The 57,671-nt window shown below is 42.1% G+C and carries 53 protein-coding genes, 2 tRNA genes and 1 pseudogene (1 of these 56 running past the window's edge); 31 read left to right on the top strand and 25 right to left on the bottom strand.

All coding sequences use genetic code 11. The features are described 5' to 3' along the window. The 7 genes from AAEY72_RS07185 to AAEY72_RS07155 form a co-directional block, all read left to right on the top strand. Positions 1-654: the 3' portion of a contractile injection system protein, VgrG/Pvc8 family gene (locus AAEY72_RS07185; protein WP_352310036.1), read on the top strand. It extends 2,217 nt beyond the left edge of the window; 654 of the gene's 2,871 nt are visible here — the last part of the coding sequence; the start codon falls outside the window, past its left edge; its stop codon occupies positions 652-654. Further along, entirely contained in the window at positions 647-1,663 is a 1,017-nt protein-coding gene (locus AAEY72_RS07180) for a polymorphic toxin type 44 domain-containing protein (protein ID WP_352310035.1), read from the top strand. Before AAEY72_RS07185 ends, AAEY72_RS07180 begins: the two co-directional genes overlap by 8 nt. 17 nt (positions 1,664-1,680) lie before the next feature. Continuing rightward, positions 1,681-2,163: a hypothetical protein gene (locus AAEY72_RS07175; protein WP_352310034.1), complete on the top strand. Its 483-nt coding sequence runs from the start codon at positions 1,681-1,683 to the stop codon at positions 2,161-2,163. Between the two features lie 167 nt (positions 2,164-2,330). Then, entirely contained in the window at positions 2,331-2,579 is a 249-nt protein-coding gene (locus AAEY72_RS07170; RefSeq protein WP_352310033.1) for a hypothetical protein, read from the top strand. Positions 2,580-2,693: 114 nt separating this feature from the next. Beyond that, the gene (locus tag AAEY72_RS07165; RefSeq protein WP_352310032.1) at positions 2,694-4,004 is read left to right on the top strand and encodes a DUF2345 domain-containing protein; all 1,311 of its coding nucleotides are present in this window, start codon (positions 2,694-2,696) and stop codon (positions 4,002-4,004) included. 2 nt (positions 4,005-4,006) lie between these two features. Next, positions 4,007-5,803, top strand: a complete 1,797-nt coding sequence (locus tag AAEY72_RS07160; RefSeq protein ID WP_352310031.1) for a hypothetical protein — start codon at positions 4,007-4,009, stop codon at positions 5,801-5,803. Between the two features lie 15 nt (positions 5,804-5,818). Beyond that, complete coding sequence (locus tag AAEY72_RS07155) at positions 5,819-6,565, top strand: hypothetical protein (RefSeq protein WP_352310030.1); 747 nt, start codon at positions 5,819-5,821, stop codon at positions 6,563-6,565. A gap of 138 nt (positions 6,566-6,703) precedes the next feature. Here AAEY72_RS07155 and AAEY72_RS07150 read toward each other — a convergent pair. Continuing rightward, positions 6,704-7,022: pseudogene (locus AAEY72_RS07150) on the bottom strand (DDE-type integrase/transposase/recombinase); the annotation flags it as partial. An 8-nt stretch (positions 7,023-7,030) separates the two neighbouring features. Between AAEY72_RS07150 and AAEY72_RS07145 the strand changes: the two are divergent. The 4 genes from AAEY72_RS07145 (at position 7,031) to AAEY72_RS07130 (ending at position 9,352) form a co-directional block, all read left to right on the top strand. Beyond that, complete coding sequence (locus AAEY72_RS07145; protein WP_352310029.1) at positions 7,031-7,324, top strand: hypothetical protein; 294 nt, start codon at positions 7,031-7,033, stop codon at positions 7,322-7,324. Then, a complete protein-coding gene (locus AAEY72_RS07140; protein WP_352310028.1) occupies positions 7,324-7,761 on the top strand; it encodes a hypothetical protein in 438 nt (145 codons plus the stop codon). The genes AAEY72_RS07145 and AAEY72_RS07140 overlap by 1 nt, the downstream gene beginning before the upstream one ends. An 86-nt stretch (positions 7,762-7,847) precedes the next feature. Then, on the top strand, positions 7,848-8,219 hold the full coding sequence (locus AAEY72_RS07135) for a hypothetical protein (RefSeq protein ID WP_352310027.1): 372 nt from the start codon (positions 7,848-7,850) through the stop codon (positions 8,217-8,219). Between the two features lie 71 nt (positions 8,220-8,290). Then, positions 8,291-9,352 (top strand): hypothetical protein, encoded by a 1,062-nt coding sequence (locus AAEY72_RS07130; protein WP_352310026.1) that lies wholly within the window; start codon positions 8,291-8,293, stop codon positions 9,350-9,352. 261 nt (positions 9,353-9,613) lie between these two features. Here AAEY72_RS07130 and AAEY72_RS07125 read toward each other — a convergent pair whose 3' ends face one another. The 5 genes from AAEY72_RS07125 to AAEY72_RS07105 all read right to left on the bottom strand — a co-directional run bounded on the left by AAEY72_RS07125 (position 9,614) and on the right by AAEY72_RS07105 (position 14,284). Further along, the gene (locus tag AAEY72_RS07125) at positions 9,614-9,964 is read right to left on the bottom strand and encodes an MliC family protein (RefSeq protein WP_352310025.1); all 351 of its coding nucleotides are present in this window, start codon (positions 9,962-9,964) and stop codon (positions 9,614-9,616) included. 113 nt (positions 9,965-10,077) lie between these two features. Further along, positions 10,078-11,292 (bottom strand): low temperature requirement protein A, encoded by a 1,215-nt coding sequence (locus tag AAEY72_RS07120; RefSeq protein WP_352310024.1) that lies wholly within the window; start codon positions 11,290-11,292, stop codon positions 10,078-10,080. Between the two features lie 36 nt (positions 11,293-11,328). Continuing rightward, positions 11,329-12,132, bottom strand: coding sequence for an SDR family NAD(P)-dependent oxidoreductase (locus tag AAEY72_RS07115; RefSeq protein ID WP_352310023.1), 804 nt, complete (start codon positions 12,130-12,132; stop codon positions 11,329-11,331). Next, a complete protein-coding gene (locus AAEY72_RS07110; RefSeq protein ID WP_352310022.1) occupies positions 12,132-13,271 on the bottom strand; it encodes an MBL fold metallo-hydrolase in 1,140 nt (379 codons plus the stop codon). The genes AAEY72_RS07115 and AAEY72_RS07110 overlap by 1 nt, the downstream gene beginning before the upstream one ends. Positions 13,272-13,378: 107 nt before the next feature. Beyond that, positions 13,379-14,284 carry a LysR family transcriptional regulator gene (locus AAEY72_RS07105; protein WP_352310021.1) on the bottom strand — a complete coding sequence of 302 codons (906 nt, stop codon included), beginning with the start codon at positions 14,282-14,284 and terminating at the stop codon, positions 13,379-13,381. A gap of 148 nt (positions 14,285-14,432) precedes the next feature. Between AAEY72_RS07105 and AAEY72_RS07100 the strand changes: the two genes are divergently transcribed. From AAEY72_RS07100 to AAEY72_RS07090, 3 genes are read left to right on the top strand one after another with little or no spacing between them, the layout of a single operon-like run. Beyond that, positions 14,433-14,825, top strand: coding sequence for a DoxX family protein (locus AAEY72_RS07100; protein WP_352310020.1), 393 nt, complete (start codon positions 14,433-14,435; stop codon positions 14,823-14,825). 49 nt (positions 14,826-14,874) lie between these two features. Then, positions 14,875-15,429: an NADPH-dependent FMN reductase gene (locus AAEY72_RS07095; protein ID WP_352310019.1), complete on the top strand. Its 555-nt coding sequence runs from the start codon at positions 14,875-14,877 to the stop codon at positions 15,427-15,429. Positions 15,430-15,487: 58 nt separating this feature from the next. After that, positions 15,488-16,192 carry a YoaK family protein gene (locus AAEY72_RS07090; RefSeq protein ID WP_352310098.1) on the top strand — a complete coding sequence of 235 codons (705 nt, stop codon included), beginning with the start codon at positions 15,488-15,490 and terminating at the stop codon, positions 16,190-16,192. Between the two features lie 317 nt (positions 16,193-16,509). Here the strand turns inward: AAEY72_RS07090 and AAEY72_RS07085 are convergent, their stop codons facing one another. After that, positions 16,510-16,836: a GNAT family N-acetyltransferase gene (locus AAEY72_RS07085; protein ID WP_352310018.1), complete on the bottom strand. Its 327-nt coding sequence runs from the start codon at positions 16,834-16,836 to the stop codon at positions 16,510-16,512. 293 nt (positions 16,837-17,129) lie between these two features. On the opposite strand from AAEY72_RS07085, the gene AAEY72_RS07080 reads away from it, so the two are divergent. The 4 genes from AAEY72_RS07080 (at position 17,130) to AAEY72_RS07065 (ending at position 19,903) form a co-directional block, all read left to right on the top strand. Then, a complete protein-coding gene (locus tag AAEY72_RS07080; RefSeq protein WP_352310017.1) occupies positions 17,130-17,843 on the top strand; it encodes a pirin family protein in 714 nt (237 codons plus the stop codon). 55 nt (positions 17,844-17,898) lie between these two features. Continuing rightward, positions 17,899-18,837 (top strand): pirin family protein, encoded by a 939-nt coding sequence (locus AAEY72_RS07075; RefSeq protein WP_352310016.1) that lies wholly within the window; start codon positions 17,899-17,901, stop codon positions 18,835-18,837. 62 nt (positions 18,838-18,899) lie between these two features. Continuing rightward, a complete protein-coding gene (locus AAEY72_RS07070) occupies positions 18,900-19,508 on the top strand; it encodes a nitroreductase family protein (protein ID WP_352310015.1) in 609 nt (202 codons plus the stop codon). Positions 19,509-19,549: 41 nt separating this feature from the next. Then, entirely contained in the window at positions 19,550-19,903 is a 354-nt protein-coding gene (locus AAEY72_RS07065; RefSeq protein WP_352310014.1) for a DUF4298 domain-containing protein, read from the top strand. A 612-nt stretch (positions 19,904-20,515) separates the two neighbouring features. Here the strand turns inward: AAEY72_RS07065 and AAEY72_RS07060 are convergent. The 10 genes from AAEY72_RS07060 to AAEY72_RS07015 all read right to left on the bottom strand — a co-directional run bounded on the left by AAEY72_RS07060 (position 20,516) and on the right by AAEY72_RS07015 (position 31,280). Next, a tRNA-Leu gene (locus tag AAEY72_RS07060) sits at positions 20,516-20,602 on the bottom strand. Between the two features lie 124 nt (positions 20,603-20,726). After that, positions 20,727-20,800, bottom strand: a tRNA-Cys gene (locus AAEY72_RS07055). Between the two features lie 190 nt (positions 20,801-20,990). Continuing rightward, positions 20,991-21,125, bottom strand: coding sequence for a putative transporter small subunit (locus tag AAEY72_RS07050; RefSeq protein ID WP_210539970.1), 135 nt, complete (start codon positions 21,123-21,125; stop codon positions 20,991-20,993). Positions 21,126-21,209: 84 nt separating this feature from the next. Then, positions 21,210-22,859 (bottom strand): sodium:solute symporter family protein, encoded by a 1,650-nt coding sequence (locus AAEY72_RS07045; protein ID WP_352310097.1) that lies wholly within the window; start codon positions 22,857-22,859, stop codon positions 21,210-21,212. A gap of 594 nt (positions 22,860-23,453) precedes the next feature. Next, complete coding sequence (locus tag AAEY72_RS07040; RefSeq protein WP_352310013.1) at positions 23,454-24,437, bottom strand: formate dehydrogenase accessory sulfurtransferase FdhD; 984 nt, start codon at positions 24,435-24,437, stop codon at positions 23,454-23,456. Between the two features lie 63 nt (positions 24,438-24,500). Then, positions 24,501-26,843, bottom strand: coding sequence for an FdhF/YdeP family oxidoreductase (locus AAEY72_RS07035; RefSeq protein ID WP_352310012.1), 2,343 nt, complete (start codon positions 26,841-26,843; stop codon positions 24,501-24,503). Between the two features lie 163 nt (positions 26,844-27,006). Further along, positions 27,007-27,801 carry an ABC transporter ATP-binding protein gene (locus tag AAEY72_RS07030; RefSeq protein WP_189580970.1) on the bottom strand — a complete coding sequence of 265 codons (795 nt, stop codon included), beginning with the start codon at positions 27,799-27,801 and terminating at the stop codon, positions 27,007-27,009. Positions 27,802-27,873: 72 nt separating this feature from the next. Next, on the bottom strand, positions 27,874-28,773 hold the full coding sequence (locus AAEY72_RS07025) for an ABC transporter permease (protein WP_194618938.1): 900 nt from the start codon (positions 28,771-28,773) through the stop codon (positions 27,874-27,876). 348 nt (positions 28,774-29,121) lie between these two features. After that, positions 29,122-30,147, bottom strand: coding sequence for an ABC transporter substrate-binding protein (locus tag AAEY72_RS07020; RefSeq protein ID WP_194618937.1), 1,026 nt, complete (start codon positions 30,145-30,147; stop codon positions 29,122-29,124). Between the two features lie 92 nt (positions 30,148-30,239). Beyond that, positions 30,240-31,280 (bottom strand): ABC transporter substrate-binding protein, encoded by a 1,041-nt coding sequence (locus AAEY72_RS07015; protein WP_352310011.1) that lies wholly within the window; start codon positions 31,278-31,280, stop codon positions 30,240-30,242. 635 nt (positions 31,281-31,915) lie between these two features. On the opposite strand from AAEY72_RS07015, the gene AAEY72_RS07010 reads away from it, so the two are divergent. Further along, on the top strand, positions 31,916-32,317 hold the full coding sequence (locus tag AAEY72_RS07010) for a hypothetical protein (RefSeq protein ID WP_352310010.1): 402 nt from the start codon (positions 31,916-31,918) through the stop codon (positions 32,315-32,317). Between the two features lie 93 nt (positions 32,318-32,410). Here AAEY72_RS07010 and metG read toward each other — a convergent pair whose 3' ends face one another. Both metG and AAEY72_RS07000 read right to left on the bottom strand, forming a co-directional pair. Continuing rightward, entirely contained in the window at positions 32,411-34,504 is a 2,094-nt protein-coding gene (gene metG, locus AAEY72_RS07005) for a methionine--tRNA ligase (RefSeq protein ID WP_352310009.1), read from the bottom strand. Positions 34,505-34,853: 349 nt separating this feature from the next. Next, complete coding sequence (locus AAEY72_RS07000) at positions 34,854-36,269, bottom strand: GntP family permease (RefSeq protein WP_352310008.1); 1,416 nt, start codon at positions 36,267-36,269, stop codon at positions 34,854-34,856. A 402-nt stretch (positions 36,270-36,671) separates the two neighbouring features. Here AAEY72_RS07000 and AAEY72_RS06995 point away from each other — a divergent pair, with 402 nt between their 5' ends. The 7 genes from AAEY72_RS06995 to dcd all read left to right on the top strand — a co-directional run bounded on the left by AAEY72_RS06995 (position 36,672) and on the right by dcd (position 42,813). Then, entirely contained in the window at positions 36,672-37,385 is a 714-nt protein-coding gene (locus AAEY72_RS06995; protein ID WP_352310007.1) for a CoA transferase subunit A, read from the top strand. Between the two features lie 178 nt (positions 37,386-37,563). Continuing rightward, entirely contained in the window at positions 37,564-38,193 is a 630-nt protein-coding gene (locus tag AAEY72_RS06990; RefSeq protein ID WP_189581011.1) for a CoA transferase subunit B, read from the top strand. 57 nt (positions 38,194-38,250) lie between these two features. Beyond that, a complete protein-coding gene (locus AAEY72_RS06985) occupies positions 38,251-39,051 on the top strand; it encodes a 3-hydroxybutyrate dehydrogenase (protein ID WP_352310006.1) in 801 nt (266 codons plus the stop codon). A gap of 196 nt (positions 39,052-39,247) precedes the next feature. After that, the gene (gene apbC / locus AAEY72_RS06980; RefSeq protein ID WP_352310005.1) at positions 39,248-40,474 is read left to right on the top strand and encodes an iron-sulfur cluster carrier protein ApbC; all 1,227 of its coding nucleotides are present in this window, start codon (positions 39,248-39,250) and stop codon (positions 40,472-40,474) included. 83 nt (positions 40,475-40,557) lie between these two features. After that, the gene (locus AAEY72_RS06975) at positions 40,558-40,983 is read left to right on the top strand and encodes a hypothetical protein (protein ID WP_352310004.1); all 426 of its coding nucleotides are present in this window, start codon (positions 40,558-40,560) and stop codon (positions 40,981-40,983) included. Positions 40,984-41,006: 23 nt separating this feature from the next. Further along, positions 41,007-42,110: a DUF2804 domain-containing protein gene (locus AAEY72_RS06970; RefSeq protein ID WP_352310003.1), complete on the top strand. Its 1,104-nt coding sequence runs from the start codon at positions 41,007-41,009 to the stop codon at positions 42,108-42,110. 127 nt (positions 42,111-42,237) lie between these two features. Next, positions 42,238-42,813 (top strand): dCTP deaminase, encoded by a 576-nt coding sequence (dcd, locus tag AAEY72_RS06965; RefSeq protein ID WP_010199897.1) that lies wholly within the window; start codon positions 42,238-42,240, stop codon positions 42,811-42,813. Between the two features lie 118 nt (positions 42,814-42,931). Here the strand turns inward: dcd and AAEY72_RS06960 are convergent, their stop codons facing one another. From AAEY72_RS06960 to AAEY72_RS06935, 6 genes are all read right to left on the bottom strand, one after another. After that, on the bottom strand, positions 42,932-43,369 hold the full coding sequence (locus AAEY72_RS06960; RefSeq protein ID WP_010199894.1) for a ClpXP protease specificity-enhancing factor: 438 nt from the start codon (positions 43,367-43,369) through the stop codon (positions 42,932-42,934). A gap of 303 nt (positions 43,370-43,672) precedes the next feature. Beyond that, the gene (locus AAEY72_RS06955) at positions 43,673-44,287 is read right to left on the bottom strand and encodes a glutathione S-transferase N-terminal domain-containing protein (protein WP_010199892.1); all 615 of its coding nucleotides are present in this window, start codon (positions 44,285-44,287) and stop codon (positions 43,673-43,675) included. 205 nt (positions 44,288-44,492) lie between these two features. Then, positions 44,493-45,206, bottom strand: a complete 714-nt coding sequence (locus tag AAEY72_RS06950; RefSeq protein WP_352310002.1) for a cytochrome c1 — start codon at positions 45,204-45,206, stop codon at positions 44,493-44,495. Next, positions 45,206-46,411 (bottom strand): cytochrome b, encoded by a 1,206-nt coding sequence (locus AAEY72_RS06945; RefSeq protein WP_026037242.1) that lies wholly within the window; start codon positions 46,409-46,411, stop codon positions 45,206-45,208. The genes AAEY72_RS06950 and AAEY72_RS06945 overlap by 1 nt, the downstream gene beginning before the upstream one ends. 22 nt (positions 46,412-46,433) lie before the next feature. Continuing rightward, positions 46,434-47,018, bottom strand: a complete 585-nt coding sequence (gene petA / locus AAEY72_RS06940; protein WP_352310001.1) for a ubiquinol-cytochrome c reductase iron-sulfur subunit — start codon at positions 47,016-47,018, stop codon at positions 46,434-46,436. Positions 47,019-47,545: 527 nt separating this feature from the next. Beyond that, the gene (locus AAEY72_RS06935; RefSeq protein ID WP_352310000.1) at positions 47,546-49,489 is read right to left on the bottom strand and encodes an ATP-binding cassette domain-containing protein; all 1,944 of its coding nucleotides are present in this window, start codon (positions 49,487-49,489) and stop codon (positions 47,546-47,548) included. Between the two features lie 63 nt (positions 49,490-49,552). Here AAEY72_RS06935 and AAEY72_RS06930 point away from each other — a divergent pair, with 63 nt between their 5' ends. The 5 genes from AAEY72_RS06930 to AAEY72_RS06910 form a co-directional block, all read left to right on the top strand. After that, a complete protein-coding gene (locus tag AAEY72_RS06930) occupies positions 49,553-50,014 on the top strand; it encodes a SlyX family protein (protein WP_352309999.1) in 462 nt (153 codons plus the stop codon). Positions 50,015-50,230: 216 nt separating this feature from the next. Further along, positions 50,231-51,721, top strand: a complete 1,491-nt coding sequence (locus tag AAEY72_RS06925) for a hypothetical protein (RefSeq protein ID WP_352309998.1) — start codon at positions 50,231-50,233, stop codon at positions 51,719-51,721. Between the two features lie 418 nt (positions 51,722-52,139). Continuing rightward, positions 52,140-53,579, top strand: a complete 1,440-nt coding sequence (locus AAEY72_RS06920) for an outer membrane protein transport protein (RefSeq protein ID WP_194618919.1) — start codon at positions 52,140-52,142, stop codon at positions 53,577-53,579. 487 nt (positions 53,580-54,066) lie between these two features. Next, positions 54,067-55,461 carry an outer membrane protein transport protein gene (locus AAEY72_RS06915; RefSeq protein WP_189581037.1) on the top strand — a complete coding sequence of 465 codons (1,395 nt, stop codon included), beginning with the start codon at positions 54,067-54,069 and terminating at the stop codon, positions 55,459-55,461. A 309-nt stretch (positions 55,462-55,770) separates the two neighbouring features. After that, on the top strand, positions 55,771-57,671 hold a 1,901-nt coding region (locus tag AAEY72_RS06910), incomplete at its 3' end, for a transferrin-binding protein-like solute binding protein (protein WP_352309997.1).

The following is a 57,671-nucleotide window of genomic DNA, read 5'->3' as shown; positions in this document are numbered from 1 at the left end:
CTGATCGACTCCCAGCGTCATCTAGCGATGCTCAGCGGACAACATAGCCAGCACACCAGTACCCAAAGCACGCATAGTCATGCCACCGATAGCACCCATCATCACAGTCAAACCCAAATGAATCAGTTGGTAGCAGGCGATATACATTACTACAGCAATAAAGCGCAAACCCATACCGCCGCTCATGGCGATGTGATCATACAAGCGCATCAAGAGCAAATGCGACTCGATAGTGAACAAGTACTACGCCTGCACAGTCGCGATAGTATTGAGATTATCGCGCCTGATACGCTGACGCTAAAAGCGGCAGGCAGTGGCATTGAAATATCGGGTGGCAATGTGACGTTTATCACGCCTGCTCAAGTGGGCTACAAGGCGAGTAAGGTGGATTGGGGCAGTGGGGGTGGAGGGCTTGCTAGATCTATATCCTTAAGACAAGCAAAGATTATAGAAGGTAAAAAGTATTACCTGAAATATAAAGCTGAAGATGAAGAAGGCAACATACTTAGGAATCGCGATTATATCGCCTATAATCATGCGACTGAAGAGACGATCATAGGTAAGACAGATAACTTAGGATACACCGAGCAGTTTATTACTGAAGAACCAGAAAATATTGAAATACATGTTGTAGAGGGACAAGATAATGGCTAAGAAAACAGGGTATATTCATTTATCTATTTCAGGTAGTGTTTTCGTAACAAGCTGTAGGTATGAAATAAAAATCAATAGTAGCGCTATACTTTCTAAAACCCCAATTATTGGACTAATAGGTGCCAAAGATATAGTGGGCAATAAAGGAATCAAAAGAATAGATTTTAGCTACGATAGCGGTAAGGTAGATGTCAATAAAATAATTATAGGTTATAAACTATTTATTGGAGAGTTAAAAGTAGATGAGGGTACTCTAAATGCTTCAAGTAGCAGTAAAGCTCAGATAATAAATAATAATGTCAATCAGCTTCATATTAGGTCGACAGTTGAAGTAACTATAGATAATCGAGAAGCCCAAAGAAAAGTGAATGCGCAGACCTGCAAATATCCTGATGGTGCGATTCAAGTAGCGGAATATATTGTTAAGGAAATACAGAAAAACGTTAGATCTAGTGAGGCTGCAAAAATAAAGTCTCAGTTATCATCTATAATAGCACCGAGAAAAGCTTTAGGGTTTTATAATTGGTATATGCAAGTTGCCCCCGGCAAATCATGGGATCATAAGCCTAAAATTAAAGATCATCCGAGTCTTAAATATCTAGCTGTTCAGAGAAAACTTGAATCGGGTAGAATGTCCAATTCATTTTTTCATAAATATAAAAATTACGATTATTTTTATGATGTTTGGTCAAACATTCATTATGGCTATGTAGGCAGGTATGTAGGGTTTGACGCAAATACTTTGCTAACGGGTTCTTATCTACAACAATTTGGCAAGGAAGCAATTGATGAGGTGATGAAGGTTAAAAATAGTGAAAAAGTTTTCAAAGATATGGAGCTTAAAGCAGATACCAAAGACGATATTACAGCCATGCAAATAGGTATAGATTTGTTTGAAAATTTTTATCCTGCAACATATGTCACTGAATATTTGATATTGAAAATATTAGATTCTACAGCTGATTCAAACTTGCCATATTCTAAACAGGCCCATGTATGTTATTTATAGAATAAACAGGAATCATAATGCATTTAAAGAAAAATTTAATAAAATACATAGTAATTCTAAATATGCTATTTGCTATAAATAGCCTATTAGGATGTATGCATGCAAATTCTTCAAACAAGATTTTTTTGAATAATAAAACAAGCTTTACGCTTTATACTTCGAAGTTTGAGACCGAAGATAGTGATACTGAGATTACCTTAGAAGAGATGGAGTCGGAAAAACGTATAGTTTTAGATGTCAATGAAAAAAATCTTTATTATGTTAGTGATTATGCTCTATTAGCGGATTCTCTAGTTAATATTGATATTATGTGGCATGTTACCGATAAGAACAGTGAGGGAAAGCCTTCGTACAAAAATCAGGGAGAGGTCTTTAATGTATCAGATACAGAAAAAGGTTTTTGTAGCTACGAAATCGATATTTATGATACTCATACTGAGGTTAGAGGGCTAGGTGAAGGGTTGTGTGATAAAAAGATAATACTCAATGAAGATTTCTGACAGATTATAGGAGCTATCAAACTTAGTATCTATACGATGATAAGCAGCGTACAGAACAGATCATTGATGCTGAAGGTAATGCTGTTCACTATCATTATGACGATAGTAAATCTTGGCTAAGTACCCTCGTTAAACGAGTCGATTATCCAGATGGCAATAGCATCGAGATGCGCTACGATGATATCGGTCAGCTGACTGATAAATATGATGATACGTTAGGCATTACTACTTCAACTCACTATGATGTTGATGGTCTAGTCATCAAACAAGTAGACGCATCAGGCAATAGTACTGCTTATGCTTATGATGACTATCGTTGTCTAAGCCAGCTCACCAATGAGAATGGTGAGACATGGATATTTGAGTATGATAAAGGTGATAATCTTGTTGGTGAAACCCGTTTTGATGGTCATTAAAGTCGATATCGCTTTGACGCGCTTGGCAACTTAATAAGCCAAACTGATAATCCGCATCTGCCCTCAAACCAACAGCGCCGTATCAGTTATGAGCGAGACTTGATAGGACAGATAGTGACTCAAATCAGTACAAGCGCAGAGCAGTCTGCACAAGTACAATATCAATATGATAAAGCAGGCAAACTGCTGAGCGCAACCAACCCGCACAGTCGAATCGATTTCGCTTACGATGCCAATGGACAACTCATCAAAGAGCGTCAAACCAGCACCCTTAACATCGCAGGCTTACAACATGAGTATAGCTTAGCGCTACAGTATCAATACGATGAGCTAGGCAATCGTACAGCCACCACCTTACCTGACGGCAAAGTCATCAATCAGTTGTATTACGGCTCAGGGCACACTCGTGGGCAAGCACGTGGAAAAGGCATCAGTATCGAGACCCAAGCCGCCGCTAATGTGCAAGGTAGTACGGGTATTCATATCAGTAGCCAAGCATCAGACCCCTTATCAAAATCTCATATGAGTCATGACAGCCACAGCAAACTACAAACTGCTGACCAACACCAGCAAGCTCACGCGCAGCTAGCTGACACACATCAGCCAGTGGGACTAGAGGGTAGTACTAATAATAAGCAAAACAAAGATAAGAGTAACAAGGAAGAATCCCAAACGCCATTTGCCCAATTTAGCAAAGACACCAATGACGCAACCTTAAGCGAGTCCGGACAATGGCAACAAGCGCATCTGCTGATCGACTCTCAGCGTCACCTAGCTATTATGACCGGACAACATAGCCAGCATACCAGTACCCAAAACACGCACAGCCATGCTACAGATAGCACCCATCATCATAGCCAAACACAGATGAATCAGTTGGTGTCAGGTGATATTCATTATTACAGTAATAAAGCCCAAACCCATACCGCCGCGCATGGTGATGTGACCATACAAGCCCATCAGAATGAGATGCGCCTCGATAGTGAGCAAGTCCTGCGACTCTATAGTCGAGATAGTATTGATATCATCGCGCCTGATACGCTAACGCTGAAAGCCGCAGGCAGCGGTATTGAGATATCAGGTGGCAATGTGACGTTTATCACGCCTGCTCAAGTTGGCTATAAAGCGAGTAAAGTGGATTGGGAGAGTGGGGGTGGGCTTTCGTTAAGTAAGGTTAATCTAATGCAGGCAAAAATATCCCATAGTCTTTTATATACTACACAGTTCAAATTATTAGACTCAGATAAAAAGCCTCAACCAAACATAAAGTATGTAGCATTCTTAGAAGACGGAGAAGTTGTATCAGGTATTACTAATGCTAGTGGAGAAACTCAGCAATTCCAAACCGAAAATCCAGAAGAAATAGCAGTACATTTTTCTACTGAATTATTGAGTGGTGTTGAAGTTACAAGGTCGGGAGATTAAATGTGAGTGAACAAACTGTAAGCAGCACTTTTAAGCTTGAATATAAGAACTCAAATGGTAGACATGATTTTGTCGACGCTCATTATAGAATAGTAGATAAAAGAGGAAGAGTATTAAGAACCGGTAAAACTAATGAAGATGGAAAGACTGAACCAGCCACTATAAAGAAAGGCGAACCAATCTATATAGAATTAAGAGATTTATCTACAAACACATGGGAGTCTGCAAGTCCTCGAAAAAAAATGGGTTACACACCAACTAAATCAGGACAAAGCGCTACTGTTTTGGTTTCCAACTGCTATTTTCAAGCTAAGCTAATGGCTAACAAATGGGTCAATTTTAAAAAACCTTGGCGTTATGAAGTGGTATTTCAAGGAGACAATAACAAAAAAATCACATTGAAAGGTACATTAGATAAAGAAGGTAAGACTAAGGTTTATGATTCACAAAAGATGCCAATGGCTAAGAACCACGAGTATACAGCAATAGCAAGATTTGAAGAACTGGCTATAAGCAGTCAACCCAATGTTGAAATAGTATTTATTGAACCTATTACAGGCGAAAGGTTTACTGACTCTAAACGCGTTATTCCTATAGGGTCTGATAAAAAATATCGTGAGTTTCAGATTCAACTAACTCCAAGCACTACAAAGGTTTATAGCGAAAAAAGTACAGTTCAACTGCAAGAACAAAAGCAGCGAAGAACAATAATACTTGATGTAGATATAACAGCGGGAGCAACGTATACGGTAACTCGAGAAGATGAAAAAAAATTCTTCGACAATAAGTTAGCGGAAACGAAAAAATCTGTCTTTAAAGATGGTACACCGCATATTGTCTATATTCCTAATAAGTACAATGGAAAAGTACTACTTAAAAGAGGCAGTAAGACTATTGCGACTTTTCCATTAGAAGCCTTAGACCCGAATGATACAAACGCACCTGTTGTGTTCTGTTTAAGCAATAAGTCGACTAGTATACCAAAACGGAAAGTATCGACAAATGGTATCGATGAAACAGAGCCTATGATGTGGCATTTTCAGACAAAAGAATCACTAGCAGAAGGGCTCTATGAATTTGATGAAAAAAGTAAAGGCTCAACCAATGATCTAAAAAAAATTGCTAATACTGTCTTTGGTTCAATAGCTTTTGATGGCGTTTTACTACCTACAGTCGGGGAAGCGCAAAATGCACTAAAAGCTAACAACAGAAGTTTTATCTATGACGCATTTAGAAAACTCAAAGTCGGTAAAGATAAGCAAGATAGATTAAGATTTTATATTAAAAAGTCTAAAACTGGAGCCAATATGATTGTGTTTAAAGGCTACTCTGGGCTTAGAGGTTTTTTAACAGGTACAAGATACGGTATTGATAATATGAAAGTCGGTATGACTGCTTCTGCATCTAGCGTTTATGCAGCGGCAACATCAGTAGGTTTAGGAGCAGCAGCTAAGACGACAGCATCTACAGCAGGCAAAAGTTTAGGCGGTATAGGGTTTGGTATAGTTGCCGTTTTCGAAATAGCAGAATGGCTCACTTCAGATGATCCATTTAACAACTGGTCAGATTTGTGGATGGGACTTGGTAGTAGTGCCATTAAAGCGGTTGTCGCTACAGCAGCAGGATTGGCTGTTGGAGCTTTTGCAATTGCTTTAACGGCAGCGGCTGCTCCAGCTATTGCTGTTATCGCTGTAGGTGTTGGAGTGACAATACTTGTATCATTTGGTCTCGAAGCACTAGATTCAAGGTTTCAAATAACTAACAGAGTCAAAGGTTATATGAATGAGCTTGGCTACTAAACTAGGAGTATTATCTTGAAAAACATACCTTGTCAACTACCTGATCCAGTAGCGTTTCCAGAAAAGCTGTATATGCATTTTAAAGGAAAAATAGCCGTTTTTTTTATAATTTTATTGTCAGGGTTTTTAGCATTCGCTCATTATTTAGTTGGTAGTAGTCAATTGTGGACACTTACTGTATTAGGTTTTTTCTTTACATATACAATGATTCCTACTAAATGGTATATGCAGAATGTCTATCGGTTTTTTATTGGCTCTTTTATTGGTGTTTTATCTACTTCATTAGTATTTTATTATATTGGCTGGCTTTTTTTTATTAGTATAGGTATTGATATAGCAATGCCCATGTTAGTGCTGAGTACAATAATTATATATATTTCTATATTCAGTATAGAGTTGTATCAGTTCAGAAATAAAATTAAGGTGTACCGACAACTAATAGAAAAATCAGTTACAGGTGTTGATAAAAAAACCTCTGTTTTCTCATTTGATATTTGGATTACAGCTTTAAAGAGCTCATCTGTGAACTTGGGCAGTGGCATATCTATGTATATACTTCTTATTTTGACAGTTCCTGTACTTATAATAGGTTTCTTCGGTGGCAACCCTTTAATATCTGCTAGAATTATTTTGGACAGTAATCAAGATTTTTTGGCTTACATTGTCATGTGCCTAGTTTGTATCGCTTTGAGTGTTTTTTTAATCGCAGTAGTAGTAGAAGAGTTGCTCAAAGTAGTTGCGCTAATACAGTTAGATGATTGAACCTTGCCGTCAAATCCATGGACATTACCTTGGGAAGCTTTAGTCACGCATTCTGACAATAAAAGTTAAACCACACCTATCTTGGCGGTTTATGGCCCAAACCCTTTTGAATTCTCGTTTGGCTGTAGTACTGATTTCCCTATCAGAGTGAACGATTAGCCCTTTGCTTGGCCGCTTGTTCTTGATAGCCATATTGAGTGCACAGCATACCAAATCTGCGGTCATGTGTTTATTAATGGCGTAGCCGACTAGCTCCTTGGTATATAAGTCTTCAACACCAGCCAAGTATAGCCAACCCTCGCTTGTCTAGACATAGGTGATATCACTGACCCAAGACTCATGATAACGCTTAGCAATCGAACTACTGATCAAGTATGTTTGGATAAACTAGCTTATTGTGATTAGAGTCAGTGGTGACTTTAAAGTGTTTGTGGCGACGGCATTTAATGCCATGTTCTTATTGGAATGAGTTTTGCTGGAGCTGTCATAAACATAAAGGAAGCTTCTGATACAGGAGATCTAAATCATATGACAAAAATAACTGTAACAGAAACTCTTAAACTTGGTGGTACTGTCTACGGAGGATATTATGGTGCTATGGCGGGAACAGCCATTTTAGCAGTAGCGTTTGGAGTAACTACTGGTGGATTAGGGTTTGTTGTATTGGGTGCTGGAGCAGTCATAGGTGGTGCAGTTGGAAGTTTCGCGGGTGCTGAATCTGGAAACTTACTAGCAGATGAAATTAATGAGAGAATATAATGAACTGGGAGAATACTTTAGGTTGGCTTGTTATCATTTCAGGGTTAGGCGGAATAGTTGTTTCAATGATATTACGTCAAATGGTTATTCATTATACACAAAAAAACCTAAAGTCATTATGTTATTACCTCTATGGGGATGAGCACTATTACAAAGGTAAGCTAAACATGTATGACATGTTTTTTATGACTTTTATAGCTACACCTATTTTTATTCAATATCATTTTGTATACAAAAGGAAAGGGTGTCTACCAATGTTTAGAGGCGGTAGAGGCACTAGTATCATGCATACTAACTTAGATGAAAAAAACGCTCTATTATTAGTTAAGAAACATTATAAATGGCTAGTTTTAAATATTTTATCTTTATTTTTTGGTTTGTTTTGGATGTTTGGAGTTTTCTTTTTTACATGGTTGAAGAGAGAGGTAAGTAGTTAGACATATTGGAAACAAGGTGAATGATATATTATGACTTATTAGTAGATATTGGCACTCTTATTTTTGTATTAGGTATGATTCTATGGATGATTTCACAGCAACTAGTTATTCGTTACACCCAGAATAATTTAAGATCTTTATGCAAGTATCTTTACGGTAATGAAAGTTATTACAAAGGAAAGTTGAATATGTATGAAATGTTATTTATGACTTTCATCGCAACTCCTATATTTATTCAATATTACTTCATATATAAAAGAAAAGGATACTTTCCCATTTTCAAAAATGGTAATAGTACCATGCACAATAGCTTAGATGAAAAAAATACACTTTTATTGATTAAGGATCATCATCAATGGTTAGTGCTAAATGTTATATCTTTAGGGCTGGCCTTATTCTGGTTCTTTGGTAGTATGCTTTTTATGTTTTTAGCAAAAAGAGCAGGTACAGGTAGTTAATATAGAGCTATCATTAATGCACAGATTTATTGATATGTGAGATAGCTTAAATAAAAACAAGAAGGCTGTGAATGCAACTACGCGACGACTTTGCCAAACATATCAGTGAACTTCATAATCCTATAGAGCGTCCTTATACCGCTAGCATAGGCAAAAACTTATTAGAGAACTCTGAAGATATTGAACATCTCAACAAAGAAATTCATGATGTTAATCCTGATTATCTGACCTTCTTGCCAGCATATTTTTGGATGTTTTATTTTGCTATTGGGTGGGTTTATTTTTCTTCATTCTGGTTAGGTAATTATTTTCTTCAAGATATTGGAGAGGTTGTCTTTATAGATGGTGAATTTAGTATTTTTGATATAGTATTCAGCTTCTTATGGATTGTTGTATTTGGTACGCCACTAATTTTATTTCTCTATCAACTTATTAGAAAACACTTCATTCGCACCCAGTATTATTTTTTAAAAAAAGAACAGAAAATAGCTTATTATTACCGCCCACTGATGAAGTTTAGACAGCCTTATGAGCTTAAAGTAGTCGACTATAAAAACGTACATCCAGACTTGCATCTGGACAAATATAATCAAGCTTACACACCACTCAATCTCTACGTCGCTGATCCTGAGACAGGAGACATTACCCATCATTTAAAGCTTGAGGATTATAGAGTCAACCCACGAGTGCAATGGGCATTTATTCGCACCTATATGGAAAGCCCTGCTGATGAGCTGCCAATAGACAACGAACTCTGCCAAGCATACCCTGCGGATACCAGTCAATCACTTTTTGCTTGCGCTGATATTATTTATCGCAAAAACGGTATACTGCCGAGTGATCATTCTGGCGGTGGTCAGATCATGGTCTTTATAATAGGCTCAATAATAGCTTTAGGTAATCTATTTCAGGCTAATCATTACCAATGTACTAAGCGAGCCATCTTACATCCTGACGTTCAAAAGCTACTTACATGGGACGGTCAAGACAACCCTTATCCTATTCAGCCCATAAATGATGAAGCCAAATTAGCCTTTGACGGTAGAAATTGGGAAGTTAATGTCAGATGGGTATGTATCATACTTATTAACATGGGTTTATTTGTATGGGCGGTGGTGGCTTATAATAGTTGAGGAAAATTTTGGTATCAATATGCAAGCTTCTTTGGCGATAAAGACACGATCGATGTCAACAATTACCCTAACAACCTTTTTAATAGTTCTACAAAAAACATAAGACCTATGGCGAGTCTTGAGTAGGATATGCAAGCCTATACGGCAGTACTGACTAAGAAATATCTTGAACCGACATTTAAAATTAAAATTGCATAACAAAAAAGACCTCGCTACTGTGTTTGTCAGTAGCGAGGTCTTTTACGTAAATAGCGTCAATACCTATAGCTTACAGTTCACACTATATTCTTGACCATTATGCATACTTACTTTCATGATTCCATAATCAGCCTTAGTGTGCCAGTCATAACTCATTTTTGGATCAGAGTTATTAGTATAACGAGCCCCTGAGCCTGAGACCGCTTGATTGAGCGTAACACTCTTATTATTCAAGCCAATCTTTGGTAAATTAACGTTCAAGTTGGCAACTTGCCCATTGTCTGAATATGTTGCCATTACTTGTCCATTATCTTTACAAGTAAAGGCACTTTCTGGATTGCTATCCACAGTAGGATTAGAGGCACAAGCTGCTAATAACAAAATGACTGGTGTCACTACTAGAATTTTTTTCATATTTCTTCTCTATAAATTATAGTTTTATTTGCATAGCTACAATGGTGGTAGCTATTAAGCGCCATATATTAACGCAAAACATTACTCGTATTGTTGTTTTTAATTAACATCAACTAAGATGCCGTTTTATTTTGCCACTTTTTGTTGTCTTGATTGAAATACCACGTCATTGCTATAGGGGCAAGAACGCTCAACCAGATGCCATAAGTAATGGGCAAACCCTGATGCACTGCAAGACAACTTAGCCCGATAATGATTGCTGCAATGATTATCGCTAAAATATTGTGCTTCGATTTTCGGCACATGAGTGTGCGTAACAAGGTTAATGTCGTTAAAAATATGATTAACATTATCATTAATATGTTCATAGCATAAATTTCTGAAATGCTATGCTCAATAGTATTCGCACTAGCATCAGTAACCAAATTAAGCGCACTGCCTAAGGCAGCTAATGAAGCAAATACGAAAAAATGACCGTAACCAAATAAAAATAAATCATAGCGCCGACGCTCTTTATCTAAAATAGTATCGAAAGGGATAGTGAAATAGAGCCACCATAAAGAAAAAACCAATGCGACTAAGCTAGAGCCTAGCATTATCATAGTGCTGGTAGCAGAGTCAGAGTTGACTAAAAAGTATTGTATGCTGTTGCTGACCCCTAATACACCTTCGCCTAAAACGATAATGGTCAAAAGACCATAACGCTCGGCGATATGCTTAGGATGCCAGTTATTGCTCTGCGCCACGCGCGCCCACATTGGCATCAGTAATTCAGCGGAAATAAATAAGAGCAAGGCAGGCATTTGTATTGAAGTCGGTAGAAACAGCCAAATAATCCAAACGCTTTGTAACGTTAATAGTCCAATAATACTGCGCCCAGCCACTTGTTTGTGGCCTTCTACTTGTTGATAAACGCGCCACCACTGACTACAGCTGGCCAATCGCATGATCGCGTAACCAGTGACGCCTATCCATGTGAGTCCTTGCTCAAAAAACTGATTGATGTTGGCGGCAATCATTAAGGAGCCAAACATTTGCAGCATTACTGAGAGACGGTAATACCAATCATCAGGGTCATACTCTGAGGCAAACCAAGTAAAGCTTGTCCAAGCATTCCACAATATAAAAAAAGCCACGATAAAAGTTAAAAATCCAGAAAAATTATGCTCAAGTAAGCGGTGATGAAGCCCGCTTGCTGCTGCAGCAACAGCAATGACATAGACAAGATCAAATAATAACTCAAGCGTACTAGATGCTCGATGTTGCTCATTAGGATTGCGGGCATGAATTTTATTAATGGCAGGTACGGTGACAGGCATAGGGATCATGATTTATATTTTGCTTACCTAAATTTTTTGAGGATGTTATTTTTTTAGTGAAAAAGCCACGGTTTTGTGACCTATCCAATTGACCCAGCTGACTGGAAAGAACCGCAGTTGCAGTCGGATTATATTCGCCATAACGCCAGGCACGACAAGGAACTCTCTGTTTTCTACGCCTTTGAGCATAGATTCGACGGCATCCTCAATTTTTAGCTCGCCTGCCAGCTTTTTCATTCCGACACCTGCTTTTGCCATTATACCTACCTCAGCCTGAGTAAGAGGCGTGTCGATTGGAGGTGGTGCAAACACAGTAATGTCTATACCTGCGAGTTTCCACTCGTAACTGATGGATTGCATCATACCCCAGACAGCAAATTTTGACGCGCTGTAAGAGCTATAGCCATAGCTGCCTATAAGCGATGCCATCGAAGCTGTGACCATCACTTGTTTGCCACGCGATAAGAAGGGTCGGACAGCCGCTAATACATTGCGCGTACCAAATAGGTTGATACTAATGACGCGTTCAAATTGCTCTTGACTCATATCATCAAAAGTCCAAGGACCCGTTATACCTGCGAAATGCATCAGAATATCAGGAGGAGCAGCACTTGATGCTATGGCAACCTGCTGAATGGTCATGGCCGCATCGGTAACGTCTAGCTTGTAGATGCTAATTGACGCGTTATTGGTATTCAGGCGTTGCAAAGCAGTTAAGGTGTCATTGAGAGGTTGCAAGTCAAATAGCACTAAATTTGAGCCCAATTTAATCAGCTGTTTTGCAGTTTCAAAACCAATACCGGAGGCAGCACCCGTAATATAAATTGTTTTGTTGGTAAAGTAACTCATCAAGCTGACCTCATCTGTTTGGCTTTCTTTTGTCCATTGTGGTTTGCTAAAGAAGTCGTTGTTGATGTGCTTTTTTGCAGAGAACCAAATTTGGCTTCACCAATCAAGTGGCTGACTTTATGGCTAGGAATTAACCAAAATGGGGTAGCCTCGCTACTCGAAGCACAGTTAGGAAAATCAGGGTTGATCGATGGGCCAGCAATGGTTTTCTCAATTACCATAGAAATATACTGATCGGTGCTATCCTCCAACGTATTACCGTTTAGGATCACTTCCATATTAGTGCTTTTGGCATAACGACGAATCGCATTAACTTTGGAGTTCATAGGCGCATAAGCATCAGCACCGACACCATTTTCTGAAGTTACACGGATACCATCGGGCACTCTAGCCACCAACGAATGGTTGCCTTCAGTATGACCTGGCGTATGAATCAAGGCTAAGCCTCTACCCAAATGTAGGCTGCTAGTAAAGGTAATGACCTTATTTGGATCGACTCCCTCAATTCCATTAGGACAATACCATTCAGCTTGCACTGGCAATAATCCTTGTACGCTTTGCCACTCTTTTTCGTGTACCAAAATTTTGGCATTAGGAAAGTAAGCTGCTCTATCCGTACTTCCAAGCCATTGACGCACGTCTTGAGTATGTAGGTGGTCATAACTGATATAGTCAATATCAGCTGGCTTCAACCCAATATCTGCCAATGCCTGAGTGACATCACGTGTAATTGGGGCGACTAGATTTTCAAGCGGTGACCAATTAGGCCTTTTATTCGTTAAACGTTTAAAAAAAGGCGTTTCACGATCGGCATCGATATCCGATGGTGAAAATAATAAGGTTTTTAATTCACCTAAAAAATCATGATACTGAATGATAAAAATTCGGTTTAATATATGTAGATAGGGGAATTTATAAGTGCTTTGAGTGTAGACGCCACTATAAGCGTACCAAGTCGGATAAGGGACTCTAACCATATCAGCGCTTTGATAAAATTGTACCTGCGGTTCATCCATAAAGCGCTCTCTAAATGCACTGGCTTTTTTCCGTGCTGCGCTTAAGCGTTCCTGAGGTAAAGGGCTTTGGCGAACGTCATCAAAGTCGTGAATAGCTTTCATGCCGAGCGATATTAGATCCATAATGCATCTCCTTATGACTGATGGATATCTTAAAATAATACTAACAGTATTATTTTTAAGTTTATAGCGATTTTAAAATACTGCCGAGTTTGTTGAATCAGTGCTTACTAAACCTTGTCCCAATAAGGATCATCACCGAAACGCTCAGCGATCAAATCAATTAAGTAGCGGCAACGCTGAGACAAAAACCGATTTTTTGGATAGACCGCATAGGCATTTAGTGTGGGCAGTTGGTACTGCTGCATGATAGGGACTAGCTCGCCACTGGCTAAGGTTTGATAAGTAATAAAGGTTGGCAAAAAGGCAATGCCTTGGCCTTTCACTGCCATCTCACGCAAAAAATCACCGTTGTTGACTTTTATTTTTGAGTTAACCTCTATCTCATGTTTTTTGCCTTCCTTATCTATCAGTTCTATCGTGCTAGATTTGCTCAGACCATATTGCAAAATTTTATGCGTTGCTAACTCTTCTACCGTTTTTGGTGTGCCCATTTTATCCAGATATTCAGGACTGGCACACAATGCATAACGAATGAGTGCGAGGCGTTTGGCTTGATAGCTAGAATCTTGCATCTCTCTGACACGAATGGCCAGCTCAAATCCTTCTTCGACCAAATCCACATGTCGATCAGAAAAATCTAACTCAAAATTTAGATTAGGGTGTTGATTGGCATATTCATCAATAACGTCATTCAGATGCATCAAGCCAAACGATAATGGCGCGGTCATTTTTAGCGTGCCCTCGATACGAGTCGGAGCGCCACTCGTTTCTTCGTTGAGCGCGTCTACTTCACTCAGTATGTTGCCGACCTTTTGGTAATACTGCTCACCTGCTTGTGTTAAGTTCGATTGGCGCGTGGTGCGGCTAATGAGCTGACTGCCCAATCGTGTTTCTAATTCCTTTAGTCGACGGCTTACAGCTGATTTAGCGATGTTCAGTTGCTCTGCGGCTTTGGTAATGCTCCCTGCTTCGACAATGCGGACAAACATTGCCATATCTTCTAGTTGTCCCATTTGAGCTACTCCTTGACTGTTCTTAAAAAAAGAACTTACATTTATAATTATCACGGTTTATCTATCTATAAGCAACGACTACAATTACTGTGTTTCCTAATCAAATAAAAGCTATTTAAACAAACGTACTCATTACTGGAGCATCACTATGGACAAATTACAACAGCTAAGCACGCCAATTGGCCGTCTATTTTTATCCATGATCTTTATTTTTTCAGGCTTTACCAAAATAACAGGTTACGCTGCTACCCAAGGTTATATGGAATCTATGGGCGTACCTGGAATGCTCTTACCTTTCGTTATTGCGCTTGAGCTATTTGGCGGTATCGCCATTTTGATTGGTTTTAAAGCGCGCCTGATAGCTTTGTTGTTTGTTGGTTTTAACATCGTATCGGCGCTTCTTTTTCATCAATTCTGGATCGATGAATCACAAATGAATCCATTTATGAAAAACATTGCTATCGCTGGCGGCTTCTTAATGATTTTTGCCCATGGCGCAGGTGCGTATTCAATTGATAATAGTAAGACGCATAAAATTTAGTATAGTAAATACTTCACTCATCAGGTTTTATCATCATTAAGGAGTTGCTATGAGCGCATCCATCAATATTGCATTGATTATTGGGAGTTTACGAAAAGAGTCCATCAATCGTAAATTTGCAGAATACCTTGTGTCGCAGATGCCTGACCGTGTGAATATCAAAGAAGTGGATATCGCAGATTTGCCGCTTTATAACCAAGATTATGATGATACAACGATTGATAGCTACGAGCGTGTACGTCAGCAATTAAAAGACGCTGATGCAGTGTTAATCGTCACACCAGAGCACAATCGTACAATGCCTGCGGCTTTAAAAAACGTCATAGATATTGCCTCGCGTCCTTATAAAGAAAGTGTTTGGACACACAAGAAAGTTGCGGTAGTGACGGCCTCACCAGGTAGCTTTGGCGGTATCAATAGTGGACTTGATGTCAGAAAAAGTATGCAAATGCTTTCGGCACAAATGATGATTGATCCCGAAATTTATTTAAGTCGGGCAACTGACAGTTTAAGTGAAGATGGCAGTGTCACTGAACGTACACAAAAATTCTTACAACGCTTCGTTGCTGATTTTGTAGACTTTGCAGGGAAATTGGGTGACTAAATTAATCTCTAACGATCCTGACAACACCGCTATTTATATCACTAAAGAGGATAAAACAGTGTCACCACATTCAAAACCGCCGAGTTTTTGGCAGCGTTATCAAACGCCTGTACTGTTAACCGTGGTGGGTGGGGCTATCGATACTATTGGTTTTATCACCTTGTTTGGTTTTTTTACCGCGCATGTCACTGGTAACTTAGTGATGGCGGGTAGTGGATTGGTCAAAGGTGAGCAAGGTCTGTGGATTAAGCTTGCCGCTTTACCATTGTTTATTATCACGGTGATGGTGACCAAGATATTTATTGATCATAGTAAAAACAAGCAGCTAACGCTGAGCCATTTATTTTTAGCAGAAGCTGTTTTTCTGATAGCCTTTATGATTGCCGGCCTTTACTACCAGCCTTTTGTGGATGCAGGGGACATCACTGTGGCAATAGCAGGGGGCTTAGGTCTGATTGCGTTGGCCATTCGTAATACAGCCAGCAAAACGGTGATTAAGCATATGAGTCCGACTGTATTGATGACGGGTAATACCACGCAACTGGGTATTAATCTGACCGATTATTTAATCAATCGCACCGCAGATAACGGTAAAAATTTGACGCACAGCTCAGCATTGGTTTTTAGCTTTCTAGTTGGGGCGTTACTGGGTGCACTTTTATATATTCAGCTAAATTTTTGGGCAGTCGGATTGTTCGTATTACCCGTATTGTATTTGTCAGTAATGGCACGTGATAAAGCGTTCTTGCAAAGTATTGCCTAGTATTTTCTAACGTAATGGAGCCTTGCATTGCTATACAGTAGTGTGGATTTTCAAAACTGATGTCTTGTGTCTTGCTATCTCAACCTTTGCCTTTTGACAATAAAAAAGCCCTATCTTGACGGATAGGGCATTTTTTTTATGTCATCTATAGTCAGGTCAATATAAAAAAGAGTCAGCGTGACGGATATAGTTTTTTTGTCGCCTCTGTCTGCGTAGGCACAGCAAGCAAGAAAAATTTGTACCAGTCACGGATCATAATGTCGTGTATCCATTTTATTTAGTAGCGACTAGGCATGGTTGTCACTGATAAACATTGTCTAAGGCGTTGCTTTGTGAAATACCGAGTTGTCTTGATATTCTGGATGCTTGTCTATGTAGGCTTTGATATAGAGGCAGATAGGTTTCACTCTCAGGTTTTTAGCTGCTGCATCGTCTAGTATTGATTTAGCAAGATAACCTGCAATACCTTGCCCGCCAAGCTCTTCGGGCACCTCAGTATGGGTATAAGCAATGCCATCTTCACCTTGACTGGTGGTAAAAAATTCATAATCTTCAAAGGCGATATGCCCATCAACGTGAATTTCAAAACGTTTCTGATCTGTATTATCTATTACATCATAATTCAATAATGGTTTATCTGACATGATTAAGCTTCCTTATATCGTAAGTGTGATTAGACTTATTCTATATGTACTTTCATTATATGAAGCGTAGCAGCCATTTATGCTACTGGCTCTGTTTAGAATATATAGTGTTCTACCACAAATATATTACGCTATATTGATGGTTTTATTGTTCTAATAATAAGAATAGTTATTTATATTTATCTATGTTTATCTCTTCTTAAACAACAATTATAATTGTTCCATTGTTTAGACAAGTTCGTTAATAGTAAATTTTCAGACATGTTTAACTCCCCAATAACTAAGGATAAATTATGAAAACTATCTACCATGCAGCAAACTCTCGTGGCGATGCAAACCATGGCTGGCTGAAAAGTAAACATACCTTTAGCTTTGCTAACTATCACAATCCAGAACGTATGGGATTTGGTGCGCTACGTGTCATTAACGATGATTTTGTTATTGGTGGTCAAGGTTTTGGTAAGCACTCACATCGCGATATGGAAATTATCAGTATTCCACTAGCGGGTAAGCTCGGTCATGGCGATAACATTGGTAACAATGGCATTATCGAAACGGGTGAAATCCAAGTTATGTCAGCTGGTACAGGCATCACTCATAGTGAGATGAATGGCGATGACAAAGAGGATGTAAAGTTCTTACAGATTTGGGTCATTCCAAACAAAATGAACGTAGCGCCTCGTTATCAGCAAGTACGCATGGGTGACATCATGCAACCGAACACGTTCAACCAAGTGCTATCGCCAAACGCTGACGATGCAGGTGTCTGGATTCATCAAAATGCATGGTTCAGTATGGGTGACTTTGAGCAAGGAGTCACTCAAAACTATACGCTAAATGATGCGAATAATGGCGTGTACGTTTTCGTGATTGAAGGTAGTGTGACCATTAACAATAACACGTTAAATACACGTGACGGTCTAGGCGTCTGGGATACTAAAAGCATGACTATGGACGTTCTAAATAACTCAAAAGTATTAATCATGGAAGTACCGATGACTTTTTAATACTTTTCTACGCTCATTATTTGTGAAAATAAAATATCAAAAAAGGAGTTAGTTCATGAGTATTCAAACGTTAGAGCCAAGATTGGCTGATGTCGGCGGTATTCCAATTGCGCGTTTATTACCTAACAAAGGTAAAAAGCCTATTGGCGCGTGGTGCTTTTTAGATCATGCAGGTCCTGCTGATTTTGACCAAGATGATGCAGGTATGCAGGTTGGTCGCCATCCGCATACCAATTTGCAAACTTTTAGCTGGATGTTAAATGGCGAAGTGCTACACAAAGACAGTTTAGGTAACGCGCAAGTCATTACTAAAAACCAAGTCAATGTCATGACCGCAGGTACGGGTTTGAACCAAGGTATCAGTCATACTGAACAAAGTGTTTTTCCAGATACGGGTGGTTCAAAAGATGCAGCACGTGGTATCAGTATGGTGCAGCTATGGATTGCACTGCCCACCGATCAAAGAATTGAGCGCAGTTTTCATCACTATCCTGAGCTGCCGACGTGGAGCGAGGGCAACGTAGAGATGGTTCTGACGACAGGCGGTTATACCAACGTATTGGGTGAAACGTTTGAAGCACCTACCATCCAATACTCAAAGCTGGTCGGTATAGATGTGTACTTCAAGCAAGATGGCGAAGCGACATTGAATCTAGAGTCAGGCTTTGAGTACGGTATCTTGGTTTCAGAAGGAGAAGTAGAGTCTGAAGGCAATGTCTGTCAGCAAGATCAGTTATTCCGTTTTCATGATAGCGATGTCGCCAATAACAAAAGTATTAAGCTGGCTGCCAAAAAGGGCACACGTATCATGTTCATCGGCGGCGAACCGCTTAACAACCAAGTGCTACTGTGGTGGAACTTCGTTGCTGATAACAAAGCAGAGATTGAGCAATCTATTATTGATTGGAATAATGGCCATGAGCGTTTCGGTAATGTCGACTCTGATATGAAGCGATTGCCTGCGCCTGAACTACCTAAAGGTTTCAAAGGCTAATTATTATCTGTTTTGATACCTTATATTTAACCTTAACTCATAGAAAACCACTGGAGAAAATCATGTCAAATTTACAAGATTTACAGCAATTAGCTGAGAAACGCCGTTCAATCTACGCACTAAGTAATCAATTGCCAGTATCAAATGATGAAGTAGTAAAATTGGTTGAACATGCTATGTTGCACACGCCATCAGCGTTCAACTCACAGTCAGCTCGTATTGTTGTGTTGTTTGGTGACGATCACAACAAGCTTTGGGATATAACCGAAGAGACACTAAAAGCTATCGTTGGTGATGAAGAGAAATTTAAAGGAACGAAAGACAAAATCGCTGGCTTTAGAGCAGGTGCGGGAACCGTCTTGTTTTTTGAAGACAAAGGTGTCGTAAGAAGTATGCAAGAAGCTGCTCCTTTGTATGCTGATAAATTCCCAATTTGGTCGCATCAAACCAGCGCGATGCATCAGTATGTGATTTGGACGGCATTGGCTAGTTTAGATATCGGTGCAAACCTACAGCACTATAATCCAGTCATTGATCAAAAAGTCGCTGAAGAATGGAATGTTTCTGAAGATTGGGAGCTCAATGCACAGATGGTATTTGGTGCGATTGAGCAGCCAGCAGGTGATAAAGCGTTCAAGCCTGTTGAAGAACGTATGAAAGTATTCGGTTAATAGTTTTTAGCATTAAAGACCGTGTAACCAATGAAGCCACTATGATTGTTCATAGCGGCTTCATTGGTTTTTTTATAATTATAAACTGGAGTAATATAATGGATATTTTTGATGCTCAAGCGCTGCAAAAAAAGTATGAACGTTGGCATGAGTTACATGAGCAGATACAAGGTGCTCAAGAAAAATGGGTAGAAGCCAATACATTATTATCTGAGCTGCAAACTTACTACCAAAGCGAGCAGTGGAGAAAAGATCATGAAAGCAACGTGATGATTGAGTGTGCAGATAATATGTATTCCATCATCAGTGAAGACGCTTTGTGGAGTGCGTTAACCGATCATCAAGAACAGGCAATTCGCTGGATGAGACTAGGACTAGATGTCATAGACCGTTGATTCTAGAAGTCCTATTAGCGCGTGTTGAAATCTAAAACACTATCGATTGCGTACTACATTACAGTGGATTCACTTTCAAACAGATACAGTGCGGCTGGGATGAGTTTTTCGTAGCTTCTGTGATAGCAGCAAGCAAGGAAAATTTATACCAGTCCCACCTAACTAGCAATGTATCGATTTTCCTCTGAATTGACTATAGACTTAAACCAAGGGGCGGGCTGTTTCACTTAAATCAGGGAATACACAATAAAAATTTGCTGATTCAGTCGCTGATTGTGATGGAATGAAGCTGCGCATGAATCGTCGAAGTAATCTCTACGGGCACCATTGCTTCGTTTTAATAGGACGTACCGTTGAAAATAGCTTAGGATAGTTTTTGACAGGAACGAAGTACTTCTTATCTTCAGGCTTTATGACTGCTGATGCTACGGTCGGAGCTGATAGGTTTACGTGCTTCCATAACTGACACCCCAATGTACATTTAAAAACTAGTGTACATCAGATGCATGGATTGGGGTAGATAGAGCAGGACAGTATGGAACGCCAGATACAACAAAGCCCCTGATATCAGGGGCTTTAGCTGTTCTATAAGATAGTATAGGACTATTATAATGGTACCCGGAGCCGGACTTGAACCGGCACGCTATTGCTAGCGAGGGATTTTAAATCCCTTGTGTCTACCAATTTCACCACCCGGGCAAAACTTGTTTTATCTTTAACGTAAGCTAGCTGATAGACCATCTAGTTACTAGATAAGTGGTCGCTATTATAATCGGTTGTGATAATAATGCAAGCCAAAATTAACGTAAAGTTAATAAATAATTGGAGGCTGGAGTCGGAATCGAACCGGCGTTAACGGAGTTGCAGTCCGCTGCATGACCACTCTGCCATCCAGCCAATCAAGGTGGCCTATATTAGCAAAAATATAGTAAATTACAAGTCATTTTTTAGTTAAAAGCAGGTTATTTACTATCTTGCCTGCACTTAATCCCAGTTTAGGGGCATTTATGCTGTTAATAGGCTTTGTTAAGTCATTAATAAACGAATATTTAGCGATGATCGTTAAAAATGTAATAGCTAGGGTACGTTAAACAATATCCCTGTTGTCACGTTTGGCCTTTTTGATATCGCGATAGGTGGCGGTGCAAATCAATACCAGTACCCCAAGAGTAATGGCGGGCCAAATTAAAATATATAAGCCGTAGATAAAAACGTTGTCCATGATATCTCCTTATAATATTTCTAAGTAAATAGCGATTAGCCATATACTGCTAACTAATCACTACTTGGATAAAACGATTTTGATTTAAGATTTAGGTGATGAGGGTATTTCAGTTTTTTTATCGTAATTGCCTACGCGCTGCTTAATCAACTCAAAGTCGAAATGCTCATCGCCCATGAGACTGACGATCACACAAACGATAGTACTGGCACCGTAAGCGGTCAGTGAAGCGAGTAAAATCATGTACTGACGTAGGAACCCAGTGGCAAAGATTAACATCAGCACCAGCGTAATAGCAGCCGCTCCCATGCCGATCTTACGACCTAAGAAACCAAATACCATCAGACCGATGACAACTGCACCACCAACGCTGGCTAAGATTTCAAAGAATAGGGCAGTGATGCCAACGATAGGTATCAACTCAAAACGCGCCACACAGAATAATAGGAGCCCGACAATCACTGCTGAAGTAAAGGCGGCATTAGTGACACGATTCCAGAATACACTGGCGATCACAGGGAAAACAATCGCACCCCATAAGGCACCAACGAATACCAGCATTACTAAAATATCAAGCTTGAAGCTGGCAAAGATAAGTCCCGCTGCCGTCGCGACAATCATCGTGCCACGACCGACGAGCATCATGGTTTTAGGTTTAACCTGACCTTTTTTGGCGATATTTTTACCGTAGACATCAGCCATCATAATAGTTGATAGCGCCGATAAATCCGAGTCAGCGGTCGAGGACAACGAGCCAATCACTAAGATGAAGAATAATGCGATGAAGACGGGATGCAGATAAGTGCTGACCATTTGAGGGATCAGGTTGTTCATATTGCCATCGAGTGGTTCGATACCAATGGTCAAGGCCATCAAGCCAATCATACCAAGCCCAATGACGATACCCGCATAGCCGACTGTGGCGGTAATAAATGTCGCCTTAATCTTGGTTTTATCAATCGCAAATAAGCGCTGAGTAATGGTTTGGTTACCGATAGCGTAGGCCAATACCGCGACAAAATACGGCGCTCCTTGCTGAAAGAATGCCTCAGAAGAAAAGAAATCTTGCTGCTCTAAGGTCAAGTTCGATAGTCCGCTGACCATCACTGCAGGACCTCCCATGGAGAATAGCACCGCTGGAATGATGATGACACCAATCGCCATCAAAGCGACCAATTGGGCAAAATCAGTAAAGACTGAGGCGCGAAACCCTGAGGTTAAGGTATAGCTCAATACCCCGACACCCGCGATAATCACCCCTGTCTGGAACGATAATGGCGACAGTACTGACACCAATGCCCCAGCAGCGGTAAAGTTGACCATCAAGCTAATTAAACTGCCCATAATATTGGATATGGCTAAGATTAATTGGCTTGATGAACCGTGGCGGGCATGGATAAGCTCACCGAGTGTATGGCCGTCTGGCGCCAATTCACGAAAGCGCATACCGAAAGGGTAGATGAACAAAATCATCAATGCACCCCAAAAGCCGTAATGTATCGGTCCAGAGACGCCATACTTATAGCCAGAGGTGGCGGCAGCGTAAAATGAGGCCGCCCAAATCCAGGTCGCGGTCATACTTGCCGCGCCCATCCCAAAGCCCACATTGTGGCCTGCGACCATAAAGCCGGAAGTTGTCTCTTTGTCTTTTTTAATTAATAAAGACAGCAGATATGTACCACCATAAAACGCCACCAATAATAAAATAATGGTGAGCGCCGAAAATTGAAACAATGACTCAGTTTTCAAACTCATACCTCGCAATTGTTTTAAGTAAATAAGGTTTAGTAAAACTATCTATTCCAAACTATTTAGCATACGACATAGTCTAAAAAGCCCTCATACCAAATGTATGTGGCTAATATAAACAGCAAAAATAGCAACTGTAATGTTAAGCAAGTGCTAAGTGTCGTGCCCTAGTTTTGATGTCACACATCGTGTTAAATCAAAATGATAGGGGCTACTCTCGATAGGCGTCAGTTAATGGATAAACCATGACGCTATAAATAGGCATACACAAAGGTAGCTGAGTGCTAAAAAAGCTCATGTGATGAGCGTATATAGCGGAATTACGAATAAGCACTAAGCCATGATTACATGACTTGAACTCGATTTAGACAGCCTTATCAGCTGTAATAAGCAATAGTTAAGAGATTTTTACTCAACTATCACATTGATGCATCACCTGTAATTTAAATACCAAATCCAATACTGTGTGCATAATCAGCACAATGAACTTAGCATTAATAAATAAAACTACAGGTCTGTTAAGTGTATGTAACATGTTCGTGAGGTTAGGGTAACCTATTACGTCGTTAACCTCAAACTTTATCCATTGGAATAATTTGAATAGTAAGTGACTCTGCTATCACGTAAAAATCCAGCCAATCCTAAGCCATAGCGCTCAGCAACACGCACGGCAGTACTGGTAGGTGCAGACATGCCGACCAGCCAAGGTATGTGACTTCGAATAGACTTTTGTACCAGCTCAATCGATAGGCGCGAGGTCATGACCACGCATTCGATATCTGCCTTGTGCTGCAGCTGCCAACCAATGAGCTTGTCGAGGGCATTATGACGGCCGACATCTTCAAAGAGGTGCAAGTGTTGTCCTTGCATAGTTGCCGCTGCATGGACAGCGCCTGTCAGTTGATGGGTATGTTGCATGGTATCGACTTTTTGTCGTATTTCTAATAGGTCATTAAGGCTTGGGGTGTCTACTTTTATTCTGTTCTTGTCTCGGCGATAAATACTTAAGTTGGGCAGCGCTTGTGTTAAGCCCGTGATACCGCACATACCGCATCCTGTACGCCCTGCCAGCTGCCGCCGTTGGGCTTGGATGCGCTGATGACTGCGCTGATTTAAGGTCAGTTCCACCACATAAATATCGTAGTCCTGCAACTGTGCTAAAGTTTGCCCAAAGGAACCAGCCGTATCGCCTTCATCTGAGTGTTGAGTAAATCTTTGATAGCTTGCAACGTCTGTCAGCTGGGTGACTTCCCAATCTAATAAGTCATGGCTGTGTTGAATCAAACCTTCACTGAACAAAAAGCCTATCGCTAAATATTCTAGCTGATAAGGGCTTGCCATCAATACTGCATAATGAATGCCGTTAATGATAATAGAAATCGCTGCTTCTACTACCAAATTTGCCGATTGATCTTCAATGTACGCTTGCTGGCTACCGCCAGATTCTGTAGGTGCATAATAATGTTTTTGCACTAAATGTGCGCGCGATAATGGTGTCACAGTAGATTCTGCCGTCGCTTCAGGCATGTCGATGGCTGACACTTGAGTGTTTAATTTAGCCATTATGAATGCTGACAGCCTTTTATCATTGTTAACATAACTTACCTTTCATCTCGCATGTGCTCGTTAAGCAGAAGCCGCCAGTTCGCCTGCATTGACGCGCTCTAAAACGACAGTGACGGACTTGTAGGCGGGAATGTGAGAATCTGGAGCATGCGTGTCCAAATCAAACAAGTCATTACATTCAGGATAGTAGGTAGCCACGGCGTTGGCGGCGATATCCATGTCGGTAAGTACCAAAGGCCCCAATGTACGTTGCTCACCATGGCTGTCTTGGCGCGACACCATAACATGGTCGCCTTTTTGCCATCCCAATCTTGTCATTTCATCAGGATGCATAAACAAAACATCACGGCGATTGGTCTGACGATAACGGTCTTGATAGCCAAATATCATGGTGTTGAATTGGTCATGACTCCGTACACTGGTCAATTGCCAAACCTTTTGCCCGTTGTCTTGGCTATTAGCAGTATTTTGGGCATTTTTGGCATCAATTTTAAACGCGGACGTTTTCTCTGACATTTGGCTGGCGACATAAGTAATCGGATACCTTGGTACTTCAAACTGTGCTTTGCCGCTATCAGTGTTCCATACACGATGACGCGCCGCATGATATAAATGAAAGCCGCGCTCAGTCTCACGGATACGCACGTTAAAGTTATCAAAGCCCTCGATAGCTTGGGCGATATAATCACGAATCAAGTCGAAATCTTCTCCCATCGCTTGCCAAGGAATGGCTGAATCAGAGCCGAACATCTGGGTCGCAATATCGGCGACTATCTGTGCTTCAGATTTTAGCGTATTGCTAATGGGTTTGAGCGTGCCCTGAGTGGGTACGATCTGACACATAGAGTCTTCAATAGTGGCAAATTGCTCACCCTTTGTCGTAACGATACGCTCAGTACGGCCCAAGCAGGGCAGAATCAAATTGTTTGCCCCTGGATACAGCATGGTTTCATTTAATTTGGTGCCAACAAAGACGTTAAGCTTGTTTTTGGTTAATGCCTGTTGGATATTATTTGAGTCAGGCGCTGCAACCGAGTAGTTGCCGCCCATACTAAAGAAAGCCTTAATATCACCTTGTATCATCGCTTTTGCCCCTGCAACGACATCAAGACCGTTGTCTTGTGGCATTGGGTGCTCGAACACACGTTCTAAGCTATCAAGTAAGCTTTGCTTAGGACGCTCATGGATACCCATGGTGCGATCGCCTTGTACGTTGGAATGACCTCGCACAGGTGATGCACCCGCACCGTCAATACCTATCATGCCCATCAGCAATAGCAAGTTGGTAATCATAGCGACATTGTCATCGCCCTGCACATGCTGGGTAATGCCCATGCCCCAAGTGCAAATAGTCGCTGGACTGTCTGCTACGAGCTTAGCAAGATTAATAATCTCTGCTTGAGAAATGCCGCAACCAAGCTGAATATCTGCCCATGATTGCTCGGTCAACCATTGTTTCAATGGCTCAAAACCTGAGGTATGGGTGGTAATAAAATCAGTATTAATTTTATCATTCTCAATCAGCCACTTAGCCAGACCCGTCAGTAGAGCCGCATCGCCACCGATTTGAATTTGAACGACCTCATCGACCATGTCATTGCTCTGTCCTGCTGCCATATGTGTCGGTTTTTGCGGGTTTCTAAATTTACTTAAGCCTTGTTCTCGCATAGGATTTATCGAGATGATTTGGCATCCTTGCTCGTGAGAGTGGGCAAGCATCTCAAGCATACGGGGATGGTTGGTTGCTGGATTTTGGCCGAACATCAGTATCAATTTAGCTTGTTCAAAATCCTCTAGTTTTACCGTCGCTTTACCGATGCCTAATTGCTTGCCTAGCATCACAGAGGTCGGCTCGTGACACATATTGGAGCAATCAGGCAGATTATTGGTTCCAAAGCAGCGGACGAATAACTGAAACATAAAGGCAGGCTCATTAGTGACACGACCTGAAGTATAGAACAATGCTTCGTCAGGCGAATTAAGCTGTCCCAACTGCTCAGCGACATGCTCATAAGCGGCCTGCCAAGAAATCGCTATATAGCGGTCTTGCGTTGCATCATAATATACTGGTTCTGATAGGCGACCAATATGTTCAAGCTCGTAGCCCGACCATTTCTGTAGCTCAGTGACAGTATGGTCTAAAAAGAATTTAGCGTCTGCCTTTGTGGTCATTGTTTCACTTGCCAGCACTTTGATACCATTTTCACAGACATCAAGCATTTTATGCGATTTATGATCAGGCCATGCGCAACCCGGACAATCAAAGCCGCCTTGAGGTTGGTTGCTTTTGAATACGCTGACACTGCCACGCAAAAAAGTTTGATAGTCCATCAGTTTACGAGTGGAGGAAATTAGAGCAGGCCAACCAGCAGCAGGGTGAGTATAAACAGGAATTTTGCGCATGACAGACCTCATAGATAAATAATGATAAGTGGGTACTGATATATAACAACTATATAGTGACTAATGAAAAGTTTGTACAAGCATTAACTATAGATAACAAAAAACGCCTGCTATGGGACAGGCGTTTTCTATTTTTCAGCTCGGATTTATTTAACTGAATTTTTTAACTTAAAATCAAGCTATCATCTTCCACTTTCTCACCGCGCGTTTGCTCAAACATATCGAGCAAATCATGCACCGTCATGCCTTGACGCTTATCTCCTGCCACATCTAGCACCACTTGTCCTTGATGTAGCATGACAGTTCTGGTGCCATGTGCCAAGGCTTGCTGCATCGAGTGCGTGACCATCATGGTGGTCAGTTTATTATCAGTGACGATTTTATCGGTCAGCTCTAACACAAAGGCGGCTGTCTTAGGGTCAAGGGCGGCAGTATGCTCATCAAGCAAAAGTATCTTGGATGGCTGTAAAGAGGCCATGAGCAAGCTTACCGCTTGGCGTTGGCCACCAGATAATAGCCCCATACGATCCGTTAGACGATTCTCTAATCCAAGCTTAAGCACAGCCAGCTTTTCTCGAAAAAGCTCACGGTTATTTGGGTTTAATGCAAAACTCAAACCGCGTTTACCACCGCGCTTATAGGCCAACGCCATGTTTTCTTCAATGGTTAATGCTTCACACGTACCAGCCATCGGGTCTTGAAAGACGCGAGCAACCCAATGGGCGCGCTGATGAGCCGTTTTTTTGGTAACATCGATGCCATTTAATAAGATTGAACCGCTATCGACGCGCGTAGTACCACTTACTGCATTTAAAAAAGTTGATTTACCTGCGCCATTGGTACCGATAACGGTGACAAATTCACCGTCAGCGATGTTCAAATTAATACCACGCAGGGCAGGGTTTTCGATGGGTGTGCCGGGATTGAAGGTCAACCGCAAATCTGTGGCTTGCATCATAATCGTTATTCCTTATATTTGCGTCAAGCTTGGCGGATGGTTATCGCCTATCACTGCTTTAGTCGTTTGATATTAAGCCCGTACTTTACGGCTCAAAAACTTGGTTTTGGCTTTTGGTAACACCAATGCGAACACCACCAGCAGGGCAGTAATCAAGTTCAAATCTTGCGGGCCAAAGCCAATACTACGCAATGTGTCGCTTGATAATGCCACTTGAATAAATAGTTTATAAAGGATGGCACCAATAATCACGGCAACGGTAATCAACCAAATGCGTTTGGCAGGAATAATTGTTTCACCGATGATGACGGCTGCTAAACCAATAACAATCGTACCAATACCAATAGAGATATCCGCGCCGCCCTGAGTCTGGACGAATAGCGCCCCTGCAAGGGCAATCAAACCATTAGACACGGCCATACCGATGATGGTCATCCATGAAGTATTGATACCTTGTGCTTGTGCCATGCGCAAGTTAGAGCCAGTTGCACGCATGGACAGTCCAGTTTCGGTATTATAAAACCAATCCAGCAACAACTTTGCAGCGATAACGACCACGCCAATAATTAAGCAGCGCATCCAGTAGCCATTACCATCGGTGACTAGCGTACTGAATACGGTAGTTTCACCCAGTAGCGGCAAATTTGGTGCGCCCATAATACGTAGGTTGACTGAATATAGTGCCACCATGACCAAAATACTGGCCAATAACTGCAATATACCAAGCTTTACATGCAGCCATGCGGTGACAATACCAGCGACCGAGCCGGCCAGCATACCAAAGGCACATGCCAGCCAAGGATTGACACCAGCAACGATAGAGATACCAGCGACTGCGCCCCCTAATGGAAAACTACCGTCTGCCGTTAAGTCGGGAAAGTCGAGAGTACGAAATGAGATAAGTACGCCAAGTGCGACGAGGCCGTAAATCAGACCACTTTCAAGTGCACCAAAAAAAGCAATTAAAGACATAAGGTATCAGTAAGTCATAATCAAGCGTTTAGCGATTATTATCATAGATAAACAGGCAAGCAGCAATGAATAATGCTTTCTATAATCTAGAGTAATCTAAACGGCTAAGCGGTGAATTTAACAGATTAAGCAATCTGCGGTTAGGGTAAACCAAAACATCTTCCTATGAGGAATGAGCATAAAATACCTTGGTTCGAAATTCGGTTTTTATACTTATATCACATTAAAAATAACCCAGCTCATATAGCAGTAGCTGGGTTATTTTTACACTGAAATAATAGCAGTAAACACAAACGACAATCTATCATTAATATCATCGTTTGACTCGATGCTTATATTCAGAGGACGCTATTCTACCACTTCTTTTGCTTTATCAATAACGGCTTGTGGCAATGTAATGCCTTCCGCTTTAGCATTTTTTGGACTGACATATAAATCAAGTGCTTGAGGGGTATAAACAGGGATATCACCTGCTTTTTCGCCATTCAAAATACGCACCACAATTTTACCAGTTTCGCGGCCAAGGGCATAATAGTCAACGCCTAATGCAGCAATGGCACCACGTGCAACAGAGCTAGTGTCTGAGGCAACCAGTGGGATTTTGCTTTCTTTGGCGACTTGGAACAGCGACTCGTAAGCAGAGACCACGTTATTATCGGTTGACGTATAAATCATATCAACCTTGCCAGCCAAGCTACGTGCTGCCATGGCAATATCCGTACTGCGCTGAGCAGGCGCTTCGTGTACGGTGATGCCCATTGGTGTCAGTTTTTCTTTTAGATTTTTTAGGATAATAGTAGAGTTCACTTCACCTGGGCTATAAACATAACCTACATTTTTTAAGCTCGGAATAATTTGGCGCATCAATTCAATTTGTGGCTCATAAGGGAGCGCATCAGAACCGCCAGTCACGTTGGTGCCAGAACCGTCAAGCTTTGATACCAGTTTGGCTTCTACTGGGTCAGTCACCGCAGAGAATACCAAAGGAATAGTGCTGGTAGCTGCCGCAACCGACTGCGCTGATGGCGTACCAATGGCAACGATAACGTCTGAATTGTCTGCAACAAATTGCTTGGCAATCTGCCCAGCAGTTGCCGTGTTACCCTGTGCGCTCTGGAAATTAACAGTTAAGTTTTCACCTTCTGTAAAGCCTGCTTCCGCGAGTTCTTCAATCACGCCTTTACGCACGTCATCAAGGGCTGGATGCTCAACGATCGCCGTAATGGCAACCGTTTTCATAGCGGTTGCCGCATCGCCAGTGGCGGCGCCATCATTAGCTGTGGTGTCTTCTGCTGACTGGCTACAACCGGTCAAAATAGCGGTACAAACACCGCCCCATAGTAAGGCTTTAGCAAAACGATTCTGATACAACATGGGTGTTACTCCTAAAAATAATAATGTGTCCATACATAAATAATTAACGTACTTATTAGGCGTTTACTGCTGGTTAATGCTCTTATTACTGACTACCTGTTATCGGTTTTTGCTTTGGTATCAACGTTGACTGCGTTTTTCATCATCTCTGCTGATAGGCTAACGCCTTGTGCTTTGGCATGCTTCGGACTGACATATAAAGTTAAGTCATTCATGATCTCAGGCTTGATGGTGCTGACAGCCTCGCCATTTAAAATTCTATAAACCATTTTGCCGGTCTTGCGACCAAAGTCATAGTCATTAACGCCTAAAGCAGCCGTCGCCCCGCGTTGTACACTAAACTCATCAGAGGCCACAATCGGCATTTTTAACTCATTTGCCGCTTGTGTCATGGCTTCAAAAGCAGACGCTACGTTATTGTCCATTGAGGTATAGATGATATCAGCGCGTCCTTGTAGACTGCGCGTTGCCATACCAATATCAGTTGGACGGTTGGCAGGTATGTCAAGTATAGACAATCCACGCGTTGGCAAGATTTCTTTGAGCCTATCACGCAGTGCTACCGAGTTGGCTTCACCAGGGCTATACACATAACCGATGGTTTTGGCGTTGGGATTGATTTGTTGTAATAAGTCAATTTGTGGCTCTAATGGCAACTGGCTTGACAGTCCGGTCAAGTTATCTTGAAACGGGGTGCCATCTGCATTGATGAGCTTGGCTGCAAGTGGGTCTGAAACCGCGGTATATACAATTGGCACGCTTGTGGTGGATGCCACAACCGATTGTGCTGACGGGGTAGAGATAGCCACGATAGCATCTGGATTGTCTCCTGCGAACTGCTTGGCGATTTGTCCAGCAGTTGCCGTGTTACCTTGCGCACTTTGGAAGTTAATAGTCAGATTCTGGCCTTCGATATAACCATTATCTGCTAGTTCATCAATGATGCCGCGGCGCATATCATCTAGCGATGGATGCTCAACAATCTGCGTGATGGCCAGCGTTTTGGCTGGTTTATCTGTCGTTGTCGTGTTATCAGTGGTTGCCGTATCGTCAGCGTTTGAGCAGCCGATTAGGCCGAGCGTACTGATGGCAATGCTGCATAGGCTTAGGCGTAGAGTAGAAGCAATGGTCATTATTAGTCTGGCTCATAGGTTAGAGAGTGCAGGTCAGCCGAATGACAGCAGTATCAGTTCTGTAATATCAGTTCTGTGATGTCAATTCTGCGATAGTAGGCTAACATTGAGGTGATCGATTCCTTGATCATGATGGCTATATTATGACAGCAATGTAACTTATCGCAATAAAAAATTAATTTGCGTTTGTTATGGTGATAAATAGAGCGAAAATCATAACTTTTTTTTGACATTTTGGAGACTGCTATAAAAAAAGATACCACTAAGGACATTTTTCCGTTCGATATAGTCAGTTCGAAATAAAGTCGATACTTTAATAGCCACGTGCTGTTGCGGTAAATTTCTCTTGCGTGCTGTTCGCAAGCGTGACAGAGGCTGCAAAAAATTTATCGCAGCAGCACTGTATCCGTTTTAAAATGGATAAACTATAGAATTACAATTAAAAAGCCTACAAGCTAGCAACGCACCTATTACGAACTCGCTTTATAATTAACGTAAGCTAATTTTGATACGAGAATTATTGTGAGTCTAAAATTTTTACCATTCCATTCCATTACTATGCTGGCGTGGTGAATGTACAGCACACTCTAATATCTCCTTAAGTTTTTTCGAATGAATATTTTAAGGATAACAATATGAACACTGCTAATTTTAAATTATTAGCCATTGCCGGTATCACGGCTACTTCATTGATTGGCTTGCCTGCTATGGCAAAAGACAATCATGGAAATGGTAACGGTAATGGGCACGGAAACGCCAAGGGTAACTCTGCTCATATTAGTAAAGATTACAAGCATAGTGGCAATGCTCAACCAAATATCAACGCTTATCGCAATGCTAGCTCGAATGCCTCATTTAAGCGTGATCTCGATAAATATGGTTACAGAGTAGTCGGCAATATTGATAGAAGAGATTATGATCGTTCTGTCGTTTTAGACCGTTATGATGACCGTTACGTCCGTCTTCGCACCCCAGAAAATAATATTGTGACGGTGATTAATGATACGTTGCAGATCATCGATGTTTTAACCAGATAAATATAAGATTCGGTTTTTAACCATTTTATAAATCAACCATAAAAAAGATGCCTCTAGGGCATCTTTTTTATTTTTTACTACTAAAAATCACCGTTAAGCCAGCACATCACCGACGATACAAGCATCAGGCAAGGTAACGACCGTCAATCCTGTCTTTGGATCGCCAGTTGATAGTACCATGCCTTCTGATACGCCAAATTTCATCTTACGCGGTGCAAGGTTGGTCACGCAAATGACCTTTTTATTAACCAATTGCTCAGGCTCATAAAACTTACGGATACCACTGAACACGTTACGCGGTTTATCTTCACCAACATCTAGCGTGAACTGTAGTAGCTTATCAGCACCTTCTACATGGTTACACTCTAAAACGTGTGCGACTTTCATCTCGACTTTGGCAAAGTCTTCGATACCAATATAGTCAGTTTGTTCAGCATCCGCATCTGTTGCAGGTGTTTTATCCTTTGCGTCAGGCTTGCTACTTTCAGTCGCGGCAGGAGCGTCTACTTGAGCTAATGATGCTTTAGAATCTTCTACCATCGCTTCAATATCTTTTTCTTCGATACGTTGCATGAGTGGTTTGAACTTGTTGATTTTGTGACCCAGCAACCATTGGTTACGGCTTGCGAAGTCTAAGCTATCAATGTTCAAAAACTCTTTTGCATTGGTGGTCAGTTCAGGCAAGACAGGAGCAAGATAAACCATCAATTGACGGAAGATATTGATAGCGACCGAGCAGACGTCTTGAACTTCTTGCTCAGTACCTTCTTGCTTCGCTAGTGACCATGGTTTTTTGGCATCAATGTATTCATTAGCCTTGTCTGCACACTGCATGATCAAGCGCATGGCACGTGAGAACTCACGGTTTTCGTAGGCAGCAGCAATCTCATCACCCGTTTTGGTGATATCTTCTAATAATGCCGATTCTACGCAAACTTCTGACAGCATACCGTCGTATTTTTTCACCAAAAATCCAGCGCTACGACTGGCGATATTGACGACTTTACCAACCAAGTCAGAGTTGACCTTTTGCATAAAGTCTTCTAAATCTAAGTTGATGTCTTCGACTTTGTCAGACAGTTTGCTGGCGAAATAATAACGCAGGTATTCTGGGTGCAAATGCTCAGCATACGTTTCGGCCTTAATAAAAGTGCCGCGTGACTTACTCATTTTTTCGCCATTGACCATTAAGAAACCATGGGCAAAGACGCCAGTCGGCGTACGTAATTCGCTACCAGCTAGCATCGCTGGCCAAAACAAGGCGTGGAAGTAAACGATGTCTTTACCGATGAAATGATAGACTTCGGTTTTGTGCTCGTTTTCTTGCATCCAGTAACGGTCAAAATCAAGCGCTTGGTCTGTACCTGCACGCTTATCGCATAGGTTTTTAAAGCTTGCCATGTAGCCAACTGGTGCATCTAGCCATACATAAAAATATTTGTCTGGCTCATCGCTTGGCGTATCTGGAATTTGGAAACCAAAATAAGGCGCATCACGAGAGATATCCCAAGTGGCTAAACCGGCTTCAAACCATTCTTGTAGCTTGTTGGCAACAGAGGTTTGCAAACGGTTATCGCTGCGTGTCCAGTCTTTTAAAAACTGCTCAAACTCTGGCAAATTAAAGAAATAATGCTTAGAGGTTTTGAGCACAGGTGTCGCGCCCGATAGCGTAGACTGTGGGTCTTTAAGTTCGGTGGCATTATATGTGGTGCCGCATACTTCACAGTTGTCACCGTATTGGTCAGCTGATCCGCATTCAGGGCAAGTGCCTTTGACAAAGCGATCGGCCAAAAACAATTGCTTTTCGGGATCAAAAAGTTGCTCGACATCTTTAGTGCTGATATGCCCAGCGCTATTAAGACGACGATAAATCAGCTCAGAGAAATGCTTGTTTTCTTCTGAATGGGTTGAATGATAATTATCAAAATCAATCAAAAATTTACTAAAATCGGCCTCATGTGAAGCTTTAACTGTCGCAATCTGCTCTTCTGGTGTGATGCCGTTATCTTGAGCTTTGAGCATGATCGCCGTACCGTGTGCATCATCCGCGCAGACATAGGTAACCTGATGACCTTGCGCTTTCATGGCACGTACCCAAATGTCGGTCTGAATATATTCTACAAGATGCCCCAAATGGATATAGCCATTGGCGTAGGGCAGCGCACTGGTTACTAGAATCTCACGCACAAAATCACCTATATTTTTATAAAAACGGGTTAGTTATCGAACATCTCAAGCAGTTCATCGCTCTTCGATGCGATGTTATTAATACTAAAAATAATAAAAATTCAAAAAGTGTGCCTATGATACCGTAATTCAGATAAATTTGTGATATTCCTTAGTAATTACTTATCGTTTGTCAGGCATCTGTCAGCCATAAACAATAGGCTTGCGCCGTATTTGATAGTTATAGAATGGTTATAGAGCAGCCACAAAAAACCCACCAAGCATTTTGCCAAGTGGGTTTTTTATTGAGGTGTTACTTGTGTAGGTATTAATAGTCGATACTGAGAAACGACTTATAGGTTAACTCAATTTAGAATGAGCCAAACATGGTACCTAAGGTAATAACAGCGACCACAGCCACTAATGGAATGACCATCGTAACCATGGCTAAGTTTAAGTAAGACTGCTTATGGGTTAAACCACAAATGGCGAGTAAAGTAATGACCGCGCCGCTGTGTGGCAGTGTATCCAAACCACCCGCTGCCATAACGGCCACACGGTGCATCAGCTCAGGGTCGATACCAGCATTAACTGCCATTCTGAGATAATCTTCACCCAATGTCGACAGCGCAATACTCAAACCACCAGACGATGAACCTGTGATACCAGCAAGTGTGGTCATAGCGACCGCTTCTGAGATGAGCGGGTTATTAGGAGTTAAGTTTAGAATGCTGTCACGAATGATAAGAAAGCCTGCTAATGAGGCGATAACCGCACCGTAACCAACTTCTGATGCCGTATTAAAAATCGGCAACATAGAATCATAAGTACCACGGTTAATGGTTTTCTGTAGATTGTTCCAATGACCAATACGCAGCAAAATTAGCACCACACAAGCCAAGACTAATGAGATGATAATCGACCACAGTCCAAGTGAACCTGCGATATTTAGGTCTGGAAACTGGGTTTGCAAGCCACTAAAGTCGACCGATGGAAAGACAGCGTAAGTCAATAAGGCGTTCAAACCAATGACCAATACCAGCGGAATCATAGCAACCGTAAATGAGGTTTGGTGAGTACTTAATACCTCAGCTTCTTTTGCAGTCGCACCAACGCCGCCCACATCTTCATCATCATGCTGACCATAGCCTTCGCCCGCTGCATTGGCTTTTTTGGCACGTGATTGCAACCACAACCAACCGCAAATAAACATGATCGTACCGCCGATAATACCCAAAATAGGCGCAGCAAATACGTTGGTATTGTAATAAGGGATTGGAATAGCGTTCTGAATGGCTGGCGTGCCCGGTAATGCAGTCATGGTAAAGGTAAATGACCCTAAAGCAATCGCTGCTGGAATTAAGCGTTTCGGAATATCAGCGGCTTTAAACAAGTCTTTGGCGATTGGATAAATGGCAAATGCCACGACAAATAATGACACACCGCCGTAAGTCAAAATGGCACAGACCAAAATCACCGCAAGAATGGCTTTGCTGGCACCGAGCTTTTCGACGACCGTATTGGCAATGGCTGTTGCCGCGCCAGAATCAGCCATCAAACGCCCGAATAGTGCGCCTAGCAAGAATATAGGGAAGAACTTGAGTAAGAATCCACTTAACGCGCCCATAAAAACATCGGTATAAGCGGGGATGGTGCTTAAGAAGTCACCTGACAGTAAGACTGCTAGTGTCGCCATAATCGGTGCTAAGATCAGCACAGAATAACCGCGATAAGCAAAAAACATGAGTAATAATAGAGTAATGACAATAGCAAGTGTACTAAACATGATAGCCCTCCTTGGCAAAATTAAAGTAGCAAGTATTTAGAGAATATCAATAGGAGTCAATGGTAAAATTCAGCAGTACAGCATGGTAAAGGGTTGTTGTGTCATGCATATTTGTACTGCTGAAGTGTTGACAGACGATACACTCAGTGGCTGCGCTCTTCCTTATGGTTTCTGACTTATGGATATCCTCTAGTCGCTATGAGAATAATGTGCTAAGTTAGCATAAGTGTTTTATATATGATATACCGATATAGAATGTATTACTTTAAATAATAGTTCTTATAATTTTGAATGTTAAGGGGTGCTCTCATTTTTATCACCATTTTTAAAGTGAGGACACGCCCTAGTAAAGCTGCATAAGTAACGCTGCATATAAAATATTAAATAAAAAAGGAGTTTAGTATGAGTCAATCAAAAGTATATAGCAGTGCCGAAGAAGCGCTAAAAGGCATCGTTAGTGATGGACAAACCCTCGCTATCGGCGGCTTTGGTTTGTGTGGTATTCCTGAAGCGCTAATCGAAGCCCTGCGTGATAGTGGAGTGAAGGATCTAACTTGTATCAGTAATAACGCAGGTGTCGATGATTTTGGTCTTGGTCTGTTACTACAAACTCGCCAAATCAAAAAAATGATTTCCTCTTATGTGGGTGAAAACAAAGAGTTTGAGCGTCAATATTTGGCAGGTGAGTTAGAAGTTGAGCTGACCCCGCAAGGAACGTTGGCTGAAAAGCTACGTTCGGGCGGCGCAGGTATTCCTGCATTTTACACAGCAACTGGTGTCGGCACACTGGTAGCTGAAGGTAAAGAAACACGTGATTTTGATGGGCGCACTTATGTGCTTGAGCATACATTGCGTGCTGATGTGGCATTGATCAAAGCGCAAAAAGCAGATAAATCGGGCAACTTAATGTTTAATAAAACCGCCCGTAACTTCAATCCAGACTGCGCTATGGCAGGCAAAATTACCATTGTCGAAGTAGAAGAAATCGTAGAGACTGGCACGTTCGATCCTGATGAAGTGCATCTGCCTGGTATCTTTGTGCAGCGTATTGTATTAAATAACAGCCCTGAAAAGCGTATCGAAAAGACGACAATCAAGGCAGCCGAAGGCGCTTAATTGATAGCGTTGTCGAAATATTTCTAAAAGATGACATTAATAATAAAATATTGTAATACCATTTCCGAAAATTGGAGTAGAAAGGAAAACGAGTGAAAGTGCTACATTTAGTAGACTAAGCGAGTTTGACACCGTTAATCATATTTTTTGGGGTGGTTATAAAAATAAGGAAGTTACCATGGCATGGACAAGAGAGCAGATGGCACAGCGTGCCGCAAAAGAATTAGAAGATGGCTATTACGTAAATTTAGGTATTGGTCTACCAACCCTAGTTGCCAATTATATTCCTGAAGATGTGGATGTCTGGCTACAGTCAGAAAACGGCCTGCTAGGTATTGGCGAGTTTCCAACAGCAGACAATGTCGATGCTGATTTGATTAACGCTGGCAAGCAAACAGTGACCGCAGAACCAGGCGCCAGTTATTTTGGTAGTTCAGAGTCGTTTGCGATGATTCGTGGTGGTCATGTTAATCTTGCAATATTGGGCGCGATGGAAGTCTCAGAAAAAGGGGATTTGGCCAACTGGATGATTCCTAAAAAAATGGTCAAAGGCATGGGCGGTGCAATGGATTTAGTCGCTGGCGTGCAGCGAGTCATTGTGTTGATGGAGCAAGTCAACAAACACGGAGAACCAAAAATCCTTGCCAATTGTGAGCTACCATTAACGGGTAAAGGGGTCGTTGATCGTATCATTACTGAGCTTGCGGTACTCGATGTGACTGACAGTGGCTTGAAGTTAGTTGAGCTGGCAGACGGGGTCAGCTTCGAAGAACTCCAAGAAAAAACGCCTGTGAGTATTGCCCAATAAGTGAGCATTGCCCAATAATAGTATTCAGAAAAGCTATGTAATGAAAGGACATAAAATATGGCGACTCAATTACAGCATGATTTGACAGGGAAGGTAGCGTTGGTCACTGGCTCTGCAAGTGGTATCGGTCGTGACATCGCTGAAACTTATGCAAAAGCAGGCGCTGCGGTTGGTATTGCGGATATTAATCTTGAAGCAGCGCAGAAAACAGTTGATGCTATCGAAGCGGCTGGTGGGCGCGCATTGGCAATTGCCATGGATGTTACTTCAGAGGATGCGGTAAACGCAGGTGTGCAGCAGCTAGTCGATACCTTTGGTGGGATTGATATTCTCGTCTCCAATGCTGGTATTCAAATCATCGACCCAATCAATAAAATGGCATTTGACGACTGGAAAAAAATGCTCGCTATTCATCTAGACGGGGCATTTTTGACCACCAAAGCCGCTGTACAGCATATGTATAAAGACGATAAAGGCGGTACGGTCATCTATATGGGTTCTGTGCATTCGCATGAAGCATCAATGTTTAAAGCGCCTTATGTGACTGCTAAGCATGGTTTACTTGGACTGTGCCGAGTATTGGCAAAAGAAGGTGCCGAGCACAATGTGCGCGCGCATGTGATTTGTCCTGGATTTGTCAAAACGCCTTTGGTCGAAAAACAAATCCCGCAACAAGCGGCTGAAAAAGGCATCAGCGAAGAATCCGTAGTGAATGATATTATGTTGGTCAATACTGTCGACAAAGAATTCACGACGGTCGAAGACATTGCTCAGTTGGCACTATTTTTAGCAGCATTCCCAAGCAATGTATTTACGGGTCAGTCTATCGTTGCCAGTCATGGTTGGTTTATGAATTAATATACAGATATAACTATGTAAACCACAACGTCAGTCCTACTGGCGTTGTGGTTTTTTTATGCGTCCAATTCAGCTACACTGTCATCATAAAAGGTTTGGCTAACATGCTCATGAGCTATATTGTTTACGCTATTTACGACAGTATTCACTGAGTTTTTACCATACCTAACCACTTGTATAGGCAGTAACGGTCACTATGTTTAACTTTATGAAGAAAACCTCTACTAAAAAACCAGAAACACCAGAGCAGCGGGCAGAGCGCGATAGTGCTGTGGACAAGGTACTGCTTGGTTACGAAGTAGGTACCATTAGCATTGCCACCATGGTCACAGGACTTGAGCGCGATGGCGATCAGCTTACCTTAGATTTGCGTCTTCCCGTAAATAGTAACCCTGAAATCATCCAACAAGAGCTCGGGCAGCTGCTACATCCGCACGGTATCAAAGCGATTCACATGAATGTCCGTCTGCCAGCACCAGCGAAAGGGACAGGATCAAGCTTACCGAAGGCAATGCCCAAGACCACCAATGCAATGGACAGTCAAAGCCAGTCGTCAGAAACGACTGGTAGTAAGACAACTGATGCCGAACCGCCGATTACCAAAGCCGCACCGACACAAGCATCGTTGACAGCGCATCCGCGTATTCGTCATATTATCGTGGTGGCGTCGGGTAAAGGCGGTGTTGGTAAATCAACCACTACCGTCAATATCGCCTTGGCATTACAAAAGCTTGGCAACCGTGTTGGTGTACTTGATGCCGATATCTACGGCCCTAGTATGCCAACCATGCTGGGCGTCGATAATGTCAGACCTGAGCTAGAAAATGAGCAGTTCGTTCCTATCAATGCGCATGGCATGGCAATGCTATCGATTGGTAGCTTGCTCGACGGTGACAATACGCCTGTCGCGTGGCGCGGACCAAAAGCTACTGGTGCCTTGATGCAACTGTATAATCAAACCAATTGGCCGCAGCTAGATTACTTAGTGATTGATATGCCACCGGGTACGGGTGATATCCAATTGACGCTAGCTCAGCGTATCCCCGTAACGGGTGCCGTGATTGTCACGACGCCGCAGCATATTGCCTTACTTGATGCGCAGAAAGGCGTTGAGATCTTTAACAAAACCAATATACCAGTGCTTGGCGTGGTCGAAAACATGGCACTACATACGTGTAGCAACTGTAATCATACCGAAGCTATCTTTGGCACAGGTGGCGGCGAAAAAATCGCTGAGCAATATCAGGTGCCGCTATTAGGTCAGTTGCCATTGGCGAGCGGTATTCGTGCACAAGTGGATAAAGGTGAGCCAAGTGTCTTAGCCGATGATGAATTTGCACCTTACTATATGAGCATTGCTAAAAATATTGAAGCCAATATTAATAAATTTGCCAAGCCTATCGATGATAAGCGTATTTTTTAATGGTTTTTAATGGCTTCTAGTAATAGTTAAATAGCCTAAGTAAGTAAAGCTTGAAGGGCTTGGATTTTTAAAAAGGGAATATTGTGAGCTTATCGATTTATCAACGTCATTTAGACAATATTCCCAAACAGTATAGGTTACTGAAATTATTCCGCCCACCGATATATGTGATTGAACTCTCAAACAATCAATTGATTGCCGTTTGCTACTATAAAGATAGGAGTAGCAAACGCTATGAAGTCCATGCTGATTTTAGCAATCGTCGAATGGTCATTGCCGATTTTTTTAAAGCATTACAGGCGCTGACTGATCTACTGCTTAAATTTCCCAAACATCCATTTGGCATAAATGGTTTTGCCGTAGTCAATGTGACTGAAGAGCTGGCAGATGGATTGACGTCGATAGAGATTAAAGCGGTGAGAGAGGCAATTTGGGCAGCCTCAAGGCAGGCAAAAAGAAGCGTTATAAGTACCGCAGTCAGCTACCAAGGACAGGTAGTTTCTCAATGAACTATGGCTAGGATGCCTTAATCATGAATCAAAGTCGCAACGACCAAAATCAACAACACTTATCCACCCGCATTAAGCCAGTTGTTCTCAATGAGCTTGTTCAAAACGGTCAGCCTACTTTTGGCATCTTTGCTCACGTCAAAAATATCAATTATTTGGACTATCACAGCCATCTTATCTCACAAAAAACCTTACCAAATTGGCGCAAAGAATTAAAGGCCAACCAATTCTGCTTTATCCAAATCATTCAGCCGCCTTATCGAGTCTGTCTAGCATTGGCGACGATTAAGCTGGCAACCAGTGCTTTTGTTTATCTTTACAACGATGAGACGGATGAGTTGGAGGTTTGTGAAGCATTGCAGCCGTTGACTCGTCATACGCTATTGGAGGGTGATTGTCATCAAGGGCAAATGGCGTTTGTCCATGCGAATTTAACCGTGACACTAGACTTTATGCCTTCACAAGTTAAGGTGGCGCTGGACAGTCAATATATCGCATTACATGCGACACTGGCGCGGCAAGCGCAGCCACTGGCTATCTGCACACCAACTGGCAGGCGTGGCTGGACGTTTACGCAAAAAGAACCATTAACAGCCATATCTGGTCATTTGCTTATTAAAGCCAATTCAAAATTTAACACGGATGCTCAAGCCAAACAAATCCACTTTTCCGAAACGACTATCGCTAATCTAGATTGGACGCTCGGCTATATGCGTCACAAGACCAATTGGTTTTGGACTTGTATTAACAGCTATTTACCTGATGGTCGTCATTTTGCATTGAACTTGTCGATGGGTGTCAATGAAACAGGGGTTAGCGAAAATGCGTGCTGGCTGGCTGGGCAGATTTATTATCTACCACCAGTGCTATTTATACGTAAAGATTTGGATACATCCGTGCAAAATACTTGGCGTGTCTATCATCAGAATCTAGGCTGGAGCAACGTGGATATTGACTTAACCTTTACACCGATAACCGTTTATAAGAAGACGGATAACTTTGGTGTGCTTGCCAGTATCTTTGAGCAGTGGCTTGGCTTTTATAGTGGTGAGATTCGCATCAAAAATGAGGTGATTAAGTTTGATAAGGTGATGGGCTTAGCAGAAGATCACTTTGCCAAATGGTAGATTGTAAAAGATAGGTTGATGATAATTAGGCTATTGGACGTATTAATTTTAAAGTCGCCATTGCTCTATAAATTGAGCCCTCAATTCCGTATAATCGTCGCTATTAAATATTTGCTAAGGAACAACAATGTCTATCAAATCTGACCGCTGGATTCGTAAAATGGCCGAAGAACATGGCATGATTGAGCCATTTGAAGCGGGTCAAGTACGATTTAATGATGCAGGCGAGCGTTTGGTCAGCTACGGTACGTCAAGCTATGGTTATGATGTGCGCTGTGCCCCTGAGTTTAAAGTCTTCACCAACGTGCATTCAGTCGTCGTTGATCCTAAAAACTTCGATGAAAAAAGTTTTATTGATATCGTCGGTGATGAGTGCATCATTCCGCCCAACTCATTTGCGCTAGCACGCACCATGGAATATTTCCGTATTCCACGTGACGTATTAACGATTTGCCTGGGTAAATCAACGTATGCCCGTTGCGGAATTATCGTCAATGTCACGCCGCTTGAGCCTGAGTGGGAAGGGCATGTGACTTTAGAGTTTAGTAATACCACCAATTTGCCAGCGCGTATTTATGCGGGTGAAGGCGTGGCGCAGATGCTATTTTTCCAAAGTGATGCTGATGACGTATGTGAAACCAGCTATAAAGATCGCGGCGGTAAATACCAAGGACAGCGCGGTGTGACTTTACCAAGAACCTAAGCGTCAAAAACCCAAGCGCCAAAAACCTAAGCGTTTTAAAAGCCGTTACACTTTTAGACTGACAACAAAAAAGCTGGCCGTATTCAATACGACCAGCTTTTTTAGGTAGAAAAACCGACTATTTCAATACTTTTAAGCCTGCTTTATTATCACGTTTCGGCTTGGGTGCTGCTGTTGGGCTTTTCTTAGCAGCAACTGGTGAATCGCCTTCAGGCTGATAATTGTCATATTCATTGGGATCAAAAAACATCCCTTGCGAATTCTCTTTCGCATAAATACCTAGCACCGCCGTCAGTGGTACCCAAATATCTTGTGACACGCCGCCAAAACGCGCACTGAAATGTATATAGTCATTTTCCATACTCATATTACCAGTGGCACGGCTGGCGATATTCAAGACAATACGACCATCTTGCACGTGTTCGGTTGGAATTTGCACGTTTTCAGCCGTTGCATCGACCATCAGATAGGGAGTCAGGTCATTGTCTTCTATCCACTGGTATAGCGCACGTACCATGTAGGGGCGGGTCGGAGTAATAGAGGTGGTTTCGCTCATCTGATGATTTCCTATACTAATGATATTTTATAATTAAAAGACAGTTATTTCAGTAATTTATCAGAGGATAAAGGCTACTTAACGTCTGTTTTATTGGTACTTATTCTAGGACAGCTTTTTATACTTGTCTAGGGCGTGTCTTCATTTCAAAAATGGTGATAAAAATGAGATAAATTGCCGTTAAACAAGAAAATAGCGCAGATAATATCGGGATATTAACCAGCTATTTGACGATGTTTGGCAAGATTTAGCCATTTCTAGCCCATTTAGATGACTATCGAGTAAATTGAAGACACGCACTAATTAACGCACGCTTTTTTGAAAGCTACTGCGCTCAAAGACTCTCGTTTGATAGTCAAACAACGGACGACTAATAGCCCGAGGTAGTTCGATGCCCATCTCCTCAAGTCGCCATAATAAAGGCGCGAGTAGTACATCACACCAACCAAACTCATCCGCCATAAAGTAAGACTTGTGAGCAAACAGCGGTGATAAGGTAATCAATGAATCAGCGAGTTGCTTTTTTGCCAAGGCAGCTTGTGCTTTGTTAAAGCTATCTGGATGCATAAGCAATCGCTTGCCGAGTACCAACCAATCACGTTGTATACGCCATGCCAATTGACGAAACTGAGCCCGCTCTTGTGGAGTGTCAGGCAGCAGTTTATTGGCATGATAACGTTCCTCAAGATATTCAAAGATGACGTTAATTTCATAGAGCGCAATCTCGCGCTGTTGCAGAACAGGCAAGGTGTGATAGGGGTTGAGCTCAGTCAAATCTTCAGGACGCTCAGAATGCAAACGTGATAAATAATAAGCGAGCTTCTTTTCTTCAAGTAATAGGCGTACTACATGACTGTCGTAGCCGTCATCAGCGTATAAAATCAGCTGACTACTGGGAATGTCATTCGCATCAATCATGAAAGCCTAATGTTAATAGTGAAGGTTGTCATCGTAAACAAAGTCGCTGTGTTTATCAAGGTAACTCGCGTAAATGTTGCTGGTGAGCGCTTTATTTGTCTGATGTCTTGAGTTTTCATTAGATATTAAACCATCAAAACATAAAAAAGGCACTACCGAAGTAGTGCCTTATATAATGCTTGGTTTTTATGCTATCTACTTCTATTTATTTTACATCTTTCCAGAACTCTTTGTTGAGCAAGTAGACTGGGATGAGTAAAACCAATAAGAAGATAATGACGAAGAAACCAATTACTTGACGGTCGTGACGAGCAGGCTCACCCATCCACGCCATAAAGTTAACCAAATCACCGACCTCAGACTCGAACTCTTCCTGACTCAATTTTTCTTGCATATTGTGCAAGACATGAGGCATTGCAGCGTTTGCAAGCACTAGGTTATTGGCGCCCCAAGGACGACTTGGATCTTCATAAAATGATAGTAGGTAAGTATATACCCAGTCATCGCCGCGCAGTCTTGTCTCAAGTGACAAATCTGGTGGCGCAGCACCAAACCATGAAGCCTGAACCTCAGGGTCAATCTCAGCATTGATATGATCACCAATCTGATCGGTCGTCACCATCAAGTATTTTTCGACCAGCTCAGGTGGAATCTCTAAATCTTTAGCGATGCGAGAGTGACGAACATACTGTGCTGAGTGACAACCTGCACAGTAATTCATAAAAATCTTGGCACCGTTTTGTAGCGAGCCTTTATTGGTAAAGTCAATAGGGGCTTCACTACAGAGCAAATGCTCTTCGACACCCTCAGCATTGGTGAATGTACCACACCCACTGCCCGCTGCCAGTGCAGTACCAGCAGTCAAAGTCAGTGCCGCGCCTAAGCCTAGACCAGCTAGGGATTTAATTAGCGTGCTCATTAGTGACCTCCGGTAACGCGTTCTGGTGGCTGTTTACACTTCTCGATAGAGGTATAAATTGGCATCAGTAAGAAAAACAAGAAATATAAGACAGTGAAGATACGAGCCATCAATGTTGCTGTTGGTGTTGTTGGCGTCGCGCCTAAGTAACCTAAAACTAAGAAACTAATCGCAAACACGGTTAAAGCAATTTTAGATAAAATGCCTTTATAACGTATAGAGCGTACCGGCGATCTATCGAGCCATGGTATCAAGAATAATACGGCAATCGCACCACCCATCGCAATCACACCACCCAGCTTGTCAGGGACTGCACGTAAAATGGCATAGAATGGCGTGTAATACCATACTGGTGCAATATGAGCAGGCGTCTTCAGCGAGTTCGCTGTCTCAAAGTTTGGTGGCTCAAGGAAGAATCCGCCGCCCTCTGGGAAGAAGAATACCACTGCAAAGAACAGGATAAAGAACACCACAATACCGACCATATCATGAACGGTGTAGTACGGATGGAACTCAATACCGTCTAATGGCACGCCGTTTTTATCTTTTAGCTTTTTAATGTCGATGCCATCAGGGTTATTCGAACCCACATGATGCAGTGCCACTAAATGCATAAAGACTAAGCCCACGAGCACTAAAGGAATAGCGACAACGTGTAAGGCAAAGAAGCGGTTTAGGGTGATACCGGAGATAATATAATCACCACGTACCCATTCGGCAAGACCGTCACCAATCACTGGCAACGCGGCAGGTAAGTTCAAGATAACCTGTGCACCCCAGAATGACATGTTGCCCCAAGGTAGCAAGTAACCGAAGAAACCTTCTGCCATCAATGCTAGATAGATACCCATACCGATGAGCCAAATAAGCTCACGTGGTTTTTGGTACGAACCGTAAAGCAAGGCTCTAAACATATGCAGATAGACCACCACGAAGAACGCCGAGGCGCCAGTGGAATGCATATAGCGAATGAGCCAACCGCCTTTTACATCACGCATGATGTATTCAACAGACGCAAATGCCCCTTCGGCACTTGGGTTGTACATCATCGTTAGCCAGATACCCGTCACCAATTGGTTGACCAGTACGACCATAGATAACACGCCAAAAAAGTACCAAAAGTTAAAGTTTTTTGGTGCGTAGTACTTGGACATGTGATATTCATAGGTTTCGGTCGCCGGAAAGCGCGCGTCCACCCAGTGCATAATTTTTTTACCCATACTCATATTAAGCCTCCCCAACCGTCAAGATGGTACCATCCATACTATAATCTGGGATGGGTAAGTTAAGCGGTGCTGGAACGCCACTAAAGACGCGACCTGCTAAGTCATACTTAGAACCGTGGCAGGGGCAGAAAAATCCGCCATACCAGTCATTACCGCCTAAGTCAGCGGCACCAACGTCAGGGCGATAGTTCGGCGCACAGCCTAAATGCGTACACACGCCTTCAACGACCAACACAGTTGGTTCTAAAGAGCGCGTAGGATTCGCACAGTATTCAGGCTGTAAAGAGGCAAGAGAGTTTGGGTCAGACAGCAATGGTTCGACTGACTCTAATCCTGCAATCATATCTTCGGTACGCTTAACCACATAAATAGGTTTGCCACGATATTTGATGACAATCATTTGTCCATCTTCGATAGAACCGATATCTTGGGTCACTGCAGCCCCTGCAGCTTCAGCTTTTGCGCTTGGCGTCCAAGAGCGGACAAAAGGTGTTGCCAAGGCAGCTACCCCAGCTGCACCAATCGCGGCAGTCGAGGCAATAAGAACTCTACGGCGTTTTACATTAACGCCTTCGGCATGGCTCATTAATACTTCCTCCAGGTGAATGAAATGGGATTATCCCACACTGGGTTTGTGGCTTAGAGAATATTGGCTTAAAAAATATAGATACAATATCAAGCCACTTTAGCTGTGCCTAATTTTGCTAATTGTTGCTATTCTAAGCTATTTTGGTCATAAAATAAATTATTGCGTTAAAAATAAAGCAACCTTGATAGGGCATAGTATGAGGTTGAACAACATTATTTGTCCACGATTGCTTGGATATCACCGTATCGTTACTGTTTTTATGCCAGCAAGGTTTGTCAGCGCGATGACCTTATAATTAATAAGGGTATTTAGCAATAGCGAATGATACTTGAAATCGAGGGAATGTTCACTAACTTTCAGTCCCTAATCTCTGTGTAAGTGGTCGTAAACGAATAATCACCACACTATTAATAGCGTGGTGATTATTTTAGCCTTTAAATATGCCATGGATAGAAACTTAAAATATCAGTTCATGGAATGTGTCTATTTCAAAGGTACTTAAAGGTACGTTTTAGCGACTCATTCTAGCCTTCAAGTGTGCTCCAGCGCTCAAGCTTGCTCATCATTTCATCTTCAATCACTAGTAAACGCTCACTAGCTGCTGTTGCCGCATCGAAGTCTTTAGTAAACCATGAGCCGTCAGCCAGTTTTTCTTGTAGCTCATTTTGTTCAGCTTCAAGCACTGCAATCTCTTTTGGCAAATTGTCTAACTCACGCTGTTCATTATAATTGAGCTTTTTGGCTGTAATACTAGGTTTTGCTACGGCTTGCTTGCTAGCTGATTTATTTGCTGCATTTGTATTACTTACTGGCGCTCTAGCAGCTTGTGCTGCTTGCTCACGATTTTTTTGTACCAGATACTCTTGATAGCCACCGACGTACTCTTTGACGATCCCTTTGCCATTTTCATCTTCGCCGAATACCCATGTTGAGGTAACGACGTTATCCATGAATGAGCGATCATGGCTGATGAGCAAAATCGTACCACCAAAGCTTGCGACTGATTCCTCTAATAGCTCAAGTGTCGCCATGTCCAAATCGTTGGTTGGCTCATCGAGTACTAGAATGTTGGCAGGCTTCAATAGTTGCTTGGCAAGTAGGACGCGGTTACGTTCACCGCCAGACAATGCCTTAACAGGTGTACGTGCACGCTCCGGAGCAAATAAGAAATCTTGCAAATAGCTCATAATGTGTGTCTTACGACCGCCAACTTCGACGAAATCTGAGCCTTCTGAGACGTTTTGTGCAACACTCGCTTCTAAATCTAGCTGATCACGTAACTGATCGAAAAACGCGATTTTTAGATTGGTTCCTAGCTCAACGCTGCCTGTCTTCGTGACTTCGTCATCAGACATGTCGAGTAGAGCTTTAATAAGCGTGGTTTTACCCGCGCCATTAGGCCCGACAATACCGATTTTATCACCACGCATGATAGTCGTCGTAAAGTTATCAACCAATACATTGCCATCATACTCAAGATGCAAGTTCTTAACTTTGCAGACCAGCTTTCCGCTTTTTTCGCCTTGACCCATGGTGATGTTTACATTACCCACTTGCTCACGGCGGTCGCCACGCTCTTCACGTAAGGCTTTTAGCTCACGGACACGGCCTTCATTACGGGTGCGGCGAGCTTTAATTCCTTGACGAATCCAAACTTCTTCTTGCGCCAATTTTTTATCAAAGTTAGCGTTATTTTTTTCTTCAGCCAATAACTGTAGCTCTTTTAGCTCTTGATAGCGTGCGTAGCCACCTTCACCTTGGGTTACGTCATAGCTGGTCAACTGACCGCGATCAAGCTCAATGATGCGCGTCGACAGTTTATTCACAAATGCTCTATCATGGGTAACGAACAATAATGTCAAACCTTGCCAATCCAATAAGAAGCGCTCTAACCATTCGATACTCTCAACGTCCAAATGGTTGGTAGGCTCATCGAGAAGCAGTACATCAGGCTTGGTAACTAGTGAGCGCGCAAGTAGTACGCGGCGCTTACGACCACCAGACAGCGACGATAAGTCATCATCTGGATCAAGGCCCATCGTAGTAATAAGGCGAGTGGCATCACGCTCTAAATCCCAGCCATGTACTGCATCGATATCATGCTGTAAGTCGGCCATACGCTCACAGGCATCCATATCGCCATTGGCACACATATCGACTTGCTTATTATAGTTAACCAGCAGATCAGCAGTGCGACGACTACCACCCATGACGATATCCAGTATGCGGCCACTGGTTTCTGGTACGTCTTGCTCAAGCATCGCAACACGTACACTACTATTGATGATGACTTCACCACTATCAGGCTGCAATGAGCCATTGATCAACTTAAACAGAGTGGATTTGCCTTCGCCATTGCGACCAATCAAACACACACGCTCGCCAGCATTGATCGCAAAATCAACGCCATCAAGAACGGGAGCCACGCCAAATGCGAGGTGAATATCTTTTAGATGTATCAGTGCCATAAAATATCTTAAGCTTATATAATAGTGAGGTAGGGGTTGTTGCAAAATTGGCAGCAGTATAACATGCCACCACCTGACTGTAGTGCGAGTAAATGGTTTATCAGTACTATTTTATTGCTATTTATTGGTAGTCAATATGCTATGCATGTTACCGCTTATGAATTGCTACCATTTCACGGTCATCAATCAAAAATGAATATTCCAGCAAATTCAGTATATGAATGCTATCACTTAGAGAAAAATATGGATCAATCTGTCCCACCAACGACACCTTTAATCAATCCTCAAGGCAATTCATCTGCTGCCCAAAGCGATCTACAACTTCAAGTGATTGAGTTACAGATGAACATGGCTCATCTGGAGCTAACGGTAGAGCGACTCGATGAAGTTATCGCTCGGCAAGACAAGCATATTCAGACTGTACAACGTCAATTGCAGCTTATTTACAAGCAAGTTGAAAGCCAAGATATCGAAGGAGGAATTGCTCCATTTGATGTTATGTCTGATAGGCCACCGCATTATTAAAAACCGTTAAAATAAGAGAAGCTGTCTCTATTTAGAATATATTCTTACTTTTGAATATGGTTAATGGTCGATGACTGTCTAGTCATAATTCGGTAATAATGTATTTTTACAGTTGTCTTAAGGTAAAAAAGACATTAGTATCCTTCTCCTTAGCTGCTGCCTACCTAGCAATTTTTGGTACGGCGGTAAAACAATGCGGATGTTTGGAGATACACAATGCGGGCCACCTTTCACCTAAAAACCCTTACAGTAGCGATTGCTGCTTTCTCTGTCGCTAGCGCTGCTAGTGCTGCTGGTCTTGATCGTTCAGGACAAGACGTTACCGCATTTTTGCAAGACGGTACCTACGCTGAAGCGGTTTACACTTACATCGATGGTGATGTAAGTGGCCATGACAATGCTTATGTCGGTCCTGATAAAAAGGCTTATGAGCAAGGCAAAAAAATCGATGATATCGCTGAGTCTTATGACTTTTTCCGTTATGGCGTAAAAGCAGATATCAATGATACATTCAGTGTTGGTATCTTATACGACGAGCCTTTCGGTGCTGCTGCTGATTATAGTGGTGATAATAATTTCGTGGCTAGAGGTGATTTGGATGCTTCGGTTAATGCCATTTCAGGTGGCAAAGCAAGCAGCGCAGCAGATGCGGGTCTGAAAATTGGTCAATTGACGGCAGGCGCAACACAAGCAGGTGCAGCAGCCGCAGATTTTGCAGCCCAAGCGCAAACCGCGACGACCCCACAAGCAGCAGCAGGATTCGCAGAGAAAGCGCAAGCTGCCCAAACCCAAGCGCAAACGCTAGCAGGTCAAGCCCAATCTCTTGGCGCAGCAGTAGCAGCCGCACGTGCAGAAGCAGCGACTACCGGTGAAGGTACTAACGTAGAAGTTCGTACCGAAAGCGTCACGGGTATCTTAGGTATGAAACTTGGTGAAAATAAAAACTTCCAAGTATATGGTGGCCCTGTGATGCAGCAAGTCCAAGCCGATGTAGCCCTACGTGGTATTGCTTACGGTCCTGCTACTGGCTATACCACTCATATTAGCTCTGACCAAGATTACGGTTGGTTAGCCGGTGTCTCTTATAGCAAGCCTGAGATTGCATTACTAGCTGCGTTAACGTATCGCTCAGAGATCGATCATAGCTTGAACATTGATGAAACTTATCCGCTAGTGGCTGCATTGGGTGGCGACCCTGTTCAGGGTAACAAAATTGATATCACTACACCTAAGTCAGTCAACTTTGACTTTCAAACAGGCGTGAATCAAACGACGTTAGCGACCGCAAAAGTACGTTGGGTACCTTGGACTGATTTTGCAATCGTGCCACCCCTTTATAACGAAGTCAGCAAGCGTTCAACAGGTGATGATAAAGGTCTTCCTTTAGTGAGCTATGATGAAGATCAATGGTTAGTAGAGTTGGGTCTTGCCAAGCGTTTGTCGCCAGCATTAGCTGTTACGGGTACGGTCGGTTGGGATAGTGGCGCTGGTGATCCAGTGACCTCGCTAGGCCCTATCGAGGGATATTATAGTGCTGGTCTTGGCGCAAAATATAACCTCACTGAAAACTGGGCGGTATCAGCCGGTGGTAAGTACCTGTGGTTTGGTGATGCTCAAGGTCAAATCCCAACGAAAACTATCGTTAGTGATTTTGACAGCAATGATGGCTATGCACTTGGTGTAAAAGTATCTTACCAAGCAAAATAGTATCAAACTAAAACATATCTAGTTTGGTTATCTATTTGACGATTTAGCAGCAAAAAAAGCGATCCTAAGCCGGTCGCTTTTTTTTGCTCAAAATAAGGACAGTCAAATATGTACACTCTATTATCAGGGTATGCTTCTTGATGACTGAACAAGAAGAAAAAAGACGATTTTAGTCCAGTAAAAAGCAAATTCAAAAGATAATTTTACTAAAAGAAACAAGTGTTTAGTGTGTCAGTTACATGTAATCTGTACTGTTCAGTCATATTTAGGAAATAAAGTGCTTTAAGTGTTGTTTTAGTGTCAAAAAGCCATTATTATCGAAATCAGGACACTGTTTTTATAATTTAAATTTGCGTGCACCATGGCCAATTTTAGATTCGTAGGACGGTTAAACAACTAGGATGTTTGGAGATACATAATGCGCGCTACCTTTCACTTAAAAACCCTTGCGGTAGCTATTGCTACTATTTCTGTAGCCAGCATGACGCATGCTGCCGGTCTAGATCGTTCAGGTCAGGACGTCACTGCTTTCTTTCAAGATGGGACTTATGCCGAAGCGGTTTATACCTATATTGACGCTGATGTCAGTGGTAAAGACAGTGCTAACAATGTTCCTTCTAGTAATACCTATGTCGAAGGTGGTGACACGGGTGATATCGCTGAAGCTTATGATTTCTTCCGCTATGGCGTAAAAACTGACATCAACGATACGTTCAGTATTGGTATTTTATACGATGAGCCTTTTGGTGCAGCTGCCGAGTACACAGGCGATAGCAATTTTGTATCGAAGGGTGATCAAAACGCGTCTATCCAGCAACTGACTAATGGTCAATTCAATGGTGCAACGCTTGGTCCTACAATAAATGCTTTGAGAGCTCAAGCTGCAGCAGAACCTGATGCAGAAGTAAGAGCAGGCATCGTGCAACAAATTACAAATCTTAGTACTGTAGGCGCAATCGCTCAAGCTGAGGCAGGCAATGCAGGTGAAAACACCAATGTAGAGGTTCGTAGCCAAAGCTTGACAGGTCTACTTGGTATGAAGTTTGGTGCCAATAAGAACTTCCAAGTTTATGGTGGTCCAGTAGCACAGCGTATTCAAGCTGATACGAAATTACGTGGATTGGCTTATGGCCCTGCTACAGGTTACACTTCGACCAGTAACCCTGATATGGACTATGGTTATATCGCTGGTGTGTCTTTCAGTAAGCCTGAAATCGCTTTGAAAGCTGCATTGACTTATCGTTCTGAGATCGATCACGATATACAAATATCTGAGACTTATCCGCTAGCAGGTCTTAGAGCGCTTGGAGCAGGAGCTTCTCCAGCACAAGCGGAAGCAGCAGCAAATAGAAGCAGTGACTACGAGATCACCACTCCTAAATCAGTCAACTTTGACTTCCAAACCGGTATCAATCCAACTACATTAGCCACCGCAAAAGTACGTTGGGTGCCTTGGAGTGATTTTGTCATTACCCCTCCATTATACAATGCAGTTAGCATAAGCAGTGGTCTTTATGGCGATGACGGTTTAGATTTGGTTGAATATGAAGATGATCAGTGGCAAGTCGAGCTGGGTCTGGCTAAGCGTGTAGCACCAGCACTTGCCATTAGTGGTACGGTTGGTTGGGATAGCGGTGCTGGTGATCCGACTACTTCACTAGGTCCTGTCGATGGCTATTATAGTGTTGGTCTTGGCGCCAAGTATAACGTCACCAAAAACTGGGCAGTATCAGCTGGTGGCAAATACTTATGGTTTGGTGATGCTCAAGGTGCTCTACCAACTGACAAAATCGTTGCCGATTTCCAAGACAATGATGGCTATATCGCTGGCGTGAAGCTTTCTTATCAAGCGCAGTAATCAGTGAACACTTGTTACTTTTTTTAAAGTGTTATATTTAACAAAAAAAAGCAGCCCATTGTGGCTGCTTTTTTTTGTTGGGAAAAAATTAAATAAAATAGTCTTAATTATCAACACTGTACGAAAGTAGTAAAGAATAACCATATTCCTTTTCTATCGTTTTTCATCAAATTGATTATTAGATGCTTTTAAATACCGCAAATATATAAAAATTTTAACTAACATAAATCTATTTTTGGGAAAAGTCGAAAAGGGTATTGCTATAGCAGCAAACTTTAATTATGATACTGAAATCAGTTACGTTGTATTACATAGTAGTGATGTCTGATAACAATGAAAGGTAATATTGCGTAAGCGGTAGTTACATCTGCTAGTTAAATAAGTAAATCGTTTGGCAAAGGATTGCACAGCACAGGTTTCAATTACTGATATAAGTCATACCGTAATTAAGCTTTTTGCCAGTTATTTTATTCATGGAGGATATCAAGTGTCTCAAAAATTCCCTATCTCTAAACTCACTCTCGCTCTACTTACACTGTCAGCTGCATCGTTGACGCAAGCAGCTGGTCTTGATCGTTCAGGTCAAGACATCAAAGGTTTTTTTAACCCTGGTACTTACGCCGAGATTGAGTATGCTTACATCAACACGGATGTTTCAGTTAATGATAATGCTGGGGCAATCGCAAACGGTGCTCGTCTTGGTATTACCTCTAACGAAGATGAGTACGAAAAGGGTGTAAATACGGGTAATGCTACCGACGATCCTTATACTTTTGCTCGCTATGGTGTAAAAACGGATATTAATGACAGTATTAGTATCGGTGTGTTCTATGATGAGCCTTTTGGAGCAGAAGTAGAGTATACAGGAGATAATGCTTTTGTATCTCAACCAGGAAAACAGACAATCGTGGATTCTTCAACAGGAACTGCATTTCCTAATGAATTCATTAATCCAGCTGTTCTAGATTCTGATTATGATAAAAACACCAATGTTAGCGTTCATACTGAGTCATGGACAGGTTTGGTGGGTTTTAAATCTAACGGCTTCCAAGTATATGGTGGTCCAGTGATACAAAAAGTAAAAGCAGAAGTGCATTTACGTGGCCAAGCATATGGTCCATTGACAGGTTATGATGCCAACGTCAATAAAGACACTGACTATGGTTGGGCGGCTGGTCTTTCCTATAGTAAACCAGAGATTGCCTTAAATGCAGCGTTAACTTATCGCTCGGAAATTGATCATAAAACCGCGGTAGGTGAAAGAGTACCTCTATTAGATAATGATCTTATAAAAAGTGTATTTATCGGTAAATATAATGAACTTAATCCTAACGATATAATCACGCCTGAATTGGCGGCAGCTATTGGTGCTGATGCGACTACCGAAGCAACTGTGACCACACCAGAATCAGTTAACTTAAACATTCAGACGGGTTTAAGTGAAAAATATCAGCTACTAGGCACATTGGATGTACGCTGGGTACCTTGGAGTGACTTTAGTATTGTGCCTCCTCTTTATAATGCCTACTCTAAAGGAGCCGTTGCTGGTGGCTTACCACTATTGTCTTATGACAAAGACCAATGGAAAGTCGACGTTGGTTTGGCTAAACGCTTCAACGAAAAATTAGCGGGTTCTGTTGTGGTTGGTTATGACTCTGGTGCAGGTGATCCTGTCAGTTCATTGGGTACTATTGATGGTTTCTATAGTATCGGTGGTGGGGTTAAATATAATGTCACTCCTGAATGGGCCGTATCTGTCGGTGGAAAATACTTGAAGTTTGGTGATGCGACTGGACAGTTACCGAACGGCAGTATCGTTAGTAAATCTGAAGATAATGATGGTTACATCGCTGGTGTAAAACTGTCTTATCAGAGCCAGTAACTTCATTCTTAAACTTAGTTTTTAAACTTAGTTCTTATTTTGATTGAAATTTTATAAAGCTTATCGAGTTGTAATGGGTGAGCTTTATAATAAGCTGCAATGTTTTAAATAAAATTATAGATATTAATAAAGAAGACTACTAAGTCGGTTGTTACTATCGAAGTTAAAAGTCATCTCTCTTCAAAAGTAATAGACCATTAAGTTTTGACTGGTCAAGCTACTTTTTAGTATCTATAAAAATTATTCAGCTATTATATAAATAGTTGAATATAAAGGGAATATCTCATTATAATCCATGGAGGAATACGAATGTTACCTAACCATCATTCAATCTCAGCTAATTCTACAGCAAAGAAATTCAATACCCCATTAAAAGCAAGTGTCGTACTTTTGACATCAATGATATTGGCCTCGTGTGCTAGCGATAATAATAATTCGTACAAACTAGGTGATATCTTTAATGATAGTCCAGTAATCACACCGACACCGACACCGACACCGACACCGACGCCGACACCGACGCCAACACCGACGCCAACACCGACGCCAACACCGACGCCAACACCGACACCGACGCCGACACCGACGCCAACGCCAACGCCAGGTTACAGCTCTGAAGCAGAAGCAAACTTATCAGGTGTACAGCACTTATCTGTGAACACAGGTCAGCTTGCAGGTGTGAGAGAAGTGACCACACGTGATTTCGCTATTCGTAGCACCTCAGATGTTGATGCCCGTGCTGACACAGCTTTGACAGGAATCGTACCAGCACCAGCAGCAGTGACCTTATCAAGTGATAGCGATGCTGATACTGAAAACGGTTTTAAATCTTATAATGGCACTGGTAACGTACTGGCTGCCGGTGACCTGACTTATACCTCAATCTATAAAGACTTTGGTGACAATGATGAGTTGCGTGTCGCTCACATCGATGGTGGTGTTAGTGCACTAGGTAGCACAATTCCAGTAGATGGTGTGATAGCCGTTGGTAAAAAAACAGCGACTCTACCGACCGAAGGTAAGTTTGAATACACCGGTGATGCAACCAACCGCAAAGTAGGTCCTGGTAATGCTATTGAATATGGCACCTCAGCATTCACAGCAGATTTTGTTGCGAAGAACGTTGCCGGTACGCTTACATTTGCGCAAGCTGGTAATATTGAACTAGGGGCAAGCATAGACGGTAATGAGTTCACTGGCGAAAAAGGTGGCTACAATACTGAAGGTGCTTTCTACGGTAAAGATGCTAACTTCATCGGTGGTATCTATGAAGGCAATGACTCTCAAGGTACTTTTGGTGCTGAGAAAAATGAAGCCGTAACACCGACGCCAACGCCAGGTTACAGCTCTGAAGCAGAAGCAAACTTATCAGGTGTACAGCACTTATCTGTGAACACAGGTCAGCTTGCAGGTGTGAGAGAAGTGACCACACGTGATTTCGCTATTCGTAGCACCTCAGATGTTGATGCCCGTGCTGACACAGCTTTGACAGGAATCGTACCAGCACCAGCAGCAGTGACCTTATCAAGTGATAGCGATGCTGATACTGAAAACGGTTTTAAATCTTATAATGGCACTGGTAACGTACTGGCTGCCGGTGACCTGACTTATACCTCAATCTATAAAGACTTTGGTGACAATGATGAGTTGCGTGTCGCTCACATCGATGGTGGTGTTAGTGCACTAGGTAGCACAATTCCAGTAGATGGTGTGATAGCCGTTGGTAAAAAAACAGCGACTCTACCGACCGAAGGTAAGTTTGAATACACCGGTGATGCAACCAACCGTAAAGTAGGTCCTGGTAATGCTATTGAATATGGCACCTCAGCATTCACAGCGGATTTTGTGGCGAAGAATGTGGCAGGCAAACTGGACTTTGCTGAAGCTGGCAATATTAACTTAGCAGCGAATATTACTGGTAATCAGTTCTCAGGTACTGCAGCTGACGACAATGGCTACAATACTGAAGGTGCTTTCTACGGTAAAGATGCTAACTTCATCGGTGGTATCTATGAAGGTAATGACTCTCAAGGTACTTTTGGTGCTGAGAAGAATGAAGCCGTAACACCAACACCTACACCAACGCCAACACCAACGCCAACACCAACACCAACACCAACGCCAACACCAACACCAACGCCAACGCCAACGCCAACGCCAACGCCAACGCCAACGCCAACGCCAACGCCAACGCCAACGCCAACGCCAAC

The organism is Psychrobacter sp. W2-37-MNA-CIBAN-0211 (assembly GCF_040309405.1).
GTDB classification, from domain to species: Bacteria; Pseudomonadota; Gammaproteobacteria; order Pseudomonadales; family Moraxellaceae; genus Psychrobacter; species Psychrobacter glaciei.
This window is presented reverse-complemented; position numbering and strand designations above follow the sequence as displayed.

What these genes read in the sequence shown, in the direction of transcription:
- AAEY72_RS06930 (WP_352309999.1), top strand. Translation starts at nt 49,553, where the DNA reads ATGCCACCACCTGACTGTAGTGCGAGTAAATGGTTTATCAGTACTATT.
- AAEY72_RS07000 (WP_352310008.1), bottom strand. Translation starts at nt 36,269, where the DNA reads ATGTTTAGTACACTTGCTATTGTCATTACTCTATTATTACTCATGTTT.
- AAEY72_RS07035 (WP_352310012.1), bottom strand. Translation starts at nt 26,843, where the DNA reads ATGCGCAAAATTCCTGTTTATACTCACCCTGCTGCTGGTTGGCCTGCT.
- AAEY72_RS07050 (WP_210539970.1), bottom strand. Translation starts at nt 21,125, where the DNA reads ATGGACAACGTTTTTATCTACGGCTTATATATTTTAATTTGGCCCGCC.
- AAEY72_RS07025 (WP_194618938.1), bottom strand. Translation starts at nt 28,773, where the DNA reads ATGTCTTTAATTGCTTTTTTTGGTGCACTTGAAAGTGGTCTGATTTAC.
- AAEY72_RS07110 (WP_352310022.1), bottom strand. Translation starts at nt 13,271, where the DNA reads ATGGATCTAATATCGCTCGGCATGAAAGCTATTCACGACTTTGATGAC.
- dcd (WP_010199897.1), top strand. Translation starts at nt 42,238, where the DNA reads ATGTCTATCAAATCTGACCGCTGGATTCGTAAAATGGCCGAAGAACAT.
- AAEY72_RS06970 (WP_352310003.1), top strand. Translation starts at nt 41,007, where the DNA reads ATGAATCAAAGTCGCAACGACCAAAATCAACAACACTTATCCACCCGC.
- AAEY72_RS07170 (WP_352310033.1), top strand. Translation starts at nt 2,331, where the DNA reads ATGCGCTACGATGATATCGGTCAGCTGACTGATAAATATGATGATACG.
- apbC (WP_352310005.1), top strand. Translation starts at nt 39,248, where the DNA reads ATGTTTAACTTTATGAAGAAAACCTCTACTAAAAAACCAGAAACACCA.
- AAEY72_RS06985 (WP_352310006.1), top strand. Translation starts at nt 38,251, where the DNA reads ATGGCGACTCAATTACAGCATGATTTGACAGGGAAGGTAGCGTTGGTC.
- AAEY72_RS07120 (WP_352310024.1), bottom strand. Translation starts at nt 11,292, where the DNA reads ATGATCCCTATGCCTGTCACCGTACCTGCCATTAATAAAATTCATGCC.
- AAEY72_RS06935 (WP_352310000.1), bottom strand. Translation starts at nt 49,489, where the DNA reads ATGGCACTGATACATCTAAAAGATATTCACCTCGCATTTGGCGTGGCT.
- AAEY72_RS07135 (WP_352310027.1), top strand. Translation starts at nt 7,848, where the DNA reads ATGATTTCACAGCAACTAGTTATTCGTTACACCCAGAATAATTTAAGA.
- AAEY72_RS07100 (WP_352310020.1), top strand. Translation starts at nt 14,433, where the DNA reads ATGGACAAATTACAACAGCTAAGCACGCCAATTGGCCGTCTATTTTTA.
- AAEY72_RS07015 (WP_352310011.1), bottom strand. Translation starts at nt 31,280, where the DNA reads ATGACCATTGCTTCTACTCTACGCCTAAGCCTATGCAGCATTGCCATC.
- AAEY72_RS06945 (WP_026037242.1), bottom strand. Translation starts at nt 46,411, where the DNA reads ATGCACTGGGTGGACGCGCGCTTTCCGGCGACCGAAACCTATGAATAT.
- AAEY72_RS07140 (WP_352310028.1), top strand. Translation starts at nt 7,324, where the DNA reads ATGAACTGGGAGAATACTTTAGGTTGGCTTGTTATCATTTCAGGGTTA.
- AAEY72_RS07010 (WP_352310010.1), top strand. Translation starts at nt 31,916, where the DNA reads ATGAACACTGCTAATTTTAAATTATTAGCCATTGCCGGTATCACGGCT.
- AAEY72_RS07130 (WP_352310026.1), top strand. Translation starts at nt 8,291, where the DNA reads ATGCAACTACGCGACGACTTTGCCAAACATATCAGTGAACTTCATAAT.
- AAEY72_RS07180 (WP_352310035.1), top strand. Translation starts at nt 647, where the DNA reads ATGGCTAAGAAAACAGGGTATATTCATTTATCTATTTCAGGTAGTGTT.
- AAEY72_RS06955 (WP_010199892.1), bottom strand. Translation starts at nt 44,287, where the DNA reads ATGATTGATGCGAATGACATTCCCAGTAGTCAGCTGATTTTATACGCT.
- AAEY72_RS06990 (WP_189581011.1), top strand. Translation starts at nt 37,564, where the DNA reads ATGGCATGGACAAGAGAGCAGATGGCACAGCGTGCCGCAAAAGAATTA.
- AAEY72_RS07020 (WP_194618937.1), bottom strand. Translation starts at nt 30,147, where the DNA reads ATGTTGTATCAGAATCGTTTTGCTAAAGCCTTACTATGGGGCGGTGTT.
- AAEY72_RS07065 (WP_352310014.1), top strand. Translation starts at nt 19,550, where the DNA reads ATGATTGTTCATAGCGGCTTCATTGGTTTTTTTATAATTATAAACTGG.
- AAEY72_RS07040 (WP_352310013.1), bottom strand. Translation starts at nt 24,437, where the DNA reads ATGGCTAAATTAAACACTCAAGTGTCAGCCATCGACATGCCTGAAGCG.
- AAEY72_RS07175 (WP_352310034.1), top strand. Translation starts at nt 1,681, where the DNA reads ATGCATTTAAAGAAAAATTTAATAAAATACATAGTAATTCTAAATATG.
- AAEY72_RS07085 (WP_352310018.1), bottom strand. Translation starts at nt 16,836, where the DNA reads ATGTCAGATAAACCATTATTGAATTATGATGTAATAGATAATACAGAT.
- AAEY72_RS06925 (WP_352309998.1), top strand. Translation starts at nt 50,231, where the DNA reads ATGCGGGCCACCTTTCACCTAAAAACCCTTACAGTAGCGATTGCTGCT.
- AAEY72_RS07105 (WP_352310021.1), bottom strand. Translation starts at nt 14,284, where the DNA reads ATGGGACAACTAGAAGATATGGCAATGTTTGTCCGCATTGTCGAAGCA.
- AAEY72_RS07080 (WP_352310017.1), top strand. Translation starts at nt 17,130, where the DNA reads ATGAAAACTATCTACCATGCAGCAAACTCTCGTGGCGATGCAAACCAT.
- AAEY72_RS06960 (WP_010199894.1), bottom strand. Translation starts at nt 43,369, where the DNA reads ATGAGCGAAACCACCTCTATTACTCCGACCCGCCCCTACATGGTACGT.
- AAEY72_RS07145 (WP_352310029.1), top strand. Translation starts at nt 7,031, where the DNA reads ATGAGTTTTGCTGGAGCTGTCATAAACATAAAGGAAGCTTCTGATACA.
- AAEY72_RS06920 (WP_194618919.1), top strand. Translation starts at nt 52,140, where the DNA reads ATGCGCGCTACCTTTCACTTAAAAACCCTTGCGGTAGCTATTGCTACT.
- AAEY72_RS07095 (WP_352310019.1), top strand. Translation starts at nt 14,875, where the DNA reads ATGAGCGCATCCATCAATATTGCATTGATTATTGGGAGTTTACGAAAA.
- AAEY72_RS07070 (WP_352310015.1), top strand. Translation starts at nt 18,900, where the DNA reads ATGTCAAATTTACAAGATTTACAGCAATTAGCTGAGAAACGCCGTTCA.
- AAEY72_RS07125 (WP_352310025.1), bottom strand. Translation starts at nt 9,964, where the DNA reads ATGAAAAAAATTCTAGTAGTGACACCAGTCATTTTGTTATTAGCAGCT.
- AAEY72_RS07115 (WP_352310023.1), bottom strand. Translation starts at nt 12,132, where the DNA reads ATGAGTTACTTTACCAACAAAACAATTTATATTACGGGTGCTGCCTCC.
- AAEY72_RS06950 (WP_352310002.1), bottom strand. Translation starts at nt 45,206, where the DNA reads ATGAGCACGCTAATTAAATCCCTAGCTGGTCTAGGCTTAGGCGCGGCA.
- AAEY72_RS06995 (WP_352310007.1), top strand. Translation starts at nt 36,672, where the DNA reads ATGAGTCAATCAAAAGTATATAGCAGTGCCGAAGAAGCGCTAAAAGGC.
- AAEY72_RS07075 (WP_352310016.1), top strand. Translation starts at nt 17,899, where the DNA reads ATGAGTATTCAAACGTTAGAGCCAAGATTGGCTGATGTCGGCGGTATT.
- AAEY72_RS07030 (WP_189580970.1), bottom strand. Translation starts at nt 27,801, where the DNA reads ATGATGCAAGCCACAGATTTGCGGTTGACCTTCAATCCCGGCACACCC.
- petA (WP_352310001.1), bottom strand. Translation starts at nt 47,018, where the DNA reads ATGAGCCATGCCGAAGGCGTTAATGTAAAACGCCGTAGAGTTCTTATT.